General features: G+C 42.4%; 54 protein-coding genes (1 of these 54 running past the window's edge). 20 read left to right on the top strand and 34 right to left on the bottom strand.

Annotation, left to right across the window (positions count from 1 at the left end; all coding sequences use genetic code 11):
- On the top strand, positions 1-105 hold the final stretch of the coding sequence (locus ACFOWS_RS00425; RefSeq protein ID WP_379761918.1) for an NRDE family protein. 624 nt of this gene lie to the left of the window's left edge; the window shows 105 of its 729 coding nt (coding positions 625-729); its start codon lies beyond the left edge, outside the window; the stop codon is at positions 103-105.
- Positions 102-1145: a D-alanine--D-alanine ligase gene (locus tag ACFOWS_RS00420; RefSeq protein ID WP_379761917.1), complete on the top strand. Its 1044-nt coding sequence runs from the start codon at positions 102-104 to the stop codon at positions 1143-1145. The genes ACFOWS_RS00425 and ACFOWS_RS00420 overlap by 4 nt, the downstream gene beginning before the upstream one ends.
- Before the next feature lie 528 nt (positions 1146-1673).
- On the opposite strand, the gene ACFOWS_RS00415 is transcribed toward ACFOWS_RS00420, so the two are convergent.
- The 7 genes from ACFOWS_RS00415 to ACFOWS_RS00385 form a co-directional block, all read right to left on the bottom strand.
- Positions 1674-2423 carry a hypothetical protein gene (locus ACFOWS_RS00415; RefSeq protein WP_379761916.1) on the bottom strand — a complete coding sequence of 250 codons (750 nt, stop codon included), beginning with the start codon at positions 2421-2423 and terminating at the stop codon, positions 1674-1676.
- Between the two features lie 43 nt (positions 2424-2466).
- On the bottom strand, positions 2467-3453 hold the full coding sequence (locus tag ACFOWS_RS00410; RefSeq protein WP_379761915.1) for a YpdA family putative bacillithiol disulfide reductase: 987 nt from the start codon (positions 3451-3453) through the stop codon (positions 2467-2469).
- The gene (gene rpe, locus ACFOWS_RS00405; protein ID WP_379761913.1) at positions 3453-4112 is read right to left on the bottom strand and encodes a ribulose-phosphate 3-epimerase; all 660 of its coding nucleotides are present in this window, start codon (positions 4110-4112) and stop codon (positions 3453-3455) included. Before rpe ends, ACFOWS_RS00410 begins: the two co-directional genes overlap by 1 nt.
- Positions 4113-4175: 63 nt before the next feature.
- Positions 4176-5453, bottom strand: coding sequence for a serine hydrolase domain-containing protein (locus ACFOWS_RS00400; RefSeq protein WP_379761912.1), 1278 nt, complete (start codon positions 5451-5453; stop codon positions 4176-4178).
- Between the two features lie 245 nt (positions 5454-5698).
- The gene (locus ACFOWS_RS00395) at positions 5699-7909 is read right to left on the bottom strand and encodes a DUF5916 domain-containing protein (RefSeq protein WP_379761911.1); all 2211 of its coding nucleotides are present in this window, start codon (positions 7907-7909) and stop codon (positions 5699-5701) included.
- Between the two features lie 201 nt (positions 7910-8110).
- A complete protein-coding gene (locus ACFOWS_RS00390; protein ID WP_379761909.1) occupies positions 8111-8863 on the bottom strand; it encodes a LytR/AlgR family response regulator transcription factor in 753 nt (250 codons plus the stop codon).
- Between the two features lie 7 nt (positions 8864-8870).
- Positions 8871-9938 (bottom strand): sensor histidine kinase, encoded by a 1068-nt coding sequence (locus tag ACFOWS_RS00385; RefSeq protein ID WP_379761908.1) that lies wholly within the window; start codon positions 9936-9938, stop codon positions 8871-8873.
- A 281-nt stretch (positions 9939-10219) separates the two neighbouring features.
- Between ACFOWS_RS00385 and ACFOWS_RS00380 the strand changes: the two genes are divergently transcribed.
- From ACFOWS_RS00380 to ACFOWS_RS00365, 4 genes are read left to right on the top strand one after another with little or no spacing between them, the layout of a single operon-like run.
- The gene (locus tag ACFOWS_RS00380) at positions 10220-11941 is read left to right on the top strand and encodes an IlvD/Edd family dehydratase (RefSeq protein WP_379761906.1); all 1722 of its coding nucleotides are present in this window, start codon (positions 10220-10222) and stop codon (positions 11939-11941) included.
- Positions 11942-11955: 14 nt separating this feature from the next.
- A complete protein-coding gene (locus ACFOWS_RS00375) occupies positions 11956-13287 on the top strand; it encodes a GntP family permease (RefSeq protein WP_379761905.1) in 1332 nt (443 codons plus the stop codon).
- A 4-nt stretch (positions 13288-13291) separates the two neighbouring features.
- The gene (locus tag ACFOWS_RS00370) at positions 13292-14125 is read left to right on the top strand and encodes a fumarylacetoacetate hydrolase family protein (RefSeq protein WP_379761904.1); all 834 of its coding nucleotides are present in this window, start codon (positions 13292-13294) and stop codon (positions 14123-14125) included.
- 14 nt (positions 14126-14139) lie between these two features.
- Positions 14140-15714: an aldehyde dehydrogenase (NADP(+)) gene (locus ACFOWS_RS00365; RefSeq protein ID WP_379761903.1), complete on the top strand. Its 1575-nt coding sequence runs from the start codon at positions 14140-14142 to the stop codon at positions 15712-15714.
- A 180-nt stretch (positions 15715-15894) separates the two neighbouring features.
- On the opposite strand, the gene ACFOWS_RS00360 is transcribed toward ACFOWS_RS00365, so the two are convergent.
- The 3 genes from ACFOWS_RS00360 to rpsO all read right to left on the bottom strand — a co-directional run bounded on the left by ACFOWS_RS00360 (position 15895) and on the right by rpsO (position 19646).
- The gene (locus tag ACFOWS_RS00360; protein ID WP_036382919.1) at positions 15895-16758 is read right to left on the bottom strand and encodes a sigma-70 family RNA polymerase sigma factor; all 864 of its coding nucleotides are present in this window, start codon (positions 16756-16758) and stop codon (positions 15895-15897) included.
- A gap of 166 nt (positions 16759-16924) precedes the next feature.
- The gene (locus tag ACFOWS_RS00355) at positions 16925-19156 is read right to left on the bottom strand and encodes a polyribonucleotide nucleotidyltransferase (protein WP_379761901.1); all 2232 of its coding nucleotides are present in this window, start codon (positions 19154-19156) and stop codon (positions 16925-16927) included.
- Positions 19157-19376: 220 nt separating this feature from the next.
- Positions 19377-19646 (bottom strand): 30S ribosomal protein S15, encoded by a 270-nt coding sequence (rpsO, locus tag ACFOWS_RS00350; protein WP_366584602.1) that lies wholly within the window; start codon positions 19644-19646, stop codon positions 19377-19379.
- 150 nt (positions 19647-19796) lie between these two features.
- On the opposite strand from rpsO, the gene ACFOWS_RS00345 reads away from it, so the two are divergent.
- Positions 19797-20675 carry a hypothetical protein gene (locus ACFOWS_RS00345; RefSeq protein WP_379761900.1) on the top strand — a complete coding sequence of 293 codons (879 nt, stop codon included), beginning with the start codon at positions 19797-19799 and terminating at the stop codon, positions 20673-20675.
- A gap of 137 nt (positions 20676-20812) precedes the next feature.
- On the opposite strand, the gene accD is transcribed toward ACFOWS_RS00345, so the two are convergent.
- From accD to tamL, 3 genes are read right to left on the bottom strand one after another with little or no spacing between them, the layout of a single operon-like run.
- Complete coding sequence (gene accD, locus ACFOWS_RS00340; RefSeq protein ID WP_379761898.1) at positions 20813-21673, bottom strand: acetyl-CoA carboxylase, carboxyltransferase subunit beta; 861 nt, start codon at positions 21671-21673, stop codon at positions 20813-20815.
- Between the two features lie 27 nt (positions 21674-21700).
- Positions 21701-22768, bottom strand: a complete 1068-nt coding sequence (gene fbaA / locus ACFOWS_RS00335; protein WP_366584596.1) for a class II fructose-bisphosphate aldolase — start codon at positions 22766-22768, stop codon at positions 21701-21703.
- A gap of 55 nt (positions 22769-22823) precedes the next feature.
- A complete protein-coding gene (tamL, locus tag ACFOWS_RS00330) occupies positions 22824-25412 on the bottom strand; it encodes a translocation and assembly module lipoprotein TamL (protein WP_379762318.1) in 2589 nt (862 codons plus the stop codon).
- Positions 25413-25436: 24 nt separating this feature from the next.
- Here tamL and ACFOWS_RS00325 point away from each other — a divergent pair, with 24 nt between their 5' ends.
- Positions 25437-26153 carry a TrmH family RNA methyltransferase gene (locus ACFOWS_RS00325; protein WP_379761897.1) on the top strand — a complete coding sequence of 239 codons (717 nt, stop codon included), beginning with the start codon at positions 25437-25439 and terminating at the stop codon, positions 26151-26153.
- 185 nt (positions 26154-26338) lie between these two features.
- Here ACFOWS_RS00325 and porT read toward each other — a convergent pair whose 3' ends face one another.
- Positions 26339-27034, bottom strand: coding sequence for a type IX secretion/gliding motility protein PorT/SprT (gene porT, locus ACFOWS_RS00320; protein WP_366584593.1), 696 nt, complete (start codon positions 27032-27034; stop codon positions 26339-26341).
- A gap of 4 nt (positions 27035-27038) precedes the next feature.
- Positions 27039-27767 (bottom strand): bifunctional demethylmenaquinone methyltransferase/2-methoxy-6-polyprenyl-1,4-benzoquinol methylase UbiE, encoded by a 729-nt coding sequence (gene ubiE / locus ACFOWS_RS00315; RefSeq protein WP_379761896.1) that lies wholly within the window; start codon positions 27765-27767, stop codon positions 27039-27041.
- Positions 27768-27960: 193 nt separating this feature from the next.
- Here ubiE and trkA point away from each other — a divergent pair, with 193 nt between their 5' ends.
- Both trkA and ACFOWS_RS00305 read left to right on the top strand, forming a co-directional pair.
- Complete coding sequence (trkA, locus tag ACFOWS_RS00310) at positions 27961-29310, top strand: Trk system potassium transporter TrkA (RefSeq protein ID WP_366584589.1); 1350 nt, start codon at positions 27961-27963, stop codon at positions 29308-29310.
- Positions 29310-30800: a TrkH family potassium uptake protein gene (locus tag ACFOWS_RS00305; protein ID WP_379761894.1), complete on the top strand. Its 1491-nt coding sequence runs from the start codon at positions 29310-29312 to the stop codon at positions 30798-30800. The genes trkA and ACFOWS_RS00305 overlap by 1 nt, the downstream gene beginning before the upstream one ends.
- 150 nt (positions 30801-30950) lie before the next feature.
- Here the strand turns inward: ACFOWS_RS00305 and ACFOWS_RS00300 are convergent, their stop codons facing one another.
- Entirely contained in the window at positions 30951-32138 is a 1188-nt protein-coding gene (locus tag ACFOWS_RS00300) for a pyridoxal phosphate-dependent aminotransferase (RefSeq protein WP_366584585.1), read from the bottom strand.
- A 13-nt stretch (positions 32139-32151) separates the two neighbouring features.
- On the bottom strand, positions 32152-33255 hold the full coding sequence (locus ACFOWS_RS00295) for a fatty acid desaturase family protein (protein ID WP_366584583.1): 1104 nt from the start codon (positions 33253-33255) through the stop codon (positions 32152-32154).
- 114 nt (positions 33256-33369) lie between these two features.
- Between ACFOWS_RS00295 and rsmG the strand changes: the two genes are divergently transcribed.
- A complete protein-coding gene (gene rsmG, locus ACFOWS_RS00290; RefSeq protein ID WP_379761893.1) occupies positions 33370-34005 on the top strand; it encodes a 16S rRNA (guanine(527)-N(7))-methyltransferase RsmG in 636 nt (211 codons plus the stop codon).
- Between the two features lie 387 nt (positions 34006-34392).
- Here rsmG and ACFOWS_RS00285 read toward each other — a convergent pair whose 3' ends face one another.
- The 8 genes from ACFOWS_RS00285 to ACFOWS_RS00250 all read right to left on the bottom strand — a co-directional run bounded on the left by ACFOWS_RS00285 (position 34393) and on the right by ACFOWS_RS00250 (position 42134).
- On the bottom strand, positions 34393-34557 hold the full coding sequence (locus tag ACFOWS_RS00285) for a hypothetical protein (RefSeq protein ID WP_379761891.1): 165 nt from the start codon (positions 34555-34557) through the stop codon (positions 34393-34395).
- A gap of 78 nt (positions 34558-34635) precedes the next feature.
- A complete protein-coding gene (locus ACFOWS_RS00280; protein WP_379761890.1) occupies positions 34636-35673 on the bottom strand; it encodes a DJ-1/PfpI family protein in 1038 nt (345 codons plus the stop codon).
- Between the two features lie 74 nt (positions 35674-35747).
- On the bottom strand, positions 35748-36707 hold the full coding sequence (locus ACFOWS_RS00275; protein WP_379761889.1) for a GlxA family transcriptional regulator: 960 nt from the start codon (positions 36705-36707) through the stop codon (positions 35748-35750).
- Between the two features lie 8 nt (positions 36708-36715).
- The gene (locus tag ACFOWS_RS00270; protein ID WP_379761888.1) at positions 36716-37480 is read right to left on the bottom strand and encodes a creatininase family protein; all 765 of its coding nucleotides are present in this window, start codon (positions 37478-37480) and stop codon (positions 36716-36718) included.
- An 88-nt stretch (positions 37481-37568) separates the two neighbouring features.
- Complete coding sequence (gene pruA / locus ACFOWS_RS00265) at positions 37569-39197, bottom strand: L-glutamate gamma-semialdehyde dehydrogenase (protein WP_379761887.1); 1629 nt, start codon at positions 39195-39197, stop codon at positions 37569-37571.
- Between the two features lie 76 nt (positions 39198-39273).
- Positions 39274-39660, bottom strand: coding sequence for a Co2+/Mg2+ efflux protein ApaG (gene apaG / locus ACFOWS_RS00260; protein ID WP_366584572.1), 387 nt, complete (start codon positions 39658-39660; stop codon positions 39274-39276).
- Between the two features lie 3 nt (positions 39661-39663).
- Positions 39664-40860 (bottom strand): DUF3667 domain-containing protein, encoded by a 1197-nt coding sequence (locus ACFOWS_RS00255; RefSeq protein ID WP_379761886.1) that lies wholly within the window; start codon positions 40858-40860, stop codon positions 39664-39666.
- A 29-nt stretch (positions 40861-40889) separates the two neighbouring features.
- The gene (locus ACFOWS_RS00250) at positions 40890-42134 is read right to left on the bottom strand and encodes a type IX secretion system plug protein (RefSeq protein WP_379761885.1); all 1245 of its coding nucleotides are present in this window, start codon (positions 42132-42134) and stop codon (positions 40890-40892) included.
- Between the two features lie 151 nt (positions 42135-42285).
- On the opposite strand from ACFOWS_RS00250, the gene ACFOWS_RS00245 reads away from it, so the two are divergent.
- The 8 genes from ACFOWS_RS00245 (at position 42286) to ACFOWS_RS00210 (ending at position 49827) form a co-directional block, all read left to right on the top strand.
- The gene (locus ACFOWS_RS00245; RefSeq protein WP_379761884.1) at positions 42286-43638 is read left to right on the top strand and encodes a Na(+)-translocating NADH-quinone reductase subunit A; all 1353 of its coding nucleotides are present in this window, start codon (positions 42286-42288) and stop codon (positions 43636-43638) included.
- A 1-nt stretch (position 43639) separates the two neighbouring features.
- Positions 43640-44905 (top strand): NADH:ubiquinone reductase (Na(+)-transporting) subunit B, encoded by a 1266-nt coding sequence (locus ACFOWS_RS00240; RefSeq protein WP_379761883.1) that lies wholly within the window; start codon positions 43640-43642, stop codon positions 44903-44905.
- Between the two features lie 2 nt (positions 44906-44907).
- A complete protein-coding gene (locus ACFOWS_RS00235) occupies positions 44908-45657 on the top strand; it encodes a Na(+)-translocating NADH-quinone reductase subunit C (RefSeq protein WP_366584562.1) in 750 nt (249 codons plus the stop codon).
- Between the two features lies 1 nt (position 45658).
- Entirely contained in the window at positions 45659-46306 is a 648-nt protein-coding gene (locus tag ACFOWS_RS00230; protein WP_366584560.1) for an NADH:ubiquinone reductase (Na(+)-transporting) subunit D, read from the top strand.
- Positions 46307-46317: 11 nt separating this feature from the next.
- Entirely contained in the window at positions 46318-47061 is a 744-nt protein-coding gene (gene nqrE / locus ACFOWS_RS00225) for an NADH:ubiquinone reductase (Na(+)-transporting) subunit E (protein WP_366584559.1), read from the top strand.
- A 2-nt stretch (positions 47062-47063) separates the two neighbouring features.
- Positions 47064-48374: an NADH:ubiquinone reductase (Na(+)-transporting) subunit F gene (nqrF, locus tag ACFOWS_RS00220; RefSeq protein ID WP_379761882.1), complete on the top strand. Its 1311-nt coding sequence runs from the start codon at positions 47064-47066 to the stop codon at positions 48372-48374.
- Between the two features lie 89 nt (positions 48375-48463).
- Positions 48464-48823 (top strand): Na(+)-translocating NADH-quinone reductase subunit F, encoded by a 360-nt coding sequence (locus ACFOWS_RS00215; protein WP_366584555.1) that lies wholly within the window; start codon positions 48464-48466, stop codon positions 48821-48823.
- Complete coding sequence (locus ACFOWS_RS00210; protein ID WP_379761881.1) at positions 48823-49827, top strand: FAD:protein FMN transferase; 1005 nt, start codon at positions 48823-48825, stop codon at positions 49825-49827. The genes ACFOWS_RS00215 and ACFOWS_RS00210 overlap by 1 nt, the downstream gene beginning before the upstream one ends.
- Before the next feature lie 98 nt (positions 49828-49925).
- Here ACFOWS_RS00210 and ACFOWS_RS00205 read toward each other — a convergent pair whose 3' ends face one another.
- The 4 genes from ACFOWS_RS00205 to gpmI are packed head-to-tail and all read right to left on the bottom strand — an operon-like array spanning position 49926 to position 53520.
- On the bottom strand, positions 49926-50690 hold the full coding sequence (locus ACFOWS_RS00205) for a class I SAM-dependent methyltransferase (protein WP_379761880.1): 765 nt from the start codon (positions 50688-50690) through the stop codon (positions 49926-49928).
- A gap of 15 nt (positions 50691-50705) precedes the next feature.
- Positions 50706-51092: a GxxExxY protein gene (locus ACFOWS_RS00200; protein WP_379761879.1), complete on the bottom strand. Its 387-nt coding sequence runs from the start codon at positions 51090-51092 to the stop codon at positions 50706-50708.
- Between the two features lie 46 nt (positions 51093-51138).
- Positions 51139-51957 (bottom strand): type I methionyl aminopeptidase, encoded by an 819-nt coding sequence (map, locus tag ACFOWS_RS00195; protein WP_379761878.1) that lies wholly within the window; start codon positions 51955-51957, stop codon positions 51139-51141.
- 45 nt (positions 51958-52002) lie between these two features.
- Positions 52003-53520 carry a 2,3-bisphosphoglycerate-independent phosphoglycerate mutase gene (gene gpmI / locus ACFOWS_RS00190; RefSeq protein WP_379761877.1) on the bottom strand — a complete coding sequence of 506 codons (1518 nt, stop codon included), beginning with the start codon at positions 53518-53520 and terminating at the stop codon, positions 52003-52005.
- A gap of 206 nt (positions 53521-53726) precedes the next feature.
- Between gpmI and ACFOWS_RS00185 the strand changes: the two genes are divergently transcribed.
- Complete coding sequence (locus tag ACFOWS_RS00185; RefSeq protein ID WP_366584546.1) at positions 53727-54113, top strand: ankyrin repeat domain-containing protein; 387 nt, start codon at positions 53727-53729, stop codon at positions 54111-54113.
- A gap of 97 nt (positions 54114-54210) precedes the next feature.
- Here ACFOWS_RS00185 and ACFOWS_RS00180 read toward each other — a convergent pair whose 3' ends face one another.
- The 5 genes from ACFOWS_RS00180 to ACFOWS_RS00160 form a co-directional block, all read right to left on the bottom strand.
- A complete protein-coding gene (locus tag ACFOWS_RS00180; protein WP_366584544.1) occupies positions 54211-54378 on the bottom strand; it encodes a DUF6747 family protein in 168 nt (55 codons plus the stop codon).
- Between the two features lie 116 nt (positions 54379-54494).
- Positions 54495-55259, bottom strand: coding sequence for a M48 family metalloprotease (locus tag ACFOWS_RS00175; protein WP_379761876.1), 765 nt, complete (start codon positions 55257-55259; stop codon positions 54495-54497).
- A 42-nt stretch (positions 55260-55301) separates the two neighbouring features.
- The gene (locus ACFOWS_RS00170; protein ID WP_379761875.1) at positions 55302-56036 is read right to left on the bottom strand and encodes a M15 family metallopeptidase; all 735 of its coding nucleotides are present in this window, start codon (positions 56034-56036) and stop codon (positions 55302-55304) included.
- Between the two features lie 79 nt (positions 56037-56115).
- Positions 56116-57246 carry a gliding motility-associated C-terminal domain-containing protein gene (locus ACFOWS_RS00165; RefSeq protein WP_379761874.1) on the bottom strand — a complete coding sequence of 377 codons (1131 nt, stop codon included), beginning with the start codon at positions 57244-57246 and terminating at the stop codon, positions 56116-56118.
- 33 nt (positions 57247-57279) lie between these two features.
- Positions 57280-57671 (bottom strand): hypothetical protein (locus tag ACFOWS_RS00160; RefSeq protein ID WP_379761873.1); only part of this gene is annotated, 392 nt, incomplete at its 5' end.

The raw sequence follows: 57671 nt of genomic DNA, 5'->3' as shown, positions 1-57671 counted from the left end.
ATTGAACCGGGAGAAACCCTGATGCGACATATTGATTTGCTTAATGATGCGGTTTATGAGGTGCCCTTTTCTGCCAACGATTCACTTTCAGTTTCCATAAAATGAGTACTTGGAAATTAAAATGGCACAAGTTCACCCATTGGGAATACTGGCCGTTTTGGGCCATCTATTACCCTTTGTTTCCCGTGTGGCTCTTTTACTCCATTAAGGCGCGTTCCTTTTTCTTTTTTAATGCCGCAAATCCATCTATGAAAAATGGGGGAATGGCCATGGTATCCAAAATGGAAATTTATAATATGATTCCACAGCAGTATATTCCCAAAACTGTTTTTATTCCCAAAGGAGAAACTCCAGAACAAGGTTGGGAGCATATTGTTGAGGCGAAGATTTATTTTCCGTTCATAGTCAAACCGGATATTGGTATAAAAGCCTTTGGTGTTACAAAGATTCATACTAAAGATGAATTCAAAAAGTACCAACTAAGTACACCTTCTCATTTTTTAGTGCAGGAACTTATTCCCTTTACCAAGGAAGTGGGCATCTTTTACGTGCGCAAACCTGGGGCTGAAAGAGGCAAAATTACCGGAATCGTCTCCAAAGAATTTTTATCGGTAGTTGGAGATGGAAAAAGTATGGTGGTCGAATTGATCAAGAAAAATCCACGCAGCCATTTACAGTTAAAAGCGCTAGAAGAAAAGTTGGGCAAGCAATTCAACAAAGTCCTTGGCGATGGGGAAGAATTTGTTTTGGTGCCATATGGAAGCCATACCCGAGGGGCAAAGTTTGTGGACATCACTGATAAACTGAATTCCGATTTGGAAAAAGTGATAGACGGTATTTGTTCCCAGATGAAGGATTTTCATTATGGTCGTTTGGATGTCCTCCATAACTCCTTTGAAGAATTATGTGCCGGGAAAAATTTCTGTGTGATTGAAATCAATGGGGCTGGGGGTGAGGCCACCCATATTTATGACCCTAACCATTCCTTGTTTTATGCATGGCGTGAGATAACCAAACACTGGGGTCTTATGAACGAAGTGAGCATCCTCAACCATAAAAAAGGGCACTCCTACTTAAATTTTAGAAGAGGAAGGGCCATGCTTCGGCAGCATCATGCTTTGGAGGCCCAAATCAGGGTTATTTGAATATTTTGTCATTTCGGCCGAGTGAGGAACGAGCGACGAGAAATCCAAATAGGGGATTCCTCCTCATACTTCGTTCGGAATGACATTACCGGTCAAAGAGCATTGGAGCGGGGTTTTGGATGGTACAGCACACTGGGTTGAATTGGGTTTTGTCATTTCGACAGAGTGAGGAACGAGCGACGAGAAATCCGAAAGAGAAGAGATTCCTTCTCATGCTTCGTTCGGAATGACATTGCTGGTCAAAGAGCGTTGGAGCGGAGTTTTGGATGGTAAAGCACATTGTGTTGAATTAGGTTTTGTCATTTCGACAGAGTGAGGAAGGAGCGACGAGAAATCTCAAAGAGAAGAGATTCCTCCTCATGCTTCGTTCGGAATGACATTACCGGTCAAAGAGCATTGAAGCGGGGTTTTGGATGGTACAGCACACTGGGTTGAATTGGGTTTTGTCATTTCAACAGAGTAAGGAACGAGCGACGAGAAATCCAAAAAGGTGATGAGATTCTTCCTCATATGTCATTATAAACAGGCCTATTTTTTATAAGCCCCCAACGCCTCCCTAAAAAACTGCAGCCCTATTTCTTCCGTAATTTCTGATGCTGATAAAACACCTCCTTTAAATCCATTGTTATGCCATTTTCCATACGTTAAAGGTGGAAATGCCCATGTGCGTAAGCCGGTATTGCCACGATACCCACTGATGTAAAAATAGAAGTCGTCCACCATATCATCAGGAATGGCCAATCCTAACCCAATTGATTTTCCCGAACCGTCATGAAGATGGGCAAAAGCACCCGTGTCAAAATGATGAGGCCATACCCTTACATCCGATTTTAAATTTTCGGTTTCCAAAAAAGTGGTCAGTATGTTTTGGGCCAACGTTCGTATTCGGATAAGTTCCTGTGCTTCATCCTCGCTGTTCAATTCAAACGTATCTTCATTTCCCATGCTGTAGGGCAGCTTGTAATGCAGTTTGTATTCGTAAGGTTGTGTAAACTTTGAGGATTTGGCCATTTTTTTAAGCCATGCTACCACCTCTTCATGGGTTGTTCCCTTTAGGGAAAGGAATTGGGGCGTGGTGGTTTTCCATACCAGACTAAATGTCTCGTAATTTAGGGCCAATTGGGTACCTGTGTCATCCAAGGGCCACGTCAACAAACTTTTTTCAGCAGGAGAGAACTTCATGTTTGTATGGCTGTCATCCTCTTTATGAGCCAAAAAACTTTTTCCGGCAGTGGATAAATATTGGGAAGCTAAATGGAAGTGTTGGATCATTTTCATGGTGACGTGCTGTGTCCCCTGAAAATACAAAAATTAAGTGGTTTTAGGAATCCTTTTCCGCCATTTGCATCTTTTGCTTTATAGCCTTCATTATGATTGGGGCGTGGATTCGAGAATTTTCAATGAACCATTTATGGGTTTCCATTCCCCCACAGATAACTCCGGCTAAAAACAGTCCTGAGACGTTGGTCTCCATGGTTTCGGGGTCATAGGTGGGCAATCGTTTTTCATCGGCTGAAAGTTGAATGCCGAGTTTTTCTAAAAATGCAAAGTTGGGTCTATACCCTGTTAGTGCTAGCACAAAATCATTGGCAAGAGTCAGTTCACCCTCTGGAGTGTCCAGAATAATTTCATCTGGTTTGATTTCCTTTACAGTGGAATTGTAATGGGCCTTGATGCTGCCTTCCTCAATCCTGTTGATGATATCGGGTCGTACCCAATATTTCACCCGCTGACCCACTTCTGGTCCACGGATGATCAGTGTTACCTCCGCACCTTTCCGCCAACACTCCAAAGCGGCATCAATCGCAGAATTGCTAGCGCCCACAACTGCCAATTTTTGACTGGCATAAAAATGAGGGTCTTTGTAATAGTGTGAAACCTTGGGCAAGTCTTCACCTGGCACATTGATTTTGTTCGGCAAATCGTAAAACCCAGTGGCCACAATGATATTTTTGGCGTTGTATTGGTCCTTATCCGTTTCTACGGTAAAGGATTGATCACCTTTTTCAACTTGTAAAACCTTTTCAAAGAGATGGATGTTCAAATTATTAGAGGTAACAATTCTGCGATAGTATTCCAAGGCCTCGTTGCGTTTGGGCTTGGCCTCTTTGCTGATAAAGGGAATTTCATCAATCTCCAACTTTTCTGAAGAGGAGAAAAACTGCATGTTAATAGGATAATTAAACAGGGAGTTTACAATGGGTCCTTTTTCAATAATCACATAGGAAACCCCTTGCTTTTTTGCCTCCAGTCCACAGGCAATGCCAATGGGTCCACCTCCAATAATGACAACATCAAAATCTTGCATTAGGCAATCTCTTCTTTTAACTCTTTGATGGTTTGGGTTGGATTCTCACTTGAAAACACAAAATTGCCTGCTACCAAAACGTCTACGCCGGTATCCACCAATTTTTTGGCATTGGTCGCATTTACCCCGCCATCAATTTCAATGAGTGCGTTGGAATTTTTCCGTAGGATGAGATTTTTGAGGTCTGCTACCTTTTTGTATGTGTGCTCGATAAATGATTGTCCTCCAAAACCGGGGTTTACACTCATCAAATTAACGATGTCAACCTCTTGTATGATGTCTTCCAACACGTGTATGGAAGTATGCGGATTCATGGCCACTCCCGCTTTCATTCCCTCAGCTTTTATGGCTTGAAGAGTTCTGTGCAAGTGGGGACAGGCTTCGTAATGTACTGTAAGATTGTGTACTCCTAAATCTGCAAACGTTTTGATGTACCGATCAGGGTCCATGATCATCAGGTGGGTGTCCAAGGTTTTTTTAGCGTGCTTGGCAATGGCTTTTACCACGGGCATTCCAAATGAAATGTTGGGTACAAACATCCCATCCATGATATCCAAATGAAACCAATCGGCCTCACTTTGGTTCACCATTTCAATGTCGCGCTGTAAATTGGCAAAATCCGATGCCAGTAGGGAAGGTGCAATAATCTTTTTGCTCATGTAAGAATCAACTAATTCATTGCAAAGGTAGTGAAATGTTGCGCTTTACCCTACGGTTATGGGCTATTCAGAGGTGCTTTCTTCCAGTGAAAAGGGACCGTAAACCGCATCCCTGAACCTTTTGTGCAAGGTGCCGTTATACGGAAACACTTGAACAAAGAGAACAGCAGTGAGTTCATTGGTAGGGTCTACCCAAAAAAGTGTGCTGGCAGCTCCATCCCAAAAGAATTCGCCCACAACCCCATTATTCTCTTCTGGGGAAGCTGGTGGACGCAGTCTTACTGCAAAGTCAATACCGAACCCAACCTGTCCCTTGCTGGGCAACCAAGACCGTTCTTCAATACTTTCGTCCAAATGGTTGGTGGTCATAAGTTCTACGGTACTTGAATCAAGGACTTGGACACCTTCCAAAGTACCTTTGTTGACTAACATTTGTGCAAAGCGCATATAATTGTCCAAAGTTGAGGTAAATCCCCAACCGCCTGGGGTCAATGGCCATTTTGTATAATTGTAGGCATGTGCCTCTTCGTTGGGCAACTGAATTAGGGAGTCGCCATCATGCCTGTAAGCGGAGGACATTCTATCTCGGTCTGATTCGGGAACAAAGTATCGCGTATCATTCATTTTTAAAGGGTCTAATACATGCTCTTGCACATATGTTGCATAAGGCTGATCTGAAAGAAGTTCCACCAAATAAGCCTGTACATCAACGGAGATGCCATATTCCCAGTGCTCCCCAGGATGGTACCCTAAAGGTACACTGCTTAATTTTTTGGCCATTTCGGCTAGCGTGTTTTCCCTATTTAAAGCGTCTGCTTCGGCTATGGCTTCACCCAACCCTGGAAGATCTCTTTGGCCTGAAAAACCAGCGGTGTGCCTGGTAATATCACGAATGGTAATGGGTCGCTTGGCAGGTTCCAGAATCATTTCACCTGCAATGGAATCATAACCTTTATAGACCTGCATGTTGGCAAATTCAGGGGCGTATTTCTCTAAAGGATCATCCAACTGAAACTTGCCCTCTTCATACAACGTCATCAACGCAGTACCGGTAATGGGTTTGGTCATTGAGTAGATTTGTACCAAGGTGTTGCGCTCCATTGGCTTCTTGTTTTTTATATCGGTGTAGCCAAAAGCATTGTAATAGACTTCCTCTCCTTTTTCAAAAATAAGGGCGGAGGCACCGGCCACATCGCCCAAATCAACAAAACTTTGCAGGGTGGAATCGATGCGTATTTTTACGGTTTCATCTACCAGGTACTGGACCTTTTCTTCTTCTTGTTTTTTGCATGATGCAATGAGGAACAGGGCCACTAATAAAAGGGATACAGCTTGTTTCATTATGTGCATTGGTTAAAATTTGTTAGGCTTTGGAGATAAACAGATTAGACTAATAAGTCTTGGAAGTTAGCCAATTAATTGAGAAAGCAATCGTCTATACCCTTCAAAAATCAGAAATATAACAACTTCATTATGATTGGTTTAGAGAAATAACGAATCAGCGTTTACTTTTTTTCAATCGATTGCGAAATTTCACAGTTTTTATACAGCCTATGCTGATTTTGCTGTGGGTTATAGGGTTTCTTTCATAACCAATACGTTACTTTGAGAACAATGGACCTGTTTTTGATTCCCAAACCTGTAGTATCGTGGTTTTCGTTAAAAATCAGAAAAATATCTGACATTGGGCTGTAGCGCCATTGCAAGCGGGAAAATGCACTGAAGTTATCATTTCTGGAATTGTACTGGAGTACATTTGTTAAAAACAGCTTGTTGGAAAAACTGATATTTCCATTGAACCGAACCAGATGCAGATTGGCATTTCCATAGCCATCCGCCAAGCGAATGTCGTTATAGTCATAGGTGACCCCAAAGGTGCCCCATGGGCGAAACCGGAACGAACCTTGAATCATGGCGCCCAAGCGCGTACCATTATAAAAACTGCCATACCCGGTAAGGGTGTTCCAAACAAAAGTTTTGCGTTCATCTGAGCGGTATTGAACATCGAACCTTGAGAATTTGTAGTTGCCTACAGGGATCGGGGTGAACTCATCTCCGATCAATTCCGTGGGAAACAAAAGATTTACTTCTTGATTTCTGGCAATGAGGTTCATTCTGGCAGTGTTTCGATATTCAAAATCATAGGCGAAGTTGTTTTGCCGTTCATTTAATGTGCCGTCGTTGTTCAGATACATATTGTGCCAAGTTCGGATACCGTGATAATTGAACCTTCTGTTCTCACGCTCTGGAAAAAAGAGGTATCGTACCCATGGATTAACCAAGGTATAGCCAACTCGAATGGTTTCTTCCGTTTCGGCATTGTAGTTTTCCAATCGGGGGTTTACCCCCAGTTCCGTAATGTAATTGTCGCCCACAACATTGTAGGTCCATCCAGATTTAAACCTTCTAGAATTGAATGACCCCTCGAAACCATAAAAATGAGTTTCTCCAAGATTTTCAGGAGTGATGGAATTATGATACATGAAAGTTGTGTTGAGAGCACCACTTTCAGAAACATAACTGAACTCCAAGCCTAGATTTTTGGAATACTCCATTTCTGTAGTAGTGCTGGTGGCCTGCCGATTGATGAACATTCCTTTGATAATGGATCTTTTCAGTACTTTTTGCTGAAAGGCCACCATACCATAATTTTGGGCCGCGAATTCTTCTGTACGCCGGGTTTGAACATCCATAACCCCAATGCGCAGGTGGGGTGTAATGTTTCCTGTTAGCCTTCCTCCAAAGTCAATGGGAATCACTTCACCATCATTGAGCCCTATTCTTCGGGAAAAAAAGGGCCTAATATCATATGTGCCGAAGTTAGCAAAGATGTCATTGTTCTCTAGAAAGAAATTGCGTTGTTCAGGCAAAAAGATATCAAACCGAGTAATGTTGGTTACCTGCTGGTCAACATCTGCGTTGGAAAAATCAGGAAACAAGGTTAAATCCAGATTCAAGTTGCTGGTTAAAGCCACTTTTACCTCACCCCCCAGATCACTGTTCAATTGGGCCTCGTTCTGTTCACTGTTCTCATAATCCCGAAGGGAGGAAGACGTAACATAGGGATTAAAAATAAAGGTTCCTTTGGCTTTTTCTGGACTTTGATCCCAAACCAAAGAACCCATGTAGTTCATGCCCACTCCATTGAAATTTACTGGAAATTGGGTCCACGTACTGTACACATTGTTTCTTTTGTCCCCCCGAATAAAATTGATGCCCCATTGACGTTGATTGGCATTATATCTAAGGGTCTTGAAGGGAATGGAAATCTCAACTACCCAGTAATTTTCATATTGCACCGTTTTTGAGGCCCATTTATTATCCCAATTCTCCGAACTGTAGGTTTGTGCCCCTTCCAAGGTTAGAGTGCCCTCCATCTCAGCACCACCCGCGGTTACCCCAAACATAAAGCCACTCTGTTTAGTGTTTACCGGGTCTAGAGCCACTGTGAAATTATCACTTCCCCAAAAGTCCTCATCATTGTCGCGCACCAAGGACTGTACTATTCTTTTTCCTTCATCGTAGCATTTGGCCATCACATATAGATTTTGGTCGTCATAAGTTAATCGAACCTCTGTTTGAAATTGAGCCTCTCCTTCGTCAATGGGCCAATGATTTATGAAGTTAGTGGTAGTTCCATGTTCCGCCCATTCACTTTCTTCAACGAGCCCATCCAAAATAATGGGTGTTGATGTTCTTTTGATTTGATACTGATACCGTGTTCTGGTATCAGTGCCGTTTTGGGAAAACCCTACCATAACCCAAAGGAGTAAGGTCAGTGACCATAGTAATTTCATGCACTGTTCGTTTTTTGATGATACTCAAAGAACTATCCCTCAGTTTACATTCGCAAGGCGGCTTTGGAAATGTCAGGAGATTAGGTGCATACAACATTTGAGTAATCTCCAATGCCGAAAATGTGTGTTCGGATGTTATTTAGGTTGCGGAAGTTACCTTGAAGGCTGATTTAAGGAATGCTTAACACCGTTTTTGTGAGGTCAAAGGGGATTATCCTGCAAAATGGTCATGACATGCGACCTATAATTTCGACCAATTGGGAGTTCTTTGCCATTCACTTCGGTCATTATGGTGTTGAAGGCGGTAATTTTATCCAAAGCGACAATAAAAGATCTGTGGATACGTAAAAACTTGGTCTTGGGTAATTTTTCCTCAAGAGACCCAATGCGCTGTGCGGTTTGGATCTCTCCATCAGAAGTATGAATGGTAACCTTGTCATTCAAGCTTTCCAAATATAAAATTTCAGATAAGTCCAGTTTTACTGTTTTCCGTTGGGATTTGATATAAAGGAGTTCGGGTTCGGGGTTTAATTTGGATATGGGATCCTTTGGTTGAAGTTGGCCCTCAACCATCCCTACTACATGATTCCCTGTCAAAAATTTGTTCACTTTGGCGATGGTCTTCATAAATCGGCCTAAGGATATAGGCTTTAAAAGGTAGTCTATGGCGTCTAGCTCAAAAGCTTTGACGGCAAATTCGCGATAGGCCGTAGTGAAGACTACCAAAGGAACGGGGTTGAGAGATTCCAAGAGTTCCAAACCATTGATTTTCGGCATTTTAATATCTAAAAAAACCAGGTCAATATTCCCTTTTTGTAAATGACAAAAGGCTTCAACAGCGTTGGAACATACGGCTACAACCTCCAAATTGTCCATTTGGCTGGCATATTTCGTTAGTACTTTTCTAGCCAAAGGCTCGTCGTCCACTATGATACATGTAATCGTTTTGTCCATAACTAGCTTATGAATTTACGTCACTAAGATCAATTTCCAACTTTACTGAAAATTGGTCAGGTTCCTGATGAATTTCCAAGTGATGTTTATCAGGAAAAAAAAGTGCCAATCTACGTTTTACATTCTTCAGACCAATGTTTTTATCCCCATCCAACTCTTCACTTTCTTCGGATGACGCTTTACTGTTTTCCACTGTGAATTGGAGCTGATGTCCGGTCAATTTTAAGTGTATATCAATAAAGGAATCATCAAGCAAAGTATCGGCCCCATGTTTAAAGGCATTTTCAACAAAAGGCAATAGTAACAATGGCGGAATAAAACTAGTGCTACTATCATCTTCAAATCTCGTTGAAATAGAGAGCTTGTCTCCATACCGCAATTGTTCCAATGCGACCAGGTTCATGAGTTCTTCCCATTCCTTTTGAACTGAAATCAAACGATCGTTGCAATCATATAGCATATAGTCCAAAAACTTGGAAAGCCCCAAAACGGCATCTGGTGTCTTTTCGGATTTTTCCAAGGAGAGAGAATAGATACTGTTCAAGGTATTAAAAAGGAAATGGGGATGTATCTGGGCTTTTAAAAATTTAAGTTCAGTTTCGATTTTTTCTTTTTCCAGTTCCTTATTGATTTGCTCCTTTTTATAGTAGAACCGTTGTAGTTTTATGGCCATTGCTACAAAAACTGGAGTGTAAACGCTCAAAAGTGAATTGATTACCTTGGGAAGGTACCAGACCGGGTCTTTCCAGTGTTCATCTTCAGGATTGAACCAATGATATAAAAACCTCCAGTTCATGTATCGGTCAATCAAGGCCATTGAAATAGCCAAAATAAGGGAGAGTAGAATATAGGTTGAGGTCCGTTTGGGATAGAGGTACTTGGGCATCAAATAGTACAAGGTAATGTAGGTGGGAATCAATTTCCATGGTAGTAGAAACAATAATTGCAGTGTTTCATCCCAATAATTGCTTCCCTCGTAGCTACCCCAAAAAATGGTATAGAACAAGATATAGCCTACCCAAAAAAGTATGTGATAATAGATTCTATATTTAGTTCCAAAAAATCTTTCAATCATGTTCTGGCCCTCGTTTAAAGCCAATATGACCGCTTTCGAAACATATTTCTGGCCTTGGCTAACTTTGGGTGAAAATACAAAATAGGGGGCATGTTCAGTGCAACCATATGCAGATAGCAGGTTTTTAGGGGTAAACATCCGTATCAGCCCGTAAACGTATAGCTCGATTTTGCCGGGAAGAGGAACCCAGGAAATCACGATTAGCAATAATTTTGTTTGACTATGAATCCTTGTATTTTTATCGCAATCGATTGAGTATATTTAAACAATCATAGAAATTAATGAAAGAAAACAAGAAAAACCTGCGCAGTAAAGAGTGGTTTGGGGGCAATGATAAGATGGGATTTGTGCACCGTTCTTGGCTACGCAATCAAGGTTATCCCGATGATATGTTCAGGGGGCGGCCTGTGATTGGCATTTGCAATACATGGTCTGAATTGACACCGTGCAATGGCCATTTGCGGGAATTCGCCGAGATTGTAAAAAAGGGAGTTTTGGAAGCCGGGGGATTTCCTTTGGAATTCCCTGTAATGTCTTTGGGAGAGACCATTATGCGACCCACCACCATGCTCTTCCGAAACTTGGCCAGCATGGATGTAGAGGAATCCATTCGGGCAAACCCCTTGGATGGCATTGTTTTGTTGACCGGTTGCGACAAGACCACCCCATCTACCATAATGGGTGCTTGTAGTGTGGACCTTCCCACTATTGTGGTTCCCGGTGGACCCATGCTCAATGGAAAGTTCAGGGGAGGGGAAATAGGCTCAGGGTCCTTCAATTGGATGATCAAGGAGAAACAGAAAAAGGACAAATTCACCGATGAGGATTTCTTAGAAGCTGAAATATGTGCTGCCCGAAGTGCAGGACACTGCAACACCATGGGAACAGCCTCGACCATGGCCACCATGGCGGAGGCGTTGGGACTCACATTGCCAGGGGCATCCGCGATTCCGGCTGTTGATGCCCGAAAAAAAGTTATGGCCCAGCTTTCGGGAAGACGGATAGTGGAAATGGTGAATGAAGATTTGACCCTATCCAAAATGCTCACCAGAGAAGCTTTTGAAAATGCAATCGTGGTCAATGCAGCCGTGGGTGGCTCCACGAATCTCATTATCCATTTGATAGCCATTGCGGGCAGGATGGGAGTTCCCTTGAAATTGGAGGACTTTGATGATTTGGGGAGTAAGATTCCGCTGTTGGTCAACTTGATGCCTTCTGGAAAACATCTTATGGAAGATTATTTTTATGCGGGAGGACTCCCTGTAGTTTTAAAAGAATTAAAATCCAAACTCCACAGAACGGTCACTGCGAATGGCAAATCCCATTATGAGAATTGTGAAAAGGCAGTTTGTTATAATGAGGAGGTGATTTCCAAGTATGAAACCCCGTTCCAAAAGGATGCAGGTATCGCGGTTTTAAAAGGAAACTTATGCGAGAATGGTGCTGTGATAAAGCCGTCAGCGGCCACGCCAGAACTCATGAAACATCGGGGTAAGGCCGTGGTGTTTACTAGTATGGACGATTACCATGCCCGCGTGGATGACCCTGATTTGGATATTGATGCAGATAGTGTGATCGTGCTTCAAAATGTGGGGCCCAAAGGCTATCCCGGTATGCCGGAAGTTGGAAATGTTGACCTCCCTGAGAAGCTGATTATGCAAGGCGTAAAGGACATGGTGCGTATTTCCGATGGCAGAATGAGCGGTACGGCCTATGGAACAGTGGTTTTGCATGTCTCTCCCGAATCGGCGATAGGAGGGAACCTTGCCCTTGTCCAAAATGGGGATTTTATTGAGCTTGATGTGGAAAATAGACGCTTGCACCTTGATGTTTCACCGGAGGAGCTGGAAAAAAGAAGGGCCGTTTGGACACCACCTGAGTCCCATACTGAACGGGGGTATGTAAAAATCTACCTGAACCATGTGGAACAAGCGGAAAAAGGAGCAGACCTTGATATTTTGGTCGGAGGCTCGGGAAGTGACGTAAAGGGAGACCTACATTAAACCATCGCCAGTCTATGTTAGTTGTCTATTTACTCGTAAGCATTGTCCTTATTATTTTTATGGTCAATTATTTGAGGCTCCACCCATTTTTGGCCCTTTTTATGGTGGCTGTCTTTTTTGGTTTCGCAGCCGGAATGGATTATGGCCTCATTTTGGATACCATCAATGATGGTTTTGGTGGTACACTTGGAAAAATAGGCCTTGTCATCATCTTTGGAGTGATTATAGGTGCCTTTTTGGAAAATACCGGTGGGGCATATGCCTTGGCTGAAGCAGTCATCAAGATTGTAGGAAAGAAACGTGTCGCAGCCGCCATGGGAATCTTGGGATATTTTGTTTCCATTCCAGTTTATGCCGATAGCGGTTTTATTCTACTATCTCCATTGAACAAAAGTTTGTCCAAAAAAGCTGGTATCAGTTTGGCTGGGTCTGCGGTAGCCCTGGCAATGGGATTAACGGTGACCCATAATTTGGTTCCGCCAACCCCTGGGCCCATAGCCGCTGCCGGTATTTTGGGGGCCGATTTAGGTTTGGTTTTGGCCTTGGCCATTCCAATTAGTATATTGGCCTTGGTCATGGCCTTGGTATTCGCCACAAAATTTGCGGCCAGGACGTATATTGAGCCCAATCCCGATATTTCGCAGGAAAGTATTGATCAAAAAATGAAAACGGCACCATCCGCTTTCAAAGCATCATTGCCCATTGTAGTTCCCATTGTTTTGATAATGGTCAATTCAAGGATGAAAACCATTGACGCACAGGAGATTACTGGATGGCAATCTTTCCTTCAATTTTTGGGAGAGCCGGTAATGGCATTGGTCATTGGAATGTTTTTGGCTTTTTCACTACCCAAAAAGCTAAAAAAAGAATTAATATCTACAGAGGGGTGGGTCGGGAAAGCCCTAAAGGAATCGGCCAATATTTTATTGATAACGGGAGCAGGAGGTGTTTTTGGAAAGATGCTGCAAAATTCAGGAATAGCTGGTGTTATGGGAGAGGCTTTAAGTGATTTGAACCTTAGCTTTTTCCTGCCATTTTTGATAGCTTCGGCTATAAAACTGGCTCAAGGATCCTCAACGGTAGCATTGATTACCACGGCATCCATTATGCTGCCCATGATGCCCAGTTTGGGAATGGAAAGTGAAATGGATAAAGCATTATTGGTGGTTTCCATAGGAGCCGGATCCATGGTGGTCTCCCACGCCAATGACAGCTTTTTTTGGGTAGTGACCCAAATGAGCGGAATGAACGTTGGGCAAGGCTACAAACTTCATAGTTTGGGAACTTTGGTCATTGGACTGACCTCGATAATTACAGTATTAATCATAAGTCTATTTGTAAATTAAAACCATGAAAGTTTATCGAACATCAAAAGGGATAGTACTTCAATCTGAAGGAAAATACTACTTGAGTGACGCAAGTTGGGATGATTTCATCAATGATGATTCCCTTTTTCAGAAGTGCAAATCCATTGTTAGTCAAAATCAACCCATTGAAAATGGTCCGGAACTGATTTCAGACCACTTGTTGAAGCCTATCGAAAATCAGGAAATTTGGGCTACAGGCGTTACGTACTACAATAGTAAAATGGGGCGACAGGAAGAAGCTAAAGAAGCCGGCGGAGGTGACTTTTACGAACGCGTGTACAATGCCGAAAGACCAGAGCTGTTTTTCAAATCAACCGCGGCTAGGGCCGTTGGACATTTGGATAAAGTTGCCATACGGGATGACTCCACTTGGGACGTTCCTGAGCCAGAACTCACACTTTGTATTACATCCAACGAAAAGATAGTAGGCTACACCATTGGCAATGATATGAGCAGTAGAAGTATTGAGGGCGAAAATCCGCTTTATCTACCTCAGGCAAAAAATTATGACAGGAGCGCCGCCATAGGCCCATGTATTCTGGTTACCGATGAACCATTTCCCCAAGATTCCAAAATTTATTTGGATATCGTGAGAAATGGGAACAAGGTTTTCTCGGGGGAAATAGGGGTAGACCAAATTGTACGGAAGTTTGAGGACATTGTTCAGTACCTTTACAAACATACGACCTATCCTAGCGGATGTTTTTTAATGACAGGAACCGGTATCGTGCCAGATGCAAGCTTTACATTGGCACAGAATGATGAAATTAATATCACTATTGATAATATAGGAACATTAACAAACACAATCGGATAAATTAATCCCAAAACATGCAATTACAAGGCAAGAATTACCTAGGAAATGAGAAATCGGCCTTAGGGGCCAACACGTTTTATGGAATTAACCCCAGTACCGGGGAAAATCTGGAGACAGCTTTCACCGAGGCAATTGAAGGAGAAATAAACATCGCCGTTGAAAAGGCAGAAAAAGCCTTCAAAGTCTATAAAAATAAATCGGGAGCAGAAAAGGCAGCCTTTTTGGATGTCATTGCCGATGAAATATTGGCCCTTGGTGACGCATTGGTGCAACGTGCCTGTGCAGAAACGGGGCTGCCCGAAGGAAGAATTACCGGAGAGCGGGGCAGAACCATGGGACAAATGAAATTGTTCGCCACCGTGCTACGGGAAGGTTCTTGGGTCGACGCACGAATTGATGAAGCCATACCGGATAGACAACCATTGCCCAGAGTGGATATTAGGAGTATGCTGCGTCCATTGGGGCCAGTGGCCGTTTTCGGTGCCAGTAACTTTCCTTTGGCGTTTTCTGTGGCGGGTGGTGATACTGCCAGCGCATTGGCGGCAGGTTGCCCTGTGGTGGTAAAAGCGCACCCAGCTCACCCAGGAACCTGCGAATTGGTGGCAGAAGCTATCGTTAACGCAGCTAAAAAAACCGGAATGCCAGATGGTGTATTCTCTATGCTGCATGGTATTTCCCACGAAGTGGGTACTGCCTTGGTAAGTCACAATGGCATCCATGCAGTAGGATTTACTGGTTCTCTTGGAGGAGGAAGGGCATTGTTTGATGCGGCCTCTAGACGAGCGAACCCAATTCCCGTTTATGCTGAAATGGGAAGCACCAACCCAGTGTTCATTTTACCCGGCGCCATGGCCGAAAAAGGCGAGGAGCTTAGTCAGCAATTGCATGGTTCTTTTACCTTGGGTGTGGGTCAATTCTGTACCAACCCAGGACTTGTCATAGCCCATGAATCTGAGGAAACCAAATCATTTAAGAAGTCGTTGACCAATTTGGTGGAAGCATCCAACTCGTCAGCCATGCTTACCTCAGGTATTCACGATGCCTTTGATGGTGGTGTTAAGGAATTATCGTCACAGCAAGGTGTTGAATACCTAGCGAAAGGCGCCGATGCGGGTGGAAATCATGGAAATGCCAATTTGTTTGCCACCGAGGGTAAGAACTTTTTATCCAATACATTGTTGGAAGAGGAGGTTTTTGGACCATCAACTTTGTTAGTGAACACTTCCGATAACAGTGAAATGTTGGAAATAGCCCGAAACCTTCACGGTCATTTAACTGCGACCATCCATGGTACCGAAGAGGATTTAGTGAATAATAAGGAGCTTATCGATATTTTGGAGGAAAAAGTGGGTCGCTTGTTGATCAACGGATTCCCGACCGGAGTTGAGGTGTGCCATGCTATGGTGCACGGTGGCCCTTATCCAGCTACTACGGATTCAAGGTCCACCTCTGTTGGAACAAAGGCTATTGACCGCTTTGCAAGACAAGTGTGCTACCAAAATTTCCCGGATGCCCTATTGCCTGATGAATTAAAGCAGGACAATCCATTACAAATAATGCGATTGGTGAACGGGGAGAAAAAGAGATAAACTCTCGCCAAAACTTGATTGTATAAAATGAAAAAACTCCGGTAATCAGCCGGAGTTTATTCATCAATCAAAAAACGAACAGTCATGATAAACTGTTGTAGGTATCTAAATTACAATTTTCTTGCCAAAAAAAAAATTTAAGACGAGTTTAACTGTAATTTGCGGTGTAAATTTTACAATTTACCCCAAATAGGTCTTTAAAATCTTACTTCTGGACGTATGTTTTAAACGTCTGATGGCCTTTTCCTTGATTTGACGAACTCTTTCCCTGGTAAGGTCAAAAGTCTCACCAATTTCTTCCAAAGTCATGGAATGCTGTCCGGCCAAACCAAAGTAAAGCCTTATAACATCGGCCTCTCGGGGGGTCAAAGTTTCCAAAGCGCGTTCAATTTCAGTGCGCAAAGATTCGTGCAACAACTCTTTATCTGGATTCGGAGATTCCCCACTTCGCAATACATCGTACAGGTTGGAATCCTCACCATCAATCAATGGAGCATCCATAGATACGTGTCGGCCTGAATTTTTCAAGGATTGCTTCACATCTTCCACGGTCATGTCCAATTCTTTGGCAATTTCCTCTGCAGAAGGCACACGCTCATGGGCTTGCTCCAAGAAAGCAAACGTTTTGTTGATTTTGTTGATGGAACCGATTTTGTTCAACGGCAAACGCACGATACGGGATTGTTCCGCCAATGCTTGTAGAATGGATTGGCGAATCCACCAAACCGCATAGGAAATGAACTTAAAACCGCGGGTTTCATCGAAACGCTGTGCGGCCTTGATCAGTCCCAAATTCCCCTCATTAATCAAATCGGGGAGGGTCAATCCTTGGTTTTGGTACTGTTTAGCCACAGAAACCACGAACCTAAGGTTGGCTTTAGTTAATTTTTCCAGGGCCACCTGGTCTCCCGCTTTAATACGTTGTGCCAACTCCACTTCCTCATCGGCAGTAATCAAATCCACTTTCCCGATTTCCTGCAAATACTTGTCCAACGATGCGGTTTCCCTATTGGTAACCTGTTTTGTAATCTTTAACTGTCTCATCTAAATTTTCCCTTCAAATTAAGTTTTTTTGAACCGAAGCTCATTAGTTTATACGTAGAAAAAACCGAAATGTTACAATTTGGTAAAATTTATTTGTAAAATTTTTAGTAAAAACAGAAAGCCCTAGGATTTCCTAGGGCTTTCAGTATAACTACGAAATGGGAAATTAATCCCTTCTCGGTTTTCTATCTCGGTCACGGTTTCCGCCTCTGCGATCACCGCCACCTCTTCGGTCTCCACCTCGGTCATTGCTACGAGGTCTTTCTTGGTATCCTTCGGGTTTTGGCAATAAGGCCTTTCTGGAAACTTTTTCCTTTCGGGTCTTGGGATCTATACCGAAGTATTTTACATCGATAACATCACCCATATTGACCACATCGGTTACATTTTCGGTGCGTTCCCAAGCAAATTCAGAAACGTGCAACAATACTTCGTTTCCAGGGGCATCCACGTATTCCACAACAGCACCAAAATCCAATAGTTTGATGACTTTTACTTCGTAAACGCTACCCACTTCAGGCTTGAACATCAAGGCATCAATTTTAGCCAGTACGGCATTGATACCATCTTGGTCCGTACCCAAGATTTCCACAATACCTTCTTCGGTATCTGGGTCTTCATTGATTACAATAGTAGTCTTGGTCGTCTTCTGAAGTTCTTGAATCACTTCTCCACCTTTACCGATAAGGGCACCAATGTACTCACCAGGAATAATTCTGGTAACAATTTTTGGTGCGTAGGATTTCACCTCAGGTCTTGGTTCAGCAATGGTATTGGTCAATTCTTTTAGAATATGCATCCTTCCATCTTTGGCCTGCATCAAGGCTTTTACCAAAATTTCATAGGAAAGGCCCTTTACTTTGATGTCCATTTGGCAAGCGGTGATACCATCAGCAGTACCAGTTACCTTAAAGTCCATGTCGCCTAAGTGGTCTTCATCACCCAAAATATCCGAAAGAACGGCATATTTGCCAGTTTCGGTATCGGTGATCAATCCCATGGCAATACCAGAGACTGGTTTTTTCAATTGCACCCCAGCATCCATCAAGGCCATAGTACCAGAGCAAACGGTGGCCATGGAAGAGGAACCGTTGGATTCCAATACTTCGGAAACCACACGAACCGTATACGGACAATCATCCGGTATCATCTTTTTCAAGGCACGTTGCGCCAAGTTTCCGTGACCTACTTCCCTACGGGAGGTACCACGGATTGGTCTTGCTTCCCCAGTAGAAAATGGAGGAAAGTTATAGTGCAAATAGAAAGTTTCCTCACCTTCAAAAGACGGCATGTCTATTTGATTGGCTTCACGGGAAGTTCCTAAAGTTACGGTTGCCAATGCCTGGGTTTCGCCTCTGGTAAAGATGGCAGAACCGTGTACGGATGGCAAGTAATCCACTTCGCACCAAATAGGTCGAATATCAGTGGTTTTACGTCCATCTAAACGCAAACCTTCCTCTAACGTAAGGTTACGGACGGCTTCTTTTTCAGCTTTGTGGTAGTATTTGGAAACCAATCCACCTATTTCCTCCAACTCTTCATCGGAGAAGGTAGCCTTGATTTCTTCTTTAATTTCCTCAAAAGCAGCACTACGCTCATGTTTAGCAGAACCGGCTTTGGCTACGGCATATACTTTATCGTAAGCCATGTCGTAAATCTTCTTCTGAAGTTCTTCGTCTTCAACTTCGGGTTCGTATTCACGGGTTTCTTTCTTTCCGAAAGCTTCCGCCAATTTCAGCTGAGCTTCGCATTGCACTTTAATGGCTTCGTGGGCAAATTTAATCGCCTCTACCATTTCTTCTTCGGAAATCTCAGACATTTCTCCTTCAACCATCATCACAGAATCTGCGGAGGCACCAATCACCATGTCAATATCCGACTCATCCAGTTGCGCTCTGGTAGGATTGATGATAAATTCACCATTCACACGTCCTACACGAACTTCTGAAATGGCACATTCAAAAGGAAAATCTGAAAGTTGAATGGCAGCCGAAGCGGCCAATCCGGCCATGGCATCGGGCATAACCTCTTCGTCATGCGACATCAATTGGATCATCACCTGCGTTTCAGCGTGATAATCTTTTGGGAACAACGGGCGCAATACCCTGTCCACCAAACGCATGGTCAGTACCTCGCCATCGCTGGGTCTGGCCTCACGTTTAAAGAATCCGCCGGGATAACGTCCAGCAGCGGCAAATTTTTCGCGATAATCAACCGTAAGGGGCAGAAAATCAACGTCGCTTTGTTTGTAGTTAGAGACAACTGTACATAGTAACATGCACTTGCCTGATTGGACAACCACAGAACCATGGGCCTGTTTTGCCAATTTACCAGTTTCGATAGAGATTTCCCTACCGTCACCAAGGTCAATGACCTCTTTAAAAGTTTTTGGAATCATACAAATAATCTTACCCGCGCAATAGATGCGGGTCGTTAAACATTTGGTCTACCGCCATCCGGACGGTCGGGTTGTGTTGTTGTTGTGTGTGCCTTTAGGCACTGACCAATGAAAAACTATGTGAAGCTTTTTGTGTTTGCCCAATTTGCAGCTTGGGACTTAGGGTTGTTGGAGCCCGTCCAACGAAAACAAAGGGGAAGCCAAAGCCTCCCCTCAATTTTTATTTTCTAATGTTCAATTCTTTGATCAAAGAACGATATTTTTCAATGTCTTTTTTCTTTAGGTAATCCAAAAGACTACGTCTTTTACCTACCAAAGCTACCAAAGAACGCTCGGTGTTATAATCCTTATGGTTCTTTTTAAGGTGTTGTGTCAAGTGGTTGATACGGTGCGTGAACAATGCAATTTGTCCTTCCGTAGAACCGGTGTTGCTCTCAGAGCCGCCGTGTTTCTTGAAAATCTCGGCTTTAACTTCTTTTGTTAAATACATTCCAATATTTATTTAAATGATTTTTATGTATTGATTGACCTTCAATCAGCGTGCAAAGATAGTCGTTTTTTTGAATCTATGAATTTTAAGGCCAAATTAAACCTTTTTCATTTAGGAGGGTCAAAGCAACAAACCATAAAATATATCATTATGAAAAAGAATCTTGATCAAAGGAACTTTACCGGATTGGCATCCCTTCTTTTAGGAGCATTATTTCTGACTTTCTTATCATGTAGTAAAGATGAATCTACTGCTGAAGAATTGTCCAGTACTGAGGTTATATCTGCCACCGAACTAAAGTTTAGTGATGAGACCGAGATGATTTCCGAAGAAATCACGGCCATTGCCGAAGACGTGTATGCGGCTGATGAAATCTCCACAACTTCCAAAATGGATTACCATTCGGATTATTTACCAGATTGTGCCGTAGTCACCATTGAACTCACGGAGACTACTAAAAATGTTACACTGAATTTTGGAGAAGATTGTGAAATGCCCAACGGGAACACCGTCAGCGGTACCATTTATGTAAGCTATTCAAGAGATATGCAGGCCGCTTCAAACACCATCAGTCTTAGTTTGGAAGATTTCGTGTTCAATGGTGTGGCCGTTGAAGGTTCGGCCAGCATTGTACGCGTACGCTCCAATGAAAACGGAAATCCACAGGGCACGGCAAATGCCACATTTACATCTACGTGGCCCGATGGAAATACCACGTCTTATACTGGCACCCGAACCCGCGAATGGATAGAAGGCTTTGGTACTGGTTTTTGGGGCGATAATGTTTTCTTGATAACTGGTAAACGCACCTATGTCAGCAGAGCTGGAAATGAATTTATAAAGGAAGTAATCACTCCACTTCGTAGGGAAATGTCTTGTCGATTTATTGTTAGCGGTGTTTTGGAAATTTCAAGATTTGGAAATACGGCGAGCTTGGACTTTGGAGATGGTAGTTGCGATGCCAAAGGTACTTTAACCTATGCCGATGGTACGGAAGAGGAAATATTTTTGCGTCGCTTCAGAAATTAGCTGTGAATTAAAACTAAAAAAGCTGAATGTTACATCGAGCGCAGTCGAGATGTCTTTCTAAGGTATAAAGTTGGCAGAAGATTCTCGACTGCGCTCGAACTGACATAAATAAAAAAGCCCCGAAATCGGGGCTTTTTTTATGCTCTAATGGGTTGGTTTGAAATCAAGTCGATATAAAGATTGACCTGTTTTTTCAAGTCTCTTCTGTGGACAATAAAATCCAAGAACCCATGCTCTTTTAAAAATTCAGAGGTTTGGAAGCCTTCCGGCAAATCTTTTCCTACCGTATCTTTTACAACGCGGGGACCGGCAAATCCTATCAATGCACCGGGTTCCGCTATATTGATATCACCCAACATGGCATAGGAAGCTGTAGTTCCCCCAGTTGTGGGATCGGTACACAAAGAAATGTATGGAATTTTGGCCTCGGCCAATTGGGCCAGTTTTGCTGATGTTTTTGCCAACTGCATAAGGGAAAGCGCAGCCTCCATCATACGGGCACCCCCCGATTTTGAAATCATAAGGAATGGCACCTTTTTCTTTTTGGCCACATCAATGGCGCGGGAAATTTTCTCGCCAACCACACTGCCCATGGAACCACCAATAAAACTAAAATCCATACAGGCAATCACAATTTCCTTGCCCATGGATTTCCCGACCGCTGTACGAACGGCATCCTTAAGTCCTGTTTTTTGTTGGGCCGCCTTTAGACGTTCTGAATATTTCTTGGTGTCTACAAACTTTAAAGGATCCTTTGCAGAAATATTCTCGTCCAGTTCCTTGAACTTGTTATCATCAAAAAGAATCTCAAAATATTCCTTGCTGCCAATTCTAACATGATAATCATCCTCAGGACTAACGTAGAAGTTTTTGGCAAGATCTTCAGATTCAACAATTTTTCCAGTAGGGGATTTATACCATAATCCTTTCGGGGTATCTTTTTTTTCCTCTGTTAAGGTCTGTATTCCTTTTTCCTTTCTTTTAAACCAAGACGACATGCAATCAAAATTAAATTAAACAAAGGTCTATAAGGTATTGACGTTATTTAAATCTTCAAAGGCTTTCTTCAATCGAGCCACAAAAGTTTTTTCACCCTCTCTAAGCCACACTCTGGGGTCGTAGAATTTTTTGTTGGGTTGGTCATCTCCATCAGGATTGCCAATTTGAGCCTGCAAGTAAGCGGATTTATCTTGGATATAATCCCTAATTCCTGTAAGGAAGGCATATTGTAAATCGGTATCGATGTTCATTTTGATAACACCATACCCAATAGCTTCTCTAATTTCTTCCACCGTGGAACCGGAACCCCCGTGGAACACAAAATCGATATGATTTTCCTCAACACCGTATTTTTCAGAAATAAACTCTTGGGAGTTTTTCAAGATTTTTGGCGTCAATTTCACGTTTCCGGGTTTATATACTCCGTGAACGTTACCGAATGCAGCTGCAATGGTGAATCTATGGCTTACTTTTGATAATTCCTCGTAAGCGTAGGCTACCTCTTCGGGTTGCGTGTATAGTTTTGAATCATCAACATCGGTGTTGTCAACACCATCTTCTTCACCGCCGGTAATTCCCAATTCAATTTCCAAGGTCATACCCATTTTGCTCATGCGCTCCAAGTACGCTTTGCATATTTCAATGTTCTCCTCAATGGGTTCTTCCGATAAATCAATCATGTGGGAACTAAACAGGGATTTACCTGTTGCTTTAAAATGTTCCTCACTTGCCTCCAAAAGACCATCGATCCACGGCAATAATTTTTTGGCACAGTGATCGGTGTGCAATATTACGGTGGCACCATAGGCTTCGGCCAATTGATGCACGTGTTTAGCACCGGCCACAGCTCCCAAAATGGCAGCTTTTTGGTTTTCGTTGGAAAGTCCCTTACCTGCGTTGAACTGTCCGCCTCCGTTAGAAAATTGAATAATTACAGGAGAGTTCAAAGATGCGGCTGTCTCCATTACGGCATTGATAGTGTTGGAACCTACCACATTTACTGCTGGAAGCGCGTATGCGTTTTCCTTTGCGTGTTTAAAAATAGCTTGTACTTCATCGCCCGTGGCAACACCTGGCTTAATATTGTGGGACATAGTTTAAGATGGTTTTCGAGTTAAATTAGGCCACAAAAGTAATAAAATAATTCCGCTAGAAAGGATAATTGATACCGATATTGAATACGGCTTTTTTGAAATTGAAATCGCGGAACCAGCGATCGGAACCTTGCTCAGCAGGATTATAGGTCTTAAAACCAACATCTAGCCTAAATACAAAATAGGTGAAATCATAACGCAAACCCAAACCTGTGCCCAGGGCTATATCGGCTAAAGAAGAGAAGCCAGAGAATATGGCATCTGGATTGTTTTCATTGTCAAATACGTTCCAGATATTACCTGCATCGGCAAAAAGTGCACCTTTTACATCCCCAGCAATTGGAAAACGGTACTCTAAGTTAAAAGCGAGCTTTAGGTTGGCTTCGTTGAAGTCGTTTATGTTGTTGGTTTTTCCTGGCCCCAGTTCATAGGCGTTCCAAGCACGGTTGTCGTTTGAACCTCCAGCAAAGTAACTTCGCACAAAGGGGATATTGTTGGAGTTCCCGTAGGGAACAGCCAGACCACCAAAGCTCCGAAAGGCCAATACTTGGGAGTCACCCAACTGCCAATGCCGGATATAATCAATTTCGGTCTTTAAATACTGAGAAAAAGGAACCCCAAAAACTAGGAGCTGACCATCATCGTTTTTATTGTACGGAACCACATTAGCTACCATGGAAAGTAGGTTGCCAGCGCTTTCCAGCTTTATTCGATATTGATAAAAATCGTTGTCGTTGATGCCGGACTTGCTGTTTTTGGTATGGGTGAAGTTTGTGGCGAAAATGAGGTTGTTCTCTGTTAATCTTCGCCTACGTTCTTCAATGCTATTGACTTCATCAAGCTGTTCTTCTGATACGGGAATCTCATTGTTCAAGACGGCCTGGGCAAAAGCATTGGCACCTTCTGGAATAGTCAAGCGTAATGGGTCGGTATCGTTGTTCGACTCCTCAAAAAAGGAAGCATATTGTGGGTCGTCCTGAAAATCATCTGCCAAATCGTCCAAATTGGCAAAGGTGTTACGGTATACGTTGTAAAAGTTATCGGGATTTACGTTTCGCACAAACTCCACATTGAGTAATTCCAAATTGTTCCTGAGTCTATCGGTAGGAGACCAATTATAGGAGAGAATAGAGTTTAAGGATTGTTTGTCCAGACCAATGTTTCTTTGAAAGTTGGTACCTGCCAAGAGCCTACTTTGGGGCAGCATGTAGTACGGAATTATTTTTTCTGTGTTGAACGGAAGCCATATCCTTGGAAAGGTGATGTTGATATCTCCACCAAGTTCGGAGGTAAAGGTTTCATTGGAAAGCGAAGCATCACTCAATAGACCAATCGACCCGCGGGCAGAAATATTTAAGGTTTCGGCACCTCCGAACACGTTTCTTGTGATCACGGATGCACTGAAAGCCGTACCCACTTTCTGTATGTTGGAGTGGGTTACATCAAAATTCATGTTCAATGAAAATTTGGGCCTGGGTGCCAAGTAGATGTTGGATATCAACTGCGCTTGGGTGGTATCTGGAATAAATTCAATATTCGGATATTTAAAGGTGTTCAGGTTGGTGATCTGTCGGTAGGTGCGAATCCGGTCAATATCCCTATAAATACTATCCTTTTCAAAAAAGATGGCATCTGTAAGCGCTTTTGGTCGGTATCGAAGCTTCTCCTTATAGTAAATGGTGTAGTTTTCGTATTCGATGGAGTTTAAGGAGTCGATATCGTCACCAAAAAGATAATCTGAATAGATGTTGATTTTTTTTAGACGATGGATTCTGTAGGGGTCCGAAGTATCCGTGCTGTCTGTGGCGCTCCTAAATTTTTTAATGTTTAACTGAACGTCCATCAATTGGTCATCCGCTGTCAATGTAGTGTCCCTGAGAATATCATAATTGATGGAGCTTTCTTGAAAATTATAAACTCCAGAATTGCGGAAAAGGGCAGTGAGCCGTTCACGTTCCAAGGTAAAATTGTCCAAGTCGAACTGCTCACCCTGCTTTACAAAGGATTGTTTGTAGAAAGCCCTGTAAATGGAATCCAGTTCAGGTGAGGTAATATTTTTTTGTACTGTATCAATGATGAAAGGTTTTCCCAAAGTAACCTGATAATCCAGTTCGGCCCTTTTCTTTCTTTTACCATCAACAATTTGGTACGTGCCGGAATTGTTGAAATAACCCTTGCTGTTATAATAGGCTTCCAGTCTTTTCACCGATTTATTGGTGAGAGCGGTATCAATGACAACCGGAGGTTCCCCAATCCTTTTTAAAAACTCACTATATCCTTTTACCATAAATGACTCTTGCAGCCTATTGACCTGTTTCTCGGAGAGTAGGTTATTGAGTCTTTTTTCTCTTTTTTCTTTTCGATGTAACCAGTTCTGAAAAGAGGAGTCTGGGTCTTCCTTGGCCAGATTGTAGAGGTTTAAGCGAAGGGGGTATCCCAGCACACTGCTGTTCGGTTTTTGTGAGATTAGACCTTTGATCTCGCTATCAGTAATCTTTTCGTCATCAACATAAATGTTGTTTTTGGTAAGCAATAATTCCTCATCACCAACCTTTTTAAGGGTGTTGCAACCAGCAATGACCAATATAAGCAACAATAACCCTATTTTTGCCCAGTTGCACAATAGACGTAAAGAACCCTTCATAGTCGCCAAAAATACACGATTTAGATGGTTACGAAAAACCAAATTAAACTAGTTGTAAGCTTAAAGCAAAAAAAGTACCGAAGTCAACATGGACTGTTTGTGGTGGAAGGCCAAAAGACTGTAGATGAGTTGTTGAAATGGGGCCTGAAAGCCCATACATTATTTATTGATGGTTCGCAAAACCCAACGGATTTTGAAACTGCGGAGATTGTTTCCAAGGCTGAGATGAAACAAATGAGCAGCTTAACAAATCCCAACGGCGTGCTGGGCGTTTTTTACATGCCCGAAACCAAAAAAATAGATGATTCTGATTGGATTTTGGCACTGGATGCGGTTCGAGATCCCGGAAACCTGGGAACAATCATACGGCTGTGCGATTGGTTTGGCATAAAAAATTTGGTATGTTCTGAGGATACGGTGGATTGTTACAATCCAAAAGTGCTGCAAGCCACAATGGGTTCCATTGCTCGTGTAAATATTGCCTACCTAAAACTTGAAGCGTATCTGAAAAATTCAAAGCTACCGGTTTTTGGTGCTTTTATGGACGGGGTATCTGTGTACGCAAAAGAACTTACAACTAGTGGTATTTTGGTGATGGGTAATGAAGCCAATGGTATATCACCCGCGGTTGCCGAATATATCAACGAGCGTATTGCAATTCCCCAATTTGGTGAACCCACTGCGGAAAGCCTCAATGTGGCCACGGCAACGGCTATTCTTCTGAATGAAATAAGACGGTAAACCTCTGGATTTTTCGATTTTTGGACGATAGGATTTTTTGAATTTTGCTATCCAACTATCCAACTATCCAACTATCCAACTATCCAACTATCCAACTATCCAACTATCCAACTATCCAACTATCCAACTATCCAACTATCCAACTATCCAACTATCCAACTATCCAACTATCCAACTATCTAACGCTACTCAAACGTAAAATTGATAAAAATCCCTCTGGTGCGCATGGCATTGATGTTTCCGGTCCAGGGACTGTTGGGGTCTTCATCGGGAACCAACTCATCAGAAAGGGCAAAAACACCACGAATAGAGGGTGTGAACTTGAAGTATTCGGTGTAAAAATCGATACCAAAACCCAGTTCGTACCCGTACACGTTCTTTTTCATCCGGAATTCACCACTGCTGTTATCGTCTAAGCTATCTTCTTTGCTCCCTAAATTCAATGAAGTGTAAACGCCACCTTCAATAAAGGGTTTCCAGTTGCCAAAACGCTTGGCACTGACCTTCAGCAACAATGGAAAACGAATATAAGTGGACCGCACTTCTCGCAATGCATCAGCTTGACTGGTAAACCCGGGAAAGCCCAGAGTTCTGGCGGTGTACAACAAGCCTGGCTCAAAACGGGTGTCCAAATAGTCATTGATACGCATTTCTCCGATCAAGCCTACATTGAATCCAAGGCTTTTATCGACCAAAATATCACGACCAATATCATTCTTGTATTCAAATTGAAAATCATATTGATTGAAGCCCAAGTAATATCCCCAATTCAAGAACTTCTTATCCTCGGTCTGAAGATTAAGGATATGATCATCGGTGAACTGTGCCAAGGAAGTTGTGCATGCCAACAGCAAGCTGAACAGAAGAAAGACGTTTTTCATTAATCTATTTTGTGGCGACATAAATGGAGGCAACTCCAAATGTCTGGGGTTTGTTCTCTATTCCTATAAACCCAATTTTGGCCAAAATATTGTTGAAGGCTTCACCATGTGGAAAAACAGATGCAGATTCACTCAAATATGCGTAGGCCGAACGGTCTTTTGAAAAGATTTTACCAATGGTGGGAAGAATATGGTTACAATAAAAACTATATCCTTGTTTAAAAGGGGTTTTTGTGGGCACGGAAGTTTCCAAGACCATAAAGGTGCCTGTTGGTTTCAATACACGGTAGATTTCAGCCAGTCCCTTTTCCAGATTCTCAAAGTTTCGCACGCCGAAGGCAACCGTAACCGCATCAAAAGAGTTGTCTTCAAAAGGTAGATCCTCACTGTCGCCCACCACCATTTCTATGGTATCCTGCAGGTTTTTGTCCACTATTTTTTCCTTACCAACTTCCAGCATGCCGGGGGAAATATCCAGACCAATGATTTTTTCAGCCCCGGTCTGGGTCATGGCAATGGCCAAATCCCCTGTTCCCGTGGCTATGTCCAATACGGTTTTGGGAGCTTTTACCTTGAGCAGTTTCACCATTCGCTTACGCCACTTTAGGTCTATTCCAAAGGAAATGACGCGGTTGAGACCATCATAATTTTTGGAAATGGTGTCGAACATTTGGCGTACTTGTTCCTTTTTTCCAAGCTGTGACTCCTTGTAAGGCGTAACTTTTTTTGACATCAATAGAATTTGTTGGCAAATATACAATTTAGCAATATGGGAGGTGGACAAAAATATTTGTGTAATTTTGCTCAGCAATGGGACATCCTTCCGTATGTTGTTAAAAATATGTTGTTTAGGTCCCGACCACTATTCTTTTATCATTTGTAGCACACAGATTGAACGTATTCAAGAACACATCTTATTTTAATCGATGAAAATCATAATTGCAGGAGCAGGTGAGGTAGGGTTTCATTTGGCAAAACTTTTGTCGTATGAAGCACAGGATATTACATTGATTGACACGGACAAGGAGAGTTTGGCCTATGCAGATACCCATTTGGATATTCGAGTGCTCCGTGGTGATGCCACGTCCATACAAGTGCTACGGGATGCCCAAGTGGATTCCTCAGAACTGGTTATTGGGGTGACCGCATCGGAAACCACCAACATCACCCTTTGTTTTTTGGCAAAGCAGTTGGGCTGTAAGCGTACCATTGCCCGAATTTCAAACACGGAATTCATGGACAACCGCGAATCTTTGCGGTTTCAAGATTTGGGTATCGATGAACTCATTTCACCAGAACGCCTGGCCGCGATGGAAATCCAGTTAATGCTCAACCAGTCAGCTTTTAACGACACGTATGAGTTTGAAGGTGGTTTATTGACCATGTTCGGAGTTATCCTCCCAAGGACTGCACCCTTCGTGGGCAAAATGGTAAAAGAGGCCGCCCGTATTTTTCCAGAATTGCACTTTATGCCCATTGCCTTACAACGAATGGGAACACAATACACCTTGATTCCTCGTGGGGATACTGTCTTTAAAGAAGGCGATCAGGTATACTTCATTACCTCGGATAAGGGTGTGGAAGAATTGTACAAACTTACTGGAATGCAGAAGCAGGAAATCAAAAATGTGATGGTGCTCGGTGGCAGTAAGGTAGGTTTTAAAACGGCTCGTGACCTGTGCAACAAGCGTTTCAATGTAAAACTCATCGAAAAAAACAAGGAAAAGGCTTTTGATATTGCGGATGAACTGCCCCATGCCCTTGTCATTAATGGAGATGGACGCAATGTAGAGCTTCTGGAAGAAGAGAGCTTGGAATCCATGGATGCATTTATTGCCGTTACCGGAAATTCAGAGACCAACATCATGTCCTGTTTGGTGGCCAAGTCCAAAAAAATAAAAAAGACTATCGCTTTGGTGGAGAACATGGATTATTTTCAGCTGTCGCATTCCATTGGTGTGGATACGCTCATCAATAAAAAACTGCTTGCAGCGAACAGTATTTTCCGATACATCCGAAAAGGTGAGGTGTTGGCCTTGACCCGATTGAACAACCTCAATGCTGAGATTTTGGAGTTTGAGGTAAAAGCTTCTTCACTTGTGAATGGTGAGATTATCAAGGAATTAAACTTTCCACGGGAGGCAAGCATTGGTGGGGTCATCCGAAATGGTGAAGGCATCATCGCACTGGGTGACTTTAGAATTAAAGAAGGAGACAAAGTAGTTGTATGTTGTTTGCCCAAGGCCATCCCAAGGATTGAAAAGTTGTTCCTGTAATGAGACTCAACACGCGTATTATCATCCATATTATGGGTCTTTTGCTCCTGTGCAATGGCTCTTTTATGCTTTTGGCAGCTTTTGCCAGTGGTATCTTTAAGGATGGTGCTACTTTGGACATAACCCTGGCAGCGATTGTTACCATGCTTTTTGGTATGATGGCCATGTTCTACACCCGAGGCCATAAAAAGGAAGTAAAGCGTAAAGAGGGTTATATCGTAGTGACGTTTGGATGGATTGTGATGTCCATTTCTGGGATGTTGCCTTATCTTTTTTCAGGTTCAATTCCTTCCATTACCGATGCATTTTTTGAAACAATTTCTGGATATACCACTACTGGGGCTTCCATTTTAAACGATATTGAATCCCTTCCTGAAGGTATTCTCCTTTGGAGGAGCCTTACCCATTGGATTGGGGGGATGGGTATTATTGTTTTGGCCATTGCCATTCTTCCATTGCTGGGCATTGGGGGAATGCAGTTGTTTGCGGCTGAAGCACCCGGTCCAGGAGGTGATAAATTACATCCCAGGATTACGGACACTGCAAAACGACTGTGGTTGATTTATTTTGGATACACCGTCTTGGAGACCCTATTGCTGAGATTGGCTGGTATGACGTTTTTCGATGCCATCAACCATTCGTTGGCTACCATGTCTACCGGGGGGTTTTCCACCAAGAATGCCAGTTTGGCTTTTTGGAACAACGAACCCTTGATACAATACATCATTATTGTTTTTATGTTTTTGGCGGGAAGCAATTTTGTACTCAGCTATTTTGCCTTCACTAGAAGGGTGCAGCGCATCCTAAAAGACGAAGAGTTTAAGTACTATTTTGGCTTTATAGCCATTTTTTCCATTTTAGTGGCTTTGGGCATCTACTACAAAGCGGATGTAGTTGTTTCGGAATTTCACCCAATGGTCTGGGGAAGAGTAGAAAGTGCATTTAGGCACTCTCTTTTTCAAGTCATAGCAGTGGTCACCACTACAGGTTTTGTGACTTCGGATTTTACTTCTTGGACGCCTTTTTTGACCGTCTTTTTCTTTGGATTGATGTTTTTGGGCGGTTCTGCTGGTTCTACCGCAGGTGGAATTAAGGTGATGCGCCATTTGATTATCATCAAAAATGGCATTTTAGAGTTTAAACGAACCTTGCATCCCAACGCAATTATTCCCGTTCGGTATAATCAAAAGACGGTTTCAGAGCATATCGTGTACAACGTGATCGCTTTTTTTGTGCTGTACATGCTACTTTTTATCATAGGGTCTTTGGTGCTGGGCTTCTTGGGACTTGATTTTATCTCAGCGGTTGGAGGCGCGGCCTCTTCTTTGGGAAATGTTGGACCGGCTTTTGGTAGCTTAAATCCCGTGAGCAATTATGATAGTCTTCCCGATGCTGGAAAATGGTGGTGTGGATTCTTGATGTTATTAGGGCGATTGGAACTGTTTACCGTTCTGATTATCCTAACGCCCTATTTCTGGAAAAAGACATAAAAAAAACCTCCAAAAATTGTATTCAGGAGGTTTTTCATTATTTACTATTCTGAATCTATTCTGAATCGTCACCCTGAACTGGTTTCAGGGTCTCATCCCATCTTTCTGAACAGAATGGGATGCTGAATCAAAGTTCAGCATGACGCACTCTTAAACCACCGCCTTGATCCTGGCAATGGCTTCTTTAAGCTCTTTTTCCGATGCTGCGTATGAGATACGGATGCAATTGGGATTTCCAAATGCTTCACCGGTTACGGTAGCCACATTGGCATGTTCCAACAGGTATAGGGCAAAATCAGATGCATTGTTGATCGTTGTTCCGTTCAAGGTCTTTCCAAAGAAAGCCGAGATGTCCGGGAATACATAAAAAGCACCTTCGGGAACGTTAAGGTTAAACCCTTCAATTTCGCCCAACAATTGTAATACCAAATCCCTTCTTTCATGGAACTTGTCTATCATATACTGAATCTTGCTCACGGGCGCTTCCAAGGCAGTGATCACTGAGCGTTGTGCAATGGCATTGGCCCCACTGGTCACCTGACCTTGTAATTTGGTACAACCCTTGGCAATCCATTCAGGAGCTCCAATATACCCAATTCGCCATCCGGTCATGGCAAATGCTTTTGATACGCCGTTTACGGTAACCGTTCTGTCGTACATCCCATCAATCCCTGCAATACTGGTATGTCCACCTTTGGTGAAGTTGATGTGCTCATAGATTTCGTCAGAAACTACATAAATGTCTGGATGTTTTTTCAATACCTCTGCCAAACCTTCCAATTCAGCTTTGCTGTACACAGAGCCACTGGGGTTACATGGTGAACTGAACCAGAGCATACGTGTTTTTGGGGTAATGGCCGCTTCCAATTGTTCTGGTGTCATTTTAAAATCGGTATCAATGCCTGTTGGAACTTCAACGGGAACACCTTCCGCCAACTTTACAATATCGCTATAACTTACCCAATATGGGGCGGGAAGAATTACTTCATCACCGGGATTCAATACTACCATGGCCACATTGAACAAGGATTGTTTTGCTCCTGAGGACACTACAATTTGGCTTGGACCATAATCCAAGTTATTGTCTCGTTTAAATTTAAGGGTGATGGCCTTTTTCAACTCGGCGTAGCCATCAACTGGGGTGTAGCTGCTATAATTGTCATCAATGGCTTGCTTTGCTGCATCCTTTATAAAATCAGGAATATTAAAGTCGGGTTCTCCCAAACTCAAGCCAATGATATCCTTTCCTTCATTTCGTAATTCCCTGGCTTTGGCCGCCATGGCCAAAGTTGCTGACGTGGACATGTTCTGAATCCTGTCAGATAAATGGTTGCTCATCGATTTTGCTATTTTACTGGTACTGAAGTGCCGGGTTTTTTCCCAATTCCTTCAAATGTTTGAAGTGCGAAATTATAGCTTTTCTGGTAGTTTTATACTCGTTGTAGGGCAAATTAAATTCCCGTGCCGTCTGTTTCACAATTTTGGAAATTTTTGTGTAGTGTATGTGGCTGATATTTGGGAAAATATGGTGCTCTACCTGATGGTTTAGCCCGCCCGTAAACCAGTTTACAATCTTGTTTTTTGTGCCAAAATTTACGGTGGTGAACAATTGGTGGATGGCCCATGTATTCTTCATGTTGCCTGCATCATCAGGCAAAGGTTGTTCGGCATCATCAACAATATGTGCCAATTGGAATACTACGCTCAAAATTACACCGGCCACATAGTGCATAATAAAAAAGCCAAGTAGTACCTGCCACCATGCTACGCCTCCAAAAATCATGGGGAGTACGATCCAAATGGTCAAATAGATGATTTTAGTAATTACCAAAGTGCTCCAGTTAATAACGGGATTGGGTAGTTTTCCATAGCTCAACTTACGCTTCATGTAGCGGTACATTTGCTGGAAATCCGTAGTGATAGCCCAATTGAAGGTGAGCAATCCGTAGAGAAAAATGGAGTAAAAATGTTGAAATTTATGATGTTTGCGCCATTCGGCATGTTTTGAGAAACGCAAAATCCTGCCGGCTTCCATATCCTCGTCATGTTCGTGGATATTGGTGTAAGTATGGTGCAATACATTGTGTTGAACTTGCCAGTTATATACATTTCCTGCCAAAATATAAATACTGCTACCCATGATTTTGTTCACCCATTTTTTATTGGAATAGGAACCGTGATTGCCATCATGCATGACATTCATGCCCACTCCGGCCATGCCCACGCCCATGGTAATGGAGAGCAATAGGTAGGCCCAAAAGGGTAGGTGAAGGGTTAAAATCAAAAAGTAGGGGGTCAAAAAGATGGCGAACATCACTATGGTTTTCAAGTGAAGTTTCCAGTTCCCAGTTTTCTTTATTTCATTTTCGTTGAAGTATTCGTTTACTCTTTTGTTCAAGGTTCTGAAAAATTGTGCAGAATCCTTTCTTGAAAACCGGATGGTACTCTTATCCATAAAAAAAATTTTTACAAAGGTAGCCAAAAACCACCTTTTAGAATTTCATCATATTGTTAGAACGGTGTTAACCTGTTCAAAAGTATTAATTTTGCTAAAATTAACAGCCTTAGGATGAATGCGGATTTGGTCTTCAATTATTTTACGACGCTCAATGATGTGCAAAAACAGCATTTCAGGGATTTAGAGTCACTATACAAGGATTGGAATCAAAAGATAAATGTGGTTTCTCGAAAGGATATTGATGAGCTTTACCTCCGTCATGTGTTACATTCGTTGGGTATAGCCAAGATTCAGGCATTCAATGAAGGGTCCGAAATTCTTGATGTAGGTACCGGTGGCGGTTTTCCCGGAATTCCGTTGGCCATTATCTTTCCTGAGGTAAAATTTACTCTTGTAGACGCCATTGGGAAGAAAGTAAAAGTGGTTCAGGAAGTTATTGATGGACTTCAATTGGAAAATGTTACGGCCATCCATTCGAGGGTAGAAGATATAGACGGGCAGTTTGATTTTATTGTCAGTCGCGCCGTGGCAGCTATGCCCACATTTGTTCACTGGACAAGGGGAAAAATAAAAAAAGACCCCGCCCATGAACGTAAAAATGGCATTTTTTACCTTAAGGGCGGCGACCTTTCGGAAGAGTTGAAAGATTATAAAACCGTTCAAATCTTCGATTTAAAAGACTATTTTCAGGAGGATTTCTTTGAGACCAAAAAGGTGGTCTACCTGCCCCAGAAGTTTCGGGGTTGATTTACATTTAGGTGTTCAATACCCTATAGTAAACCCCTCTGCACTTTCTGGAATACGTTTTGGCATACTGCCACTTACTGTTCAACCATTTGGCCAATTTCCCCCAAACATTTACTCGCTCTTTCATCTTAAATGGGTTTTAATGTATAAAAGTAATCAGATTACGTTTAGTTTACAATTAATTAACGTTAAATTTACATTAATAGTGCATGTTTTAAGTCATTTGTGGCAAAAATAATGGTCTCACAACTTTGGGATGTACAGTAAGTTATTGTGAATCAGAATAATAAGAAATGAATGGTCTTACTGGTGAATTCCAATTTATATTAACCATGGTTTGATGTAGGAAAGCAGGTCGTAGTGGGTTCAGTGGCTGTATTTAGGAAATTATGGTTGCCATTGGTTAAGGTCACCATCTGAAAATTGGACATCTTCCTTGGTATAGCTATCATATTCAATGTGCTCATCAGATATGGGCTTCATATTGCAAACAAGACATATTCCCAGTTCTACATATACTTTATCATGGCAATCCAGGCACATGGTGGACATGGATAGGTGTTACTTTGACCATGGATGTAGGGTAGAAGCAAAATAAATTAGAAGTTAAGAGAATTGGTTCTCTCAACATCATAATTTTTGAAACAGCTCTCCTTCTTGGCTTAGCTTGTACCCAATAATAACATCAGCTTCATTTCTTTGAAAGAATACAGGTTCGTTTCTTACATCGGAGAAAATATCATCTTTTTCGTGATAAACTGGGTAGGAAACACCATTAATTTTTGCCTCTAGGTTGCCCTCCCGCTCATTAAAGGTTAGATTGAATTCCGTGTTGTTCTTGTATTTATAGCTGCCCTCGAAATTTTTGAAGAAAGCATCTGATTTCCTTTTGGAATAGGGGTTGTCGTCAGAGAGAATTAATCCATTGCCCAAGTTCCAATTGTCATATTCCATGTAGTAGGCAGTCCGTTTGGCGGCATTCAACCCTTGAAGTTTGGCCACTAAGTGAAGGGCACCATCTATTCCGGCTGATATCCCCGCCGTGGTGATGACCTTTCCATTGTCCACAAAGCGGACATTTTTGCGTACATCGATTTTTGGATAGTTCTTCTCTAAATCATCCAGTGCATTGTGAAAGGTAGTTGCTGTCTGTCCGTTCAAAATTCCAGCTTCGGCCAAAACAAAGGCTCCGGTGCAGACCGAAAAATGATATTGTATGTTCTTTTGCCGCTGTACCCAATCTATCACCTTTGGGTTCTGGGAGGCCGCACCCGAATTGCCTCCAAAGAAAGCCAATATATCAGCGTTAGGGGCATTATCCACACTGTAATCTGGGGTAACGGTTAGAATTCCTTGCGATTTTATGGGTTGCTGGGTAGCTGAGACCGTAAAAACTTTGTATCCAGCATAGGCAAAAACCTCCATAGGCCCTGCAAAGTCCAACACCTCAACCCCGTCCTGTAGATAAAAGGCAATGGTTTTTAAATCACTTTTTTTGATGAGCACCATATTACAATGTGAGCAAACGCCCGGTGAATCGTGCTCGGTTTCATCACAAGAGGCCCCACAGGGTGGGCAAATGTAAGTGGATTCCATTGGGATGCTGTTTTGGGCCAAGGAACACAAAGTGACCAGGCAGGTGGCTAAAAGAAAAATTGACTTGTTCATTTTTTGATGATTTAGTCAAAAGTACACCTTAAAGAAAAGTGCCCAAAGGACAATCATCCGCAGTATTGGGACAATTATTCGCGCCAATCCGAAGGGAGAGAAGTAGTGTGCTTTTTAAGAAGTGACCGTAGTTGATTTGGGCTTTGTAATCCACAGGCCGAAGCTGCAGCACTTACTTTTGAGCCAGAAGTTAGCATTTGTATGGCCCTTTCTACCCGAAGCTTCTCCACGTACTCACCAATGGTTATGCCAGTAGTTTTCTTGAACAACCGTGTGAGATTTCGGGAACTCATAAATACGCTTTCAGCTACTTCTTCTATGGTAGATTTGGTACTAAGGTTTTGGGCCAACATATCCTGAACCTGATGGATTCGGGTGTCGATATGGTTTCTGTATTGTAGAAAAACACTGAGTTGGGGGTCACTTTCGGTACGACGCAAATAAATCACCACTTCTTTGGCAATTTTGGTGACCAATACGGGTCCATAAAGTTCCTCCAAAACGAACATGGCCAAATCAATTCCGGAAGAAACCCCCGCGCTGGAATAGAGACTATCATCCTTAACAATCAACCTGTCAGAGAGCACTTTGGTTTTGGGAAATTTGGTTTGAAAATCTTCCAAGTACCTCCAATGGGTGGTACATTCCCGTTCATTAAAAAGGTTGGCAAATGCCAAAAGATAGGCGCCTGTGCACACGGAGCAAATTTTGGCACCATTGGCATGTTGTTTTCGAAGCCATTCAAAAAAAGGCTCTATAGATTGAATGAAATCATTTTTTTTAATCAAATCTGACTCTAAACCGGGAATAAAAAGAAAGTCATTAGGACCCAGCTCATAGGTGTGGAAGGGTTCTAAATTCCCCAGTAGCACTCCGGCACCAGAAATTTCCTCGATTGATGTCCCCAAGCTAAGATAATGAGCGGGGATATGCACTCCATAATCATTGGCTTCATAGAAAATATGCGCAGGACCGGTCATGTCCAGTAATTGAACCTTGGGAGGAACCATGAAAAAAACACGATGCTGAGACATTTCTATTCTTATTCGTAAAGGTCATTGGTATCCGCTTGGGCAATATCAATAAACAATTGCCCCATTTTTTCACAAACGGCCTTAAAGAATCGTTCGCCTTTTTCTTTGGAGGCCATACTTGGGTCTCCAACCCCAGTATCTTCACTAATTTTTGACCATGGGCGCTCTGTCCATGCCCAACCTTCTCTAAATGCCTTGATTTTATTCTTTTTTTCGGCCCCACTGCCCCAATCTTTTTTGGGCAACACCAATTCTGGGGCAAGATGAAGAAGGAGACTGGTTTCCATTTCATCGGCATGGTCTCCGGGGATATCAAAATAGTGTTTCCGATCTAACATGGCCGGCCAGAAAGTGAAGCAAATGAACATGTTGGAAAAAAGAAGGCTTAATTCGCGAATAATCGATTTAAAATTGTTTCCGCCATGACTATTCAGAATCATGAGTTTATGGACACCTTGCCTATCCAAAACTGTTATTAGGTCTTTTAAAATGGACAGTTGTGTGCTGGGATTTAGGTTCATATCCAGATAAATGTCAGACTGACCTGTGTTCACCCCAAATGGAATTGTAGGCAGAACCATAACTTTTGCACCTTGTTCCCAAGCTATTTTGGCTGACTCTTCGGCAATGGCCGTTCCTTCTATGGTGTCGGTGGAATAGGGTAGGTGATAATTGTGAGCTTCGGTGGCGGCCCAAGGCAATATGGCCAATTCAATGGACTCATTTTTCAGGTGTTTCCAGTTGGTTTCAGCCAATACGTAAGGTCTAGACATTTGAAATAGATATTAGTCGGACATAAAAATAGCCGTTATCTCCTCAATTTTGGACATAACGGCTATCTATTTAAGTCAATTTTTTTAATTATCCCAGGAATGGATATCTATAATCTTCAGGGGTTACAAAGGTTTCCTTTATCAATCTTGGAGAAACCCATCGCAACAAGTTTTGTGCGGAACCGGCCTTGTCATTTGTTCCTGATGCTCTTGCACCACCAAAAGGCTGTTGGCCTACAACGGCTCCAGTAGGCTTGTCATTGATATAGAAGTTACCGGCACAGTTTTGCAATGCTTTGGTGGCTTCGTCAATGGCATAACGGTCTGCGGAAAGCACAGCGCCGGTCAATCCATATTCGGAAGTGCCATCCACCAATTTTAAGGTGTCGGCCCAATCCTTATCGTCATAAATATATATGGTAACCACGGGACCGAAAAGTTCGGTGCACATGGTAGTGTATTTTGGGTCGGTGGTTAAAATAACCGTGGGTTCCACAAAATAGCCTACGGATTTGTCATAATTGCCACCAGCAATAATTTCCGCATTATCATCTTTTTTGGCTTGGTCAATGTATTTGGCCAATTTATCAAAAGAGCCTTCATGAATCACCGCGGTAATAAAGTTGCTCATATCCGCAGGAGAACCGGGCTTGTTGAAGGATGCCAAATCAGCTTTCACAAAATCCAAAATTTCATGGGCTGTGGACTTTGGCAGGTATACCCGCGAAGCAGCACTACACTTTTGTCCTTGCAGCTCAAATGCACCCCTAACGATGGCGGTGGATACTTGTTTTGGTTTAGCGGTAGGATGGGCGATAATAAAATCTTTACCACCGGTTTCCCCAACAATTCTTGGATAGGTTTTGTAATTGTGGATATTGTTTCCGATTTGTTTCCAAAGTTCCTTGAATACAAAAGTGGAACCTGTAAAATGCAATCCTGCAAAATCTGGGCTGGCAAGAATCACATCAGAAATCATTGCAGGGTCACCCGTGATCATATTGATTACACCATCGGGCAATCCGGCTTCTTTGAAGACATCCATGATTACCTTGGCGGAGTAGACCTGACTATCGCTGGGTTTCCAAATCACTACATTGCCCATCATGGCCATGCAAGATGGCAAGTTACCCGCTATGGCGGTAAAGTTGAATGGTGTAATTGCATAGGTAAAACCTTCCAGCGGCCTGTATTCCACGCGATTCCAGATGCCTTCTGAAGATTCGGGTTGCTCCGCATAGATTTGTGACATGTACTCCACATTGAACCTCAAAAAATCGATAAGTTCACAGGCTGCATCAATTTCCGCCTGATGGATGGTCTTGGACTGCGCCATCATGGTGGCGGCATTTATTTTTGCTCTGTATGGACCTGCAATAAGTTCCGCGGCTTTCATAAAAACAGCAGCCCGTTGTTCCCAAGTTAAATTGGCCCAAGCTTCCCTAGCTCCCAAACAACTGGAAATGGCTTCTTCAACATGCTTTTTCTCAGCTAATTGATACTGCCCTACCACATGTTTGTGTTCGTGTGGAGGAGACATAGGTTTGGTGTTTCCTGTTTTGATTTCTTTGGAACCGATGTAAAGTGGAACTTCTACCTGTCCATTGTAATAGGCGTTGTACTGATTCAGTACTTCTTCACGTTCTGGAGTGCCGGGGGCATAACTTTTTACGGGTTCGTTATATGCAGTTGGAACTTGAAAAAAACCTTTTCCCATATAGATGCGCTTTTTTTGATGTTAAAAATTCCATCAAAGGTAAGGAAACAAAGGCCGAATAGAAAATGATATGGATTTAGTTTATGGCGAAAGGGGCGGCAAATTTGAAAGCGGGAATCTCCACTTCAAATTCTTCTGTAGTGGCCAAGTTCACCATATGGTAATACCCGTGCATGGCACCAATGGGGGAAGCGAGTAAACACCCGGAACTATAGGTGTGTGATTTGCCTGGCTTAATGACCGGTTTTCTGCCGATTACGCCTTCACCATCAATGGTTTCAATGTCTTTGAGGGCATCAAAGATGTCCCAATGCCTAGCGGTAAGCTGAACAACATCCTTGCTCAAGTTTTCAATGGTAATGGTATATCCAAAGGCGTAGTGCATTTTGTAATTCTTAAAAAATGTGCCTTCAAAGGTGGTCTCCACCGATACTTTAATTCCTTTTGTGACTTGAGTGAACATAAGCTAATAGGTAAAAACACTTCCTGTAAACAACATGATTACCGTAAATACTGCCAAAAAGGTAAATATAGTGTTCAGAAAGAGATATTTAACAATCGTTTTGAACGTTCCCTGCCCGTAAAACTTCTTCATGGCCAAAAACAGGTATACACTAAATATAGTGATAAATATAGCTGCACTTGACACCTTAAAAATCGCATCTATTACCAAGCTAAGGATGAGCAAGATAAATAATAACGATTGGTTGTGAAAGCTAAAAATAAGATGATCGGTGTAGGTATATTTTTTTCTGATGTAGACCAACCAAATGAAGATGGCGAACACAGGTAAAAACAGGAAGATGACAAAAGGCAGCTTTGAGATGGTTGAGTTTATGAAATCGCTGGGATGATCCATTATCCGTAAAAAGCTATTGGAAACCTGAAATGCCATTTTATTGGAAAGGCTGCTAGGAATGTTATATTTCTCCTGTGCATGTTGAAAACTATATAGGGTATCCACTTGAATCATCCGGCCAAAAAATTCCATTTTTGACGAAAATCTGTTTATGCCGGAATTTTCCTCCTCCAAACTTTTAAAGTATCCCGAGGGGTCGGTGGCCATGAGTGAATCCCTATTCACTTTTTTTAAGTTTGTGGCCACTATAAGGGAATCCAGAATGCTCACGCCTTTCTTGACTTCTGGGGTATTGGCATCTGCCGGGTCCAAGTGCGCTAAGACTTCCGAAGTACGTTTTTTAAATTCAGTACTGTCCGATGAAAACGAATCTGAATTGGCATCATACATTATCGGTGATCCCATGGAAATATTTCTATCAAATCTGGAGGCGGCCCGATCTAATCCGGTAAAGCGGTTGTTGAAGGTTACCATAAGGAAATAAAGGAACGCCAAACTCAATAAAAACCGAAATGGATTGGTATATGTAACCCGTTTGCCATTAATATAATCCTTGGTAATAGTCCCTGGCCTGACCAATAAAACGGACAAGGTTTTTAAAAGCTTGGAGTCATAATTGATTAAACCTGAAAAAAACTCATCCACAAAATCTTTCAAAGACAGCTTTTTGGTACTGTTGGCCTGTGAGCAACTTGGGCAATATTTGTCACTGGTATCCAAAGGGTGCCCGCAGTTTAAACACTGATCGCCCCTATACCTAAGTTCGTAACGGCCTTTACTGACCAAGCTGTCTTTTTTTCCCATGCCCCAAAAAGGATTTGAAGCTAAGATAATTAATTGCTGATAGTTCTGGAATTCACGGAACCTATACCTATTATACTGTCATATAGCTCACCAAAATTTCTATAGTAGACCAGAATGAGATAATTGTTTTCGGTAAAGTGGAAATCACCGCTCACGAAGTTGGGTTCCAAAGTTCCATCGGCTCGTTCAACAACATACTTGTAGTTATAAAAGCCTTGTTTCATCAGTAAGGTAGCTTCAAATTTTCCAGTCTCCTCATTGAAGGTCATTTTGTTTTCTTCTGAAAGACCATAATTATTGAACTTTCCAACCACATATACATTGTCCAGCCCAATCTCATTGGTATAGGGAAGGCTGAAATGCACCTTAGTGTACTCCGCTTCGCGTGAAACATCTTCGCCTTGCAGGGTTCGTACCACAAAGTCTCCGTTGATATCGGGGAAATAGGTGTAAGGCTGATCGTTTCTATATTCGTTGGTGAACAGGTAGTGGTGGTAAACATCCTCAAATTCAATACGGGAGATTGCGAATGTGGGAGAGCGAAGGTCCTTGGTGTCAAAATTCAGAAACTCATTGCCCCCATAAAAACTAGTTTCCTGATCGTATTTATAGACCAGTTCAGACCCAATGGTGTATTGGGGCTTAATATTATACAGTGCTGTTGGCCAGTAATGATTCTGTAAAATGGCGACCTTTATCTCATTCTTGGGGTTTACTACGGTAAATGAAGCGGTATTAATAGTAAACTGCACTACCTGCTTTTCATTCAGAAAATTAAAATCCCGAGAGCGCTTCACCACACCGCCTACGGCCAAAGCATCTTGATATACAACAAACCTTCTTGAAAATTGAAGGTCACCATAGCTATTATAAATTTCCAGCACATAATTTCCACTGACCTTCAGTCGAACATTTTCATTAGGAATGCTCAATCTGTAGTTGGAATAGGGCTGCAAGGTGGTGTAACTGTTTTCATAGTCAATGATGCGCTGGTTGTCGTTCCCTACCAAATACTGCGATTTTAGAAGCTGGGATGGGGTCCAATCGTAATCGCAGTGGATTATTTTATAATAATAGTCCTGTTCATTGGCAGTAAGGTCATCAAATTCCAGCGTCATGGATTCACCCAACTGAATAATGGGAAACTGATCTTCCGTTGGTCCTCTAAAAATGATGGTCTTTATGTTTTCTGGAGGATTTACCTCATGCTGAACTTGCGCGAAAACACTGGTTATACAGCACAAAAAAAATATTTGTTTGATCAAAAAGCGCATTTAGGCCTTATTTTTTGGGTAAAGGTAAACAAAAAGTGTGCCTTGAAAATTTAGGTCGATGTAATCCCAATTTTATGGTTAATAATTATGAAAACATCCCTTTTAGTAGTAAATTTGCCACCGATTTTGATAACAAAAGGTCTACAACAATATGTCTAAAGACATCCGGATTAGAAAGGGGTTGAACATCAACCTCATCGGGGCAGCAGAACAGACTACTTCCAAAGCCGTTTTAAGTAACGTGTATGCCCTAAACCTAGATGATTTTCATGGAATCACCCCCAAAATGCTTATCAAGCAGGGTGAGGAGGTAAAAGCGGGAGAACCTCTTTTCTATAACAAGAACAACGAAGAAATGCATTTTGTCTCTCCGGTCAGTGGGGAGTTGATTGAAATTGTTCGTGGTGCGCGTAGAAGAATCTTGACTCTCAAGATTCTTGCTGACAAAACCCAGAAGTATACGCAAAGTAAGGTTCCTGATTTGGATACTGCCGATGCAGACACCATTAAGACCTTCCTTTTGCAGAATGGAGGTTGGCCGTTTATAAAACAACGTCCTTATGATGTAATTGCAGACCCGGACGCCACACCAAAGGCTATTTTTGTTTCGGCCTATACCACTGCGCCGTTGGCTGCTGATGCGGATTACGTGCTGAAAGGTAAAGAACAGGAGTTGGGGGCTGCCGTTATGGCCTTGAGTAAGTTGACCCCCGGGAAAATCCATGTGACCGTTGGAAAAACCAGTAGGTCTCCCTTTGTGGATGTTTCAGGTATTGAATTACATAAAATTTCAGGTCCCCATCCAGCTGGATTGGTGGGAACACAAATCAATAAAATTGACCCCATAAATAAAGGAGAGGTGGTTTGGACCATATCTCCCCAAGATATGGTGCTGATAGGGGAGCTTCTGTTGACCGGTAAATTCAATGCAGAGCGTATTGTCGCTCTTTCGGGGTCTATCATTAAGGCTCCTAAATACTACACTACTAAAATAGGAGCGGAAATTTCAACATTCCTATATGCCAGTGGTGTTAATGAGGATAGATATAGATTAATCAACGGTGATGTGCTTACCGGTAGAAAAACCAATACCGAGGGGTACTTGGGCTACTACAATAATACAGTTACCGCCATTCCAGAAGGGGACGATTATGACTTTTTTGGGTGGAACAGACCTATCTTCAATAAAATTTCAACCACCAGGGCACTTACTTTTTCTTGGCTTCAACCAAAGAAAAAATATGATTTGGACACCAATACCAATGGTGAGCACCGTGCTTTTGTGGTCACGGGTCAATATGAACAAGTATTTCCATTGGACATCTATCCTCTCCAATTGTTGAAGGCTTGTATGGTAAAGGATTTGGATGAAATGGAACAATTGGGACTCTATGAAGTGGCCCCAGAAGACTTTTCACTCACAGAATTCATATGTATCTCAAAACAACCGCACCAACAGATAATCAGGGAAGGATTGGATTTGTTGCAAAAAGAACTAGGATAATATGGGAATGAAAGAAAAATTACATCAGTTAAAGTTAAAGTATCAGGGCAAAAAAATGGCTCCGGCCTTCAATGCGCTGCATACATTTCTATACACCCCCAACGAAACAACACATTCCGGTGGACACATCCGTGGAGCGGACGACCTTAAACGTACCATGAACACTGTAATTATGTCGTTGGTGCCGTGTTTGTTGTTTGGTATGTTCAATGCTGGGTATCAACATTACTCTGCCATCAACGGTTTTCCAGCGAATTTTGACTTGTTTGAACATTTTTTGACTTGGGAAAACTTTTTGGTGGGTATCACTACAGTATTGCCATTGGTCATTGTTTCCTACGGAGTAGGTTTGGCCATAGAATTCTTGTTCGCGGTGATTAAAGGTCACGAGGTTGAGGAAGGCTACTTGGTAACTGGAATGTTGGTTCCATTGATTGTTCCTGTGGACACACCGCTTTGGATGTTAGCCGTGGCCGTTGTCTTTGGTGTTGTCATTGGTAAAGAAGTTTTTGGGGGAACGGGAATGAACATTTTAAATCCCGCCCTTACCATTCGTGCTTTCTTGTTCTTTGCCTATCCAACTTGGATGAGTGGGGATAAGGTTTGGGTACATGAGGGCGTTGAGAGGGCTGGTACCGCTGATGCCATTTCTGGGGAAACCGTTTTGGGGTATTTAGCTCAGGGCAATACAACAGAATTGTATCAAAAATACGACTTGGCAGAAATGTTTTTCGGATTTATTCCGGGCTCTGTTGGAGAGACATCAACCTTACTGATTGTTTTAGGAGGTCTATTCTTGATTTTCTCCAAAATAGCCTCATGGCGAATCATGTTGAGTGCCGTATTGGGTTCCTTGGCCATGGGCTTGATTTTCAACGGTATTGTAGATGCAGGTTGGTTGCCAGAGTACAGTAAATTCTATGCTCTAATGAGCTTCCCATACTGGCAGCATCTGTTGGTAGGTGGGCTTATCTTTGGTATTGTGTTCATGGCTACTGATCCCGTAACAGGGTCCCAGACCAATAAGGGAAAATGGATCTACGGATTTTTGATAGGATTCATGTCCGTTATGATTCGCGTATTCAACCCAGGGTATCCAGAAGGGGTGTTCTTGGCCATTTTGTTGATGAATGTATTTGCACCGACTATTGATCATTACGTGGTACGGGGCAACGTTAAAAAGAGATTGAAACGATTGAAGACAGCAACTATTTATCCCAAAGCTTCGGATGAAGAAGTTGATGCATTAAAAACGGAAACAGCTTAATTATGGCAATCAATACAGAAAAAAATAGCTATACCGTAATTTTTGCGGTTGTGATGGTAGTGGTTGTAGGCTCCCTGTTGGCCTTTTTGGCATCGGGGTTAAAACCAAAGGTTGATGAAAACCAGCGGTTTGAAAAGCAACAGAATATCCTCTATGCCATGGGGGTAAATGACAATGAAGGAGAAGGCAGCGTTAGCTTTGTTCCAACTTCGGATGTGGAGAGTGAATTTTCTAAATACATCAAGGAACAGTTGGTGATTGAAGGTTCAGAGGCCAAGGAAAAGCAAGATGCCTATTTGATAGATATGAAAAAGCAGCTCAGCACCATTAAAAGTGGAGGCAATGCAGAATTACCTTTGTTGATTGGTGAAAAGGACGGAAAAGAATACTACATTATTCCTTTATATGGAAAAGGACTGTGGGATGCCATCTGGGGCTTTATGTCCGTGGATGAGAACATGGTGGTGCAAGGTGTTTTCTTTGACCATAAGGGAGAGACACCTGGGCTTGGGGCCAACATCAATCAGCGTTTTTTCATGGACGATTTTGAAGGCGAATCCATTATGGACGGTAACCGCTACGCCGGTATTGCCGTGGCCAAAGGAAACAATGACCCTTTAAACCAGAACAAGGACGATAACGAAGTGGATGCATTGGCTGGCGCTACCATAACAGGAGATGGCGTTTCAGCAATGATCAAAGACGCTTTAAAGCTTTACAAACCGTATTTAGAAACTGTAAGAAAAAAATAAAATGGCGCTACTATCTAAAAAAGATGCAAATCTGATAATGGACCCTTTGGCGGACAATAACCCCATTACTATTCAAGTTCTGGGTATTTGTTCAGCGCTGGCAATCACGGCAGAGCTCAAGGCATCCGTTGTGATGGCCATATCAGTATTATTTGTGATGGGCGTGGGTAACGTGGTTATATCCCTATTGCGAAATCTAATTCCATCAAAAATTAGAATCATTGTTCAATTGGTGGTTGTGGCCACCTTGGTAATCGTAGTGGATCAAGTACTGAAAGCATTCGCCTATGAATTGAGCAAAACGCTTTCTGTATTTGTGGGACTTATTATTACCAACTGTATCATTATGGGACGATTTGAAGCCTTTGCTTTGGGCAACGGACTTTGGAGATCGTTTTTGGATGGTATCGGAAATGCCTTGGGATATGGAGTTATTTTGGTGATTGTTGGATTTTTCAGAGAGCTTCTTGGTTCGGGAACTTTGTTTGGAATGAAAGTACTTGGAGACCCTGTTGCCAAAACTGGACTCTATTCCATAGGTTACGAGAACAATGGATTCATGATTATTCCACCAGCAGCCTTGATAGTTGTGGGAATCATAATTTGGGTACAGCGTTCCAGAAACAGAGCGTTGATAGAAGAAGCATAAACTAAGAAGATATGGAGCATTTAGAGCTATTTTTTAAGTCGATTTTTATAGACAACATGGTGTTTTCGGTCTTTTTAGGGATGTGTTCCTATTTGGCCGTATCCAAAAAAGTAACCACAGCCGTTGGTTTGGGAGCTGCCGTAATCTTCGTGTTGGGCGTTACTGTTCCTTTGAACTGGTTGTTGGACCAATATTTGTTGAAGGATGGTGCGTTGGCCTGGTTGGGACCAGAATATGCCGATTATGATTTGGGATTCCTTTCCTTCATCTTATTCATTGCAACCATTGCCACCATGGTACAATTGGTGGAGATTGTGGTGGAGAAGTTCTCTCCGGCACTCTATAACTCATTGGGTATCTTTTTGCCATTGATTGCGGTAAACTGTGCCATTTTGGGTGGGTCCTTATTTATGCAGACTCGTGAAATCCCTAATATAGGATTGGCCTTCAACTACGGAATAAGTTCTGGAATTGGTTGGTTCTTGGCCATTTTGGCAATAGCGGCCATCCGTGAAAAAATTCGCTATTCCAATGTTCCTGCTCCTTTGCGTGGGTTGGGAATCACATTCATCATCACTGGTTTGATGGGAATAGGGTTTCAAAGTTTTGGGGGAATGTTGACGGGTGACAATGATCCGCCAGAAGGAACAGAAACCACTACAGTGAAAGCTGAGAACAAAGAGGAAAAAGAAATCAAAAAGGAGATTGAGGATAAAGAAAAAGCAGTTTCCTATAACGAAGTTATAAACAAATAAAGATGATTTTAGCCGCAAGCACTGGAGGTACCATTTTAATTACCATAGTAGCATTTCTTGTATTGTTGTTATTGTTGGTGGCACTTTTACTGTTCACCAAGGAAAAATTATCCCCATCTGGTCCTGTCACCATTACCATAAATGGTGAAAAGGAAATTGAGGTAGCTTCGGGAAGCTCTTTGCTGTCAACCTTGGGGAATCAAAAGGTTTTCTTACCGTCTGCTTGTGGTGGTGGTGGAACCTGTATCCAGTGTGAATGCCACGTACTTTCAGGAGGTGGGGAAGCACTTCCCACAGAAACCCCTCACTTTTCCAAAAAAGAGTTGAGTGAAGGAGCCCGGTTGGCCTGTCAGGTCAAGGTAAAGCAGGATATGGAAATTACCATTCCAGAAGAAGTTTTCGGTATTAAAAAATGGGATGCCAAAGTAGTGCGTAACTATAATGTAGCTTCGTTCATCAAAGAGTTTGTGGTGGAGATTCCGGAGGATATGAACTACAAGGCCGGTGGGTACATCCAAATTGAGATACCCCCTTGCGAAATAAAATATTCTGACATTGATATTACGGCCCACCCGAAGGAACATGAAACGCCAGATAAGTTTCAGGCCGAGTGGGACAAGTTCAACTTGTGGCCCTTGGTCATGAAGAATCCGGAAACGGTAGAACGTGCCTATTCCATGGCCTCCTACCCAGCAGAGGGCCGCGAGATCATGTTGAACGTGCGTATTGCGACCCCACCGTGGGACCGTTCTAAAAATGGATGGATGGATGTAAATCCAGGTATTGCATCATCCTATATTTTTAGTCTTAAAGAAGGTGACCCCGTAACCATTTCAGGTCCGTTTGGCGAATTCTTCATCAACGAGTCTGATGCAGAAATGCTATATGTGGGCGGGGGAGCAGGTATGGCACCCATGCGTTCGCACTTGTACCACTTATTCAAGACATTGAAGACCGATAGAAAGGTGACCTACTGGTACGGAGGACGTTCCAAGCGGGAGTTGTTCTATATTGAGCACTTCAAGGAATTGGAAAGAAACTTCCCCAACTTTAAGTTCTATATGGCGCTTTCAGAGCCTTTGGAAGAGGACAATTGGAAGGTTAAAAAAGATATTAATGACGAAGAAGGTGATGGTTTTGTCGGATTTATCCATAACTGTGTTATTGATAACTATTTGAATCATCATGAGGCTCCAGAAGATATTGAACTGTATTTCTGTGGTCCACCATTAATGAACAAGGCGGTTCAGAAAATGGGAGAGGACTTTGGTATTCCAGATGAGAATATCAGGTTCGATGACTTTGGAGGATAGGAAAAACCTATTAATGTCACCTCGAGCGCAGTCGAGAGGTAAATGATTATAAAACCAACCGATGCCAACGCATCGGTTTTTTTATCTATATGGGAAGAGAATTAACTGAACAGGAACTACATAACTTAGCCATGAACATTGTAGGCCACGAACTTGAAGCGGATGGTTTTGAGTTTATGGCCATCAACAGCAAGCTGAAGAAAAATCCACAATATGTCTGTCTTAAAGAAAAGGTGCTACATTTTATCGTGGTTCGTAATGTGGAATTTCCACTCAATCCAAGGGAGTACGATGAGGAATTAATGTTGACCGTAAAAGACCATGCCAATAAGTTTGAGGCAAAGACCTATTTTGCCGGGGTTGGACTTTCCAATGCCGCTGACCAAGAGCTTCCATTGTGTTTGAATGAAGAATATATTGTGGATTATCAAGGATTGATTGAAATATAATGTTGAAAAACGTACTTCTTTTTACCGTAGGATTGTTGTTTTTGGGATGCAACTCTCCGCAATGGGTCAAAAATCAAAATACAGGCGGTGCTTTGGGCACTTCGTACTCCATCATTTACATTTCTGATGAAAGCTTGGACTACCAACAGGAGATTGATTCTGTCTTTCAGGCAGTCAATCAGTCCATGTCCACCTATCTTCCCACATCAGATATATCCAAAATCAACGAGGGAGACTCAACAGTAGTGGTGGATGACATGTTTAAAGAAGTTTTTGATATCTCCACTGAGGTACACCAAGCCTCAAACGGCTATTTTGACCCCACAATTGGCGTTTTGGCCAATGCTTGGGGGTTTGGTCCTGGAGAACAGATTCAGTTGGATAGCCTCAGGGTAGATAGCTTGCTGAGCTATGTAGGATGGAATAAAGTACAGTTGAAAGGCGACAATACCATTACTAAGGCAAATCCTGCCATCCGTTTTGACTTTAATGCCGTAGCCAAGGGCTATGCCATAGACCGTTTAGGGGCACTTTTAGATGGCAAGGGCATTGAAAATTATTTGGTGGAAGTAGGAGGCGAGGTTTTGGCTAAGGGAACCAATCTTGTTTCAGGAAAACAATGGACCGTAGGTATTGATGACCCCCAAGTGGAAACAGGCCGTCAATTAAAATTGATTGTTTCTTTGGAAGACAAAGCCATGGCTTCATCCGGGAATTACCGAAAGTTCAGAATTGACCCAGAAACCGGAGAAAAATATGTCCATACCATCAACCCCAAGACCGGCTATACGCAAAATTCATATGTATTGGCGACCAGCGTTGTGGCTAATACCTGCGCAATGGCGGATGCCTACGCCACCAGTTTTATGGCCATGGATTTAAAAGAGTCCAAGAAGGTGTTAGAGAAACATGATGACCTTGAGGCTTATATCATTTACTTGGATGAAAACGGCAATACCCAAGAATTCATGACCTCTGGATTTGAAGCTTTTGTCAAGCAATGATAATTGAATAGGCTAAAAACCGTCTATTCGAGTGATTCAGACCTAACTGAATTGTATCAAGAATTCGGTTTTGGCTCATTAAAGTTCTCGACTGCAAGCTATTTATGGACTAAAGGAATAATCTCCCCTTTGGCCAAACGGTATTTTTCTACCTCTTCTTTTAGAAGCTTTTGTGTATAATCTACTTCTTCGACGGTAAAGCCAATACTCCTCAATTTATCAAAATAGTCCCTCCCGTAGATGCGCACATGGTCGTACTGACCAAAAATCCTGGCACGCTCCTTTTTGTCGGTGATGGAGTCATCCTCAAAGGTCTTTTCCCGTTTTAAATCCTGAGGAATTTGAAAAATGCCCCAGCCACCAGGTTTCATTACCCGATATAGCTCTTGCATGGCCTTGGTGTCGTTGGGAATATGCTCCAAAACATGGTTGCAGAGAATCACATCAAAAGCATCGTCTTCAAAAGGTAAATTACAGATATCAGCCTTTACATCGGCCAAGGGAGAGTTTAAATCGGTAGTGGTATACGTAATGTTTTTCAACCTTTTAAAACGATCGTAAAAAGCTTGCTCAGGGGCAAAATGGAGGACCTTGTATGGTTTGGTAAAGAAATCCGTTTCATTTACAAGATAGAGCCAAAGCAATCGGTGCCGTTCCAAGGAAAGTGTAGAGGGGGAGAGCACATTTTCCCGTGGATTTTCATAACCGTAGGGTAAAAACTTCCTAAAACTTTTTCCATCAATCGGGTCGATGAACTTTTTTCCCTTTAGGGAAAAGGCAATCAGTGGCCGAACCCAATAGCTTAATCGTATGAGTAAGGGTCTTGGGATAAGATTGAGGAAGAACTTAAATATTTTTGACACGAATTATACGAATTTTCACGAACTGGATTGCAATATTACTCTTTTGTAAACTAAACTATCCTCTCCAAAATTTACAATTATTCCCAGTTTTAATTTTGATGCGGCCAAATAATTTAATGTTTGTTTTACGTGACTGCTGCTAATCCTTTCTACAGCTTTGAGCTCCAAGATTATTTTATCATCTACTACATAATCCGCGTAATAATGATGCCTTAATTTTTCTCCTTTGTAGATGATATCGAATTTTACTTCTTTTTGAAATGGAACACCGTTGGATTTTAATTCAATTTCCAAGGCATCGCCGTAAACTGCTTCACTGAATCCTTTGCCAAGCTCATTATGTATATCCATACATAATCCAATGACGAAGTAGGACTCGTTTTTATAAATGATTTGGGACATTTATTCGAGTAATTAGAAAAATTCGTGTCAAACAAGATAAGGTATTTTACAATACCAATTTCTTGCTTCGGAACTCCTCCTCCTCATCGCTGGTAATGCCCAAGGCGTCATAAATATATTGGAACGTGGAGAGCAGCTCTGGTTTTCCGTCCACTATGGCAACATTATGCTCAAAGTGAGCGCTGGGTTTACCATCGGCCGTAAGAATGGTCCATCCGTCCTTCAATTGTTTAATTCGGCGCGTACCCATATTGATCATGGGCTCAATGGCCACAACAGTGCCATTAACAAATTTTTTACCACGACCTCGCTTCCCATAATTGGGCATTTGGGGATCTTCATGCAATTCTTTTCCCAAACCATGACCCACCAATTCACGAACCACTCCGTAGCCATGATCTTCGCAATATTTTTGGATGGCGTACCCCACATCGCCGACACGGTTTCCTTCTTTGAACTGCTTGATTCCTATGTAAAGGGATTCTTTGGTCACCTGCAGCAATTTTTTGGTTTCGGCGGCAACTTCGCCTACCTCAAAGGTATAGGCATGGTCTCCATAAAATCCATTTTTTACGGCACCGCAATCCACAGAAACAATATCACCTTCTTTCAGTGGATCGTTATTGGGAATGCCATGCACAACTTGGGCGTTGGGGCTCCAATTAAGGGTGTTGGGAAAATCGTACATACCTAAGAACCCAGGTATGGCTCCTTGCTCCCGAATAAATTCTTCGGCCATTTTATCCAATGCCAATGGAATGGCCCCCGGTTTGATTTCTTTGGCCAAAAGGCCTAAAGTTTTGGAAACTACTAGGGCACTTTCGCGCATCAATTCAATTTCCTCTGCTGTCTTAACGTGAATCATAGCCGCAAAGATAAATTGAATCTATGGATTATGGCGAATTTTGCCCTAAACCAATGGTTTTTGGGTCATAAGTTCGGGTTGGGAAATGCCTATCATTTTTAAAATAGTAGGAGCAATATCCCCTAAGACCCCATCTTTGATTTCTTTTATATCCTTGTCCACAAGAATCAAGGGAACTGGATTGGTGGTATGCGCTGTATTTGGGCTTCCATCTGGATTGATCATGGTATCACAATTCCCGTGGTCGGCAATTACGATAGTGGAATAGTCATTTTCCAATCCCGCTGTAATAACATCCTTGGCGCATTCATCTACTGTTTCGCAAGCCTTAATGGCTGCTTCCATAACTCCGGTGTGTCCCACCATATCTGGGTTGGCAAAGTTGAGGCATACAAAATCAGCCTCACCCTTCTTCAGTTCGGGAATGATGGCGTCTCTAATATCATAGGCGCTCATTTCGGGTTGGAGGTCGTATGTAGCCACTTTTGGCGATGGGCATAGGATTCGTTGTTCACCTTCAAAGGGTTCTTCCCGTCCTCCGTTGAAGAAAAATGTCACGTGGGGATATTTTTCCGTCTCTGCAATACGAATTTGTTTTTTGTTGTTTTTGGCCAATACTTCACCCAGGGTGTCCTTGATATTCTCCTTGTCATAGACCACTTTAATGTCTTTGAAGGAATCATCGTAATTGGTCATGGTGACGTAATATAGGTCCATTTTGTGCATGTTCTGCTCATGGAAATCCTGTTGGCTCAAGGCTTGGGTCAATTCACGACCACGATCGGTCCTAAAGTTGAAAAAGATTACAACATCGCCCTCAACAATTTTTGTCAAGGGTTGATTATTGGCATCGGTTAAAACCAAAGGTTTTATAAATTCATCGGTAATGCCATCATCATAACTTTTTTGCATGGCATCACTTATGTTGCGTATTTTTTCGCCTTCCGTGTTCACCATTACATCATACGCCAATTTTACCCGTTCCCAGCGCTTGTCACGGTCCATGGCATAGTATCTTCCAATTACCGTGGCCAACTTGGTGTTTTTATCCGAGCAAAAATGGGTAAGGTCAATCAAGAAACCTTTTCCACTTTTTGGATCAACATCACGTCCATCCGTAAAAGCATGGACAAAGGATTTTTGCACCCCATAGTCATCTGCTGCTTTAATTAGGGCTTTTAAGTGGTCCATATGGCTATGCACGCCCCCATCGCTCACCAAACCTAGAAAATGAACGGCCTTGTCATTGCTCTTGGCATACGCAAAGGCATCTTTCAACACGTTTTCATCCTTTAGGGTATCCTCTTTGACCGCTTTATTGATTTTGGCCAGATCTTGATATACAATTCTACCGGCACCAAGGTTCATGTGGCCCACTTCGCTATTTCCCATTTGTCCCTCTGGAAGACCAACATGCATACCATCGGTAAGAAGGTTGGCATTGGGATATTGGGTGTACAGTGAATCAACAAAGGGTGTATTGGCCTGCGCAATGGCCGAAACTTTTGGGTCTGGCGATTTTCCCCAGCCGTCCAAAATCATAAGGATTACTTTTTTATTCATGATGCAAAATTGTGCTTCAAAAATAGAACGATTTGACTGGATGCCCTAGTTTTTAGGGAGTTTTATGGTTGCGGATTTAATAATTTTAGGGAGCCTTTAATGAAGCATTGTTAAAGTTTAGTTATTTAACTGTTAATGCTGTAACATAAGGCCTGTGCAGAAGTCTATTTTTGTAACAGTTTAATCTATAAACAAAATTATTCATCATGAAAAAAACAATCCTAACAGTAGCTGCATTTTGCATGCTAGCAACGACCGGCATTTCTGCCAATGAACCTGTATCAGATGTTAATCTGAATGTTTCCGCCCTACCCGTTGAGGTCAATCCGTTTTGCAAGGCCATTATTCAAGGCGATGTGGAAACGGTTAAAAAACTCATTGAATTGGGCGAAGATGTCAACGAAAAATCCCTTGGGATGGCACCTGTGCATTTTGCCGCTCGTTACAACCAAGCCGAAATCTTGAAAATGCTCATAGAAAACGGAGCCAATTTTAAAAGACGTTCCGATCAAGGATATACTGCTAAAAAATATGCCGAAATATCCAATGCAACTGAAGCATTGGCCGTTTTGGAAAATGCTATGAAAAAATAAAAGGAGTTTATTCATTCAAAGCAAAAAGCCCATCCAATTGGATGGGCTTTTTTTTCTCATTTACTTGTAGTGTCCTGTAAAAGAGTATTTTAAAGGCTTAGAATTCAAAGCCTGTGAAAGCTCTATATAAAAACGCATATACCGCCATAATCAACATGACGCCACAAAATACGGAATACCCTTTTAAAAAAAGTACAATAAAGCTCGGTTTACAATCGTCAAATGCCTCTAAATAGAGGTTTTTAAAGTGTAGTAGTGTTCCCATGTGTTCTCATTTATGTTAAGCACAAATGGGAGAAGTAAACGGTTGTAGGATTTGGGGTTGTCTCAAAGGTAAGCAAATCTTGTCAAAACCCTTGTTTTATCGATAAAGTACAAATTCTATCGACCTGAATATTTTTTGATGGCCTCCTTTATTTTTTCAATTCGATTTTCTGGGTCTGGATGGGTACTCTGAAATTCCGGCACCCGATTTGGACCAGCCGCCGATTTTAGTATTTCCATTACATTTATCATTTCGTAGGGGTCATATCCGGATTGGATCATAAATTGCACACCCAATTCATCACTTTCCAATTCATCACCCCGACCATTTTTTAATAGGGTGTTTTGACCGATGCCAGCCACTACACTTCCCATATCACCTCCCACCGATGCACCTGTGGCCAATGTCTGCCAGAAACTGCTTTCTGCAATCCGTTCGGCGGAGTGCCTACCGATCACATGGGCAATTTCGTGCCCCAATACCCCGGCCAATTGGGCTTCGTTCAGTTGTGAGAACAGGGCATAGGTAATAAAGCATTGTCCACCGGGTAGGGCAAAGGCATTAATGGTTTGGTCATCCGCCAAAAGATGAAAATCATATTGATAAGGTGTTTCCCGTGCAATACTGTTGTTGACCAGTTTTTTGCCCACGGCATCGACCAGCGACTGCATGCGTTCATCGGGATAAAGACCACCATGTTGCTGTGCCATTTCTGGGGCGCTCTGCAGCCCAATGGCAATCTCCTGTTCCGCGGTCATGTCTATATTTTGTACCCTTCCAGTATAGGGGTTCTCTTCTTGATTGTTGCAACGACGAATAAAGGCGAAAGCTACAATGGCCAGTCCAATAAGGATACGGATTCTCCAACTTCCTCTTCTCATAATGGGTAGTGTTCTAGGCAATTGAAGATACGAAAAAAACCGCTACAACAACGCTGGATTTATATCCAGAATATTGTCCTGAACGTAGGTCTTAACAAAGCCTGTTGTAAAATGTTCGGAGCCCAAAAAATCCTCTTTTTGCAATAAGCGCAGAACGTTAAGTCTTCGGTAGGCCGTTAACATGGGAATGGAAAGTGGGGCATAGCTGTAATGCCAGGGCTCATATTTAAATCCTCTTCGTTTGGGTTCATTGGTGTAGACCAAATAGAAACCGAATTTCTCTGAATTTTCGTCCAGCCAAAGCTTGAAGTTTTCAAAGGGACCACCTTTTTCAAATTTTTCGGGTACCAGAACATCGCCAGAAACTTTAGGGTTACCATCAATAATATCAATATCGGTGCCCCAATGGTGCCTGCTGGTGCCGGGAATGGTGGAATATTCAATGATCTTGTCAATGGCAGGTAAGGGTTCCATGCCCTCATCTTCAGTAAAGCGCAAGAATTTTCGTTCCCAAATACTCGCTTGATGGTAAAAATCCCTATAACTGGACACCATTTTAATATCAAAACCATCTGAATAGGCCGCTTTTTTCATAGCCACAAAAGATTCATACGCCTCTTTTCTAAGATTGATGCCCTCGCCAAAAAGGTCTATCACGGCCTTGCCTATCAATTCGTCTGTGGAGTAATCAGGGTCGTTAAAATTTGAAAAAACAGGGGGAATGGCGCAGGCTAAGCTAGAAACAGAGGTGGTTTTTATGAAAGTCCTTCTCTTCATGGAAATGATTTTCGTGCCAAGTTAAGAAGTATTTTTCAGTTCGTTACCATATTGGTTTTCATGGGAACGTTGGTTATCATTATCGGTCCAAGAAGAGAAAACCGGTGTATTCCAGACCAAGGTCATTCAATGTGGCAAGGTAATAATACACTCCTTCGGGTAGACCCATTTCTTGATTGAGGTACAGACTGCCCGCATTGGCCACTCCATAAAATTCATTCACGTAGTTGACTTTTTCAAAGACTTTTTGTCCAAGTCTATTGTAAATGATCAAGCTGTTGTTGGGAGATTCTTCCATACCGTCAATCACCAAAAAGTCGTTGGTGCCGTCGCCATTTGGACTCAAAAAATAGTTCCCCAAAGTTGGGTTGTTCACCGCAAAAGTGTCTGTTGGTAACGGAATGGTCCCAAAGGTAATGGCGGCATATTCACTGGGTACAAAGGTCTTAGTGGTTAAGAAACCTTCGGTAAGATCACCGCTAGTGGAAGAATTTCCAATAATGACCCATTGATTGGAGGCTTTGCTCCATCCTACGGCTATAATGGATTCAAATGTGGCATTGGGTATAAGGCCCAAAGCGCTCCGGGTATTCCATCCTATGGTGACCTGAGCTGGAGCGTCACTTTGAACAATCCAAAATTCCCGATCGGTCACCGTGCCAATATCACGTACTTTTTGCTCCACGTCAAAGTTTTCTGTTATGGAAGAAGGATTTGTGGGATTTTCAAAAAAATAGGCACAAATGGACAAGGGTGAAACACTTTCCGAATTCAGGGTCAAGGGGCGAAGCAAATTTTGGTCCCCCACCGGAAAAAAGAAAAAATCGCGATTGTTGACCGCAGCAAACCCCGTTACTTTTGATAGGTTGGATTCTCCCGAAAATTGACCTTGGTCCATAAAATTGAGATAGACCGCCTGATCACTTTTAGGAGTTAAAATGTTGCCATCAATAAAATTGAAGTTGTTCTGCACGTTTACGGTATTCTCTAAAAACATGTTGTTATCGAGCATAACCTCAGCATCCCAGAGCGTTGGGGGTATGTTGCCCGATACCTGAATCACATTGTCCCCATAAAACCCGACCAGACCTTGGGTTTGGTCAAAAGCGGAATCGTTGATGAAATTGATATGGAACCCCAGATTACCATGTACCTGCATATTGCCGCTGTGGTACAGCCCAATTTGGGCCTGTAAACTTAGACCAAGCACAAAAATTGATATGTAGAGGAGGGTTTTCAAGGGTTAAAATGCTATTACTGTATAATACCAGTCAGAATCAGCAGTTGCGCCTGCACCGTCATAAATTTGAACACTAAATTCAGTTGCAGTTTGATTGGTGACTTGAATTGTTCTGGCGCCGATAGCACTATTTGCTGTCAGCTGAACAACATAGTTGGCTGGAGCAGGAGCTATTGAAAGAGTGACAGTATATGACCCGCCGGTATTATTTACAACGGTTGCTCCAGAGGAATTGTCTGTTCCAGCAGTAATGCGCCCCAAAGCAATGATAGGATTGGTGACTGCTACTGAAAAATCCTGTCCAGTTTGATTCACCGTAATTCCTGTTCCTTGAGAAACGGTTTGGTTTTCGTTTGTAGGGTCGGAGTCTTCATCTCGCACATCCACCAATGCGC

The sequence above is a fragment of the Flagellimonas marina genome, assembly GCF_042651185.1.
GTDB classification, from domain to species: domain Bacteria; phylum Bacteroidota; class Bacteroidia; order Flavobacteriales; family Flavobacteriaceae; genus Flagellimonas; species Flagellimonas marina.
Note: the sequence above shows the minus strand (reverse complement) of the source record. Positions and strands in the feature narration are given on the sequence as shown.

Coding starts and splice junctions, on each gene's coding strand:
- ACFOWS_RS00420 (WP_379761917.1), top strand. CDS start 102: ATGAGTACTTGGAAATTAAAATGGCACAAGTTCACCCATTGGGAATAC.
- ACFOWS_RS00415 (WP_379761916.1), bottom strand. CDS start 2,423: ATGAAAATGATCCAACACTTCCATTTAGCTTCCCAATATTTATCCACT.
- ACFOWS_RS00410 (WP_379761915.1), bottom strand. CDS start 3,453: ATGCAAGATTTTGATGTTGTCATTATTGGAGGTGGACCCATTGGCATT.
- rpe (WP_379761913.1), bottom strand. CDS start 4,112: ATGAGCAAAAAGATTATTGCACCTTCCCTACTGGCATCGGATTTTGCC.
- ACFOWS_RS00400 (WP_379761912.1), bottom strand. CDS start 5,453: ATGAAACAAGCTGTATCCCTTTTATTAGTGGCCCTGTTCCTCATTGCA.
- ACFOWS_RS00395 (WP_379761911.1), bottom strand. CDS start 7,909: ATGAAATTACTATGGTCACTGACCTTACTCCTTTGGGTTATGGTAGGG.
- ACFOWS_RS00390 (WP_379761909.1), bottom strand. CDS start 8,863: ATGGACAAAACGATTACATGTATCATAGTGGACGACGAGCCTTTGGCT.
- ACFOWS_RS00385 (WP_379761908.1), bottom strand. CDS start 9,938: ATGATTGAAAGATTTTTTGGAACTAAATATAGAATCTATTATCACATA.
- ACFOWS_RS00380 (WP_379761906.1), top strand. CDS start 10,220: ATGAAAGAAAACAAGAAAAACCTGCGCAGTAAAGAGTGGTTTGGGGGC.
- ACFOWS_RS00375 (WP_379761905.1), top strand. CDS start 11,956: ATGTTAGTTGTCTATTTACTCGTAAGCATTGTCCTTATTATTTTTATG.
- ACFOWS_RS00370 (WP_379761904.1), top strand. CDS start 13,292: ATGAAAGTTTATCGAACATCAAAAGGGATAGTACTTCAATCTGAAGGA.
- ACFOWS_RS00365 (WP_379761903.1), top strand. CDS start 14,140: ATGCAATTACAAGGCAAGAATTACCTAGGAAATGAGAAATCGGCCTTA.
- ACFOWS_RS00360 (WP_036382919.1), bottom strand. CDS start 16,758: ATGAGACAGTTAAAGATTACAAAACAGGTTACCAATAGGGAAACCGCA.
- ACFOWS_RS00355 (WP_379761901.1), bottom strand. CDS start 19,156: ATGATTCCAAAAACTTTTAAAGAGGTCATTGACCTTGGTGACGGTAGG.
- rpsO (WP_366584602.1), bottom strand. CDS start 19,646: ATGTATTTAACAAAAGAAGTTAAAGCCGAGATTTTCAAGAAACACGGC.
- ACFOWS_RS00345 (WP_379761900.1), top strand. CDS start 19,797: ATGAAAAAGAATCTTGATCAAAGGAACTTTACCGGATTGGCATCCCTT.
- accD (WP_379761898.1), bottom strand. CDS start 21,673: ATGTCGTCTTGGTTTAAAAGAAAGGAAAAAGGAATACAGACCTTAACA.
- fbaA (WP_366584596.1), bottom strand. CDS start 22,768: ATGTCCCACAATATTAAGCCAGGTGTTGCCACGGGCGATGAAGTACAA.
- tamL (WP_379762318.1), bottom strand. CDS start 25,412: ATGAAGGGTTCTTTACGTCTATTGTGCAACTGGGCAAAAATAGGGTTA.
- ACFOWS_RS00325 (WP_379761897.1), top strand. CDS start 25,437: ATGGTTACGAAAAACCAAATTAAACTAGTTGTAAGCTTAAAGCAAAAA.
- porT (WP_366584593.1), bottom strand. CDS start 27,034: ATGAAAAACGTCTTTCTTCTGTTCAGCTTGCTGTTGGCATGCACAACT.
- ubiE (WP_379761896.1), bottom strand. CDS start 27,767: ATGTCAAAAAAAGTTACGCCTTACAAGGAGTCACAGCTTGGAAAAAAG.
- trkA (WP_366584589.1), top strand. CDS start 27,961: ATGAAAATCATAATTGCAGGAGCAGGTGAGGTAGGGTTTCATTTGGCA.
- ACFOWS_RS00305 (WP_379761894.1), top strand. CDS start 29,310: ATGAGACTCAACACGCGTATTATCATCCATATTATGGGTCTTTTGCTC.
- ACFOWS_RS00300 (WP_366584585.1), bottom strand. CDS start 32,138: ATGAGCAACCATTTATCTGACAGGATTCAGAACATGTCCACGTCAGCA.
- ACFOWS_RS00295 (WP_366584583.1), bottom strand. CDS start 33,255: ATGGATAAGAGTACCATCCGGTTTTCAAGAAAGGATTCTGCACAATTT.
- rsmG (WP_379761893.1), top strand. CDS start 33,370: ATGAATGCGGATTTGGTCTTCAATTATTTTACGACGCTCAATGATGTG.
- ACFOWS_RS00285 (WP_379761891.1), bottom strand. CDS start 34,557: ATGTCCACCATGTGCCTGGATTGCCATGATAAAGTATATGTAGAACTG.
- ACFOWS_RS00280 (WP_379761890.1), bottom strand. CDS start 35,673: ATGAACAAGTCAATTTTTCTTTTAGCCACCTGCCTGGTCACTTTGTGT.
- ACFOWS_RS00275 (WP_379761889.1), bottom strand. CDS start 36,707: ATGTCTCAGCATCGTGTTTTTTTCATGGTTCCTCCCAAGGTTCAATTA.
- ACFOWS_RS00270 (WP_379761888.1), bottom strand. CDS start 37,480: ATGTCTAGACCTTACGTATTGGCTGAAACCAACTGGAAACACCTGAAA.
- pruA (WP_379761887.1), bottom strand. CDS start 39,197: ATGGGAAAAGGTTTTTTTCAAGTTCCAACTGCATATAACGAACCCGTA.
- apaG (WP_366584572.1), bottom strand. CDS start 39,660: ATGTTCACTCAAGTCACAAAAGGAATTAAAGTATCGGTGGAGACCACC.
- ACFOWS_RS00255 (WP_379761886.1), bottom strand. CDS start 40,860: ATGGGAAAAAAAGACAGCTTGGTCAGTAAAGGCCGTTACGAACTTAGG.
- ACFOWS_RS00250 (WP_379761885.1), bottom strand. CDS start 42,134: ATGCGCTTTTTGATCAAACAAATATTTTTTTTGTGCTGTATAACCAGT.
- ACFOWS_RS00245 (WP_379761884.1), top strand. CDS start 42,286: ATGTCTAAAGACATCCGGATTAGAAAGGGGTTGAACATCAACCTCATC.
- ACFOWS_RS00240 (WP_379761883.1), top strand. CDS start 43,640: ATGGGAATGAAAGAAAAATTACATCAGTTAAAGTTAAAGTATCAGGGC.
- ACFOWS_RS00235 (WP_366584562.1), top strand. CDS start 44,908: ATGGCAATCAATACAGAAAAAAATAGCTATACCGTAATTTTTGCGGTT.
- ACFOWS_RS00230 (WP_366584560.1), top strand. CDS start 45,659: ATGGCGCTACTATCTAAAAAAGATGCAAATCTGATAATGGACCCTTTG.
- nqrE (WP_366584559.1), top strand. CDS start 46,318: ATGGAGCATTTAGAGCTATTTTTTAAGTCGATTTTTATAGACAACATG.
- nqrF (WP_379761882.1), top strand. CDS start 47,064: ATGATTTTAGCCGCAAGCACTGGAGGTACCATTTTAATTACCATAGTA.
- ACFOWS_RS00215 (WP_366584555.1), top strand. CDS start 48,464: ATGGGAAGAGAATTAACTGAACAGGAACTACATAACTTAGCCATGAAC.
- ACFOWS_RS00210 (WP_379761881.1), top strand. CDS start 48,823: ATGTTGAAAAACGTACTTCTTTTTACCGTAGGATTGTTGTTTTTGGGA.
- ACFOWS_RS00200 (WP_379761879.1), bottom strand. CDS start 51,092: ATGTCCCAAATCATTTATAAAAACGAGTCCTACTTCGTCATTGGATTA.
- map (WP_379761878.1), bottom strand. CDS start 51,957: ATGATTCACGTTAAGACAGCAGAGGAAATTGAATTGATGCGCGAAAGT.
- gpmI (WP_379761877.1), bottom strand. CDS start 53,520: ATGAATAAAAAAGTAATCCTTATGATTTTGGACGGCTGGGGAAAATCG.
- ACFOWS_RS00185 (WP_366584546.1), top strand. CDS start 53,727: ATGAAAAAAACAATCCTAACAGTAGCTGCATTTTGCATGCTAGCAACG.
- ACFOWS_RS00180 (WP_366584544.1), bottom strand. CDS start 54,378: ATGGGAACACTACTACACTTTAAAAACCTCTATTTAGAGGCATTTGAC.
- ACFOWS_RS00175 (WP_379761876.1), bottom strand. CDS start 55,259: ATGAGAAGAGGAAGTTGGAGAATCCGTATCCTTATTGGACTGGCCATT.
- ACFOWS_RS00170 (WP_379761875.1), bottom strand. CDS start 56,036: ATGAAGAGAAGGACTTTCATAAAAACCACCTCTGTTTCTAGCTTAGCC.